Below are 57671 nucleotides of genomic sequence, written 5' to 3'. Positions count from 1 at the left end.
ACTCGATGCGGATCGCGTGCTCCTCGTACATGGGGATGATCTCCACCGTGTCCCCGCGCACGCGAAACGTCCCGCGGTGGAAGTCCATGTCGTTGCGGGCGTACTGCATGTTCACGAACTGGCGCAGCAGGTCGTCGCGATCGAGCTGGTCCCCCACCCGCAGGGTGACCATCTGCTGGATGTACTCCTCCGGGGTGCCCAGGCCGTAGATGCAGGACACGGTGGAGACCACCACGACGTCCCGACGGGTCAGCAGAGCGTTCGTGGCCGAGTGCCGCAGCCGCTCGACCTCCTCGTTGATCGAGGAGTCCTTCTCGATGAAGGTGTCCGTCTGCGGGACGTAGGCCTCCGGCTGATAGTAGTCGTAGTAGGAGACGAAGTACTCGACCGCGTTGTTCGGCAGCAGCTCCCGCAGCTCGCTGGCCAGCTGGGCGGCCAGGGTCTTGTTCTGGACCATGAGCAGCGTGGGCCGCTGCACCGACTCGATCAGCCAGGCGGCCGTGGCCGACTTGCCGGTGCCGGTGGCGCCGAGCAGGACGATGTCTTTCTCCCCGTCCTCCACGCGCCGCGTCAGCTCGGCGATGGCCTTGGGCTGGTCGCCGGCGGGCTTGAACTCCGAGATGACCTCGAACGGGGCGACGACGCGATGGATCTCCTGGGCCAGACTCATGGGTCCAGGCTACGGCCAGGCACCGACAGCACAGCAGCCCCCCACAGCTGCGCGGACAGCGCAGCTGTGGAGGGCGATGTCGGGGCACCCGAAGGTCGGTCGGCGCGGGTACGGCCTTCAGCGGCGGCGGCCCGCCGCCGCTGTCTCGTCCGAGTCGACGACGTCCTGCTCGCCGGTGCGGCGGCGGTAGTCCTGCACCACGTCAGGCTGCTCCGGGTGCTCGAGCTCGGGCGAGTGCTCCGGCTCCGTGCCGTGGTAGTGATCTGGGGCGATCACGTACTCCGGATCCAGCGCGCCTGTCTGCGCACGGCGCTCGTACTCCTCCGGCGGCAGCGTGCGCCGCCAGCGGCGGCTCTTCAGCGGAGCCACCTCCCCGGCGTCCTCCCGCATGGCGCGCAGCAGCGACCACATCTGGAAGTAGCCGAGCACGAAGAACGGCAGCCCGATGAGGATCGCGACGTTCTCCAGGGCGCTGAGACCCGACTTGCCGGCGCCGACGAGGATCGTGGCCGCCACGAGGCCGATGGCCACGACCCACCACACCCGCTGGTGCGCCGGTGCGGCGTCGTCATGCCCGCTCGCCATGTTGTCCATGACGAGTCCTGCCGAGTCCATGGACGTGATGAAGAACAGCGTGACGATCACGATCGCCAGCACCGAGAGCGCCTCCGTGAGCGGGAAATGGCCCAGGAAGGCGAAGATGGCTCCGGGGATGTCTCCCTCCCCCACGACCGTCTCCACGAGACCACCGCCCTGGTTGAACTCGATGTCGAACACCGCCGTGCCGAAGATCCCGAACCAGATCACGGAGAACAGCACGGGCAGCCCCAGGACTCCGCCGATGAACTGACGGATGGAGCGCCCCTTGGAGATCTGAGCGATGAAGATGCCCACGAACGGCGACCAGGTGATCGTCCAGGCCCAGTAGAAGACCGTCCAGCCGTTCTGCCAGCCGGTGTCGTCGAGGGTGTCGTTCCAGAACATGAGTCCCGGCAGCTCCTGCATGTACACGCCGAACCATTCGATGGTGCCGCGCAGCAGCATCACGGTCGGGCCCGAGACCAGGACGAAGACCAGCAGGCCGATCGCCAGCAGGATGTTCGTGTTGGACAGCACCTTGATGCCTCGGTCGAGTCCCAGTGCCACGGAGACCGAGGCCACGAGGGTCACTGCGGCGATGATGAGGATCTGGCTGAGAGCGGACTCGGAGATGCCGAAGAGGCTGGCCAGACCGGCGTTGATCTGCAGCGTGCCCAGGCCGATGGACACGGCCACGCCCGTCAGCGTCCCCACCAGCGCGACGATGTCGATCAGCTTGCCGAGGGGGCCGTGGATCCGGGCCCCGAGCAGGGGCTGGAACATGGAGGAGACTCGCGGCGGCAGGTTGCGCTTGTACATGAAGTACCCGAAGCACAGCGCAGGCAAGGCGAAGATCGTCCAGGTGTGCAGACCGAAGTGGTACAGCGTGATGGCCATGGCGCTGCGGGCAGCATCCTTGGATTCCGGCTCGACTCCTCGGAAGGGCGGTGCAGCGAAGTGGGAGATCGGCTCGGCGACCGCCCAGAACATGAGGATCGTGCCAATGCCTGCCGCGAAGAGCATGGCGAACCACGCCAGCGTCGAATGCTCCGGACGGGAGTCCTGGGTCCCCAGCCGGAGTCCGCCGAACCTGCTGATCCCCACGTAGATCAGGAAGAGGAGGAAGACGGAGACACCGAGGATGTAGAACCAGCCCAGGTTCTCCATGACCCAGCCCGCTCCGGTGACGAAGACCGCGTTCATGGTCTCGGTGAACAGCAGCGAGCACAGGACGAAGCCGAGCACGATGGCCACGGCGGAGAAGAAGATGATCGGATTGGTGCGAAGACGCGCAGCGTCGTGGAGTCTGTCGAGCATAGGTAGGGTCCGGGGCCGTCCTGCATACGCCACTGCGTCGGCCGAGGTGGTGGATGACGAGCACGGAGGCCGCCCGTGCCTGCTCACCAGGGGCGATGGGGCATGAGCTCTAGCCGTCTCGGGCGCTCCTCCAGGGTATGGGGCCTGGGGTGCGGACCCCAGCTGAGAAGGAAAACGCCGTGCTGACCTGGTCGGCCGCCCGCGTCACACGATCCGCCGCTGCCACCATTCGTCCACGGCCGCCTCGAGCTCGGCCACGGTCCCGTCATTGACCAGGACGTCGTCGGCGGCCTGGCGGCGCTGCTCGTCGGTGGCCTGGGCGTCGATGCGCGCGGCGGCATCCTCCGGGCTCATCGCCCGGTCCTCGACCATGCGCCGGATGCGCTGGGCGCGCGGGGCCTCGATCACCAGGACCAGGTCCATCTGATCCGCCTGCCCGGTCTCCACGAGCAGGGGGATATCCCGCACGATCACCGCATCGGGGCCCTTCTGCGCCCTGGCCTGCTCCACGAGCTCGAGGGAGCGATCCCTCACCAGGGGGTGCACGATCGCGTTGAGCTGCTCGCGCGCCTGCGGATCGGAGAAGATCCGCCGTCCCAGCGCGGGACGGTCCAGGGCGCCGGCGTCGTCCAGGATCCCCGGCCCGAAGGCCTCCACCATGGGTGCGATCGCGGCACCTCCGGGAGCCTGCAGCTGCCGCACGACAGCATCCGCGTCGATCAGCACCGCGCCGTGGTCCTGAAGCCGTCTGGCCGCCGTGGATTTGCCGGAGGCGATGCCTCCCGTGAGCCCGATCATCGTCATGGGCCCAGGCTAGCGCCCGTCGGCGGGCTCCTCCTGGGCTCTAGGATCGTTCGCATGCCCCAGCGCTACACCGTTCTGGCCCATCACCGCGAGATCAGCCATGGGATCGAGATCAAGCGATCCCGCTTCCTGTGCGTGCTGCGGCGCGTGCAGTCCGAGGACGAGGCGCGTGAGCTGATCGCAGAGCTGCGTCGCCGCCACCACGACGCCCGGCATCACTGCAGCGCCTTCGTGCTGGGGGCCGATCGGATGATCCAGCGCTCCAACGACGACGGTGAGCCCTCCGGCACGGCCGGGGCGCCCATGCTCGAGGCGCTGACGCAGCACCGGTTCCCCTCTTCGCCAGAGGCAGCCCACGACGCCGGCGCCGAGGAGGAGCCAGAGCTCTCCGATGTCTGCGCGGTCGTCGTGCGCTGGTTCGGCGGCACCCTCCTGGGCGCCGGTGGTCTGGTGCGCGCCTATTCGCAGGCCGTGACCGAGACCCTGGACTCGGCGCCTACGCTGGTGCGGGAGCGTCGTCGGCACCTCAGCGTCGCCGTCTCCCCCGCCTTCGCGGGCAAGGTCGACAACGAGCTGCGGGCTTCGGGCATCGCCGTGCTCGACACCGACTACGGGGCCTCCGAGGCCGTGCTGCACACGGGGGTTCCGGACAGGGACGACGCCGTGGAGCACCTGCGCGCCGTCGTGTCCGAGGTGACCTCCGGTCAGGGAAGGATCGACGACGGCGGGACGGGGTGGGTCGACCTGGCCTGAGGACTCGCTCGCCGTGGGCTCGGTCCGATGGTCACCGAACCCGGGGTGGCCAGCTGCCCCGGGCTCAGTCCTGATCGCGGGCCGAGCGCTGGAGATCACCAGGCTGCACGGCAGGCAGCTGACCCGTGGCCCCGCGCTCGGTGCGCCAGGTGCGGGGCTGGTGCGTCTCGTACTCCGGCTCGGTGCCGGGCTCGAAGTCAGGACGCATCGTGTACTCGCTCATGTCCACGTCGTCGTCCTGGGAGCGTCGGTGGTACTCCTCCAGCGGGAGCACCTGCTTCCACTGCCTTGTACGAATGGGACGGGCACCGCCGAAGTCCTCTCGCACCGCCTGGATCACCATCAGCGCCTGCACGAACATCATGGCCGTGATCGGCAGCCCGATGACCTTGATGACCTCCTGCAGCGCCGCCAGCGCGTCCTCGCCGGCCCCCAGCAGCAGCGACACGCAGATCGCGCCCACCGCCAGGGTCCAGAACACGCGCTGGCGCACCGGCGCCTCGTCCTCGTGCCCGGAGGCCATGGCATCCAGCACCAGCGCCCCGGAGTCCAGGGAGGTGATGAAGAAGACCGTGATCAGCACGAGCGCCACCACAGCCGTGAGTTCCAGCAGGGGGAAGTGGCCCAGGAACTCGAACAGCGAGGCCGGGACGTTGCCCTCATCGACGATCGTCTCCACCAGGTTGCCGCCCTCGCGCTGGATCCGGAACGCGTTGACGCCCATGATGCCGATCCAGCACAGCACGAACAGCGACGGGATGATCAGCACGGCGATCACGAACTCGCGGATCGTGCGTCCGCGCGAGATCTTGGCGATGAACATGCCCACGAACGGGGCCCAGGTGGCCGTCCACGCGAAGTAGAACACCGTCCAGGTGCCGGTCCAGTCGCTCTCGCCCCAGGCTGTGTTGAAGAACGACAGCGTGGGCAGCATGGCCAGGTAGCGGCCCGCGGATTCGACGGTGCCCTTCAGGACCTCGGTGGTCGCTCCGAACATCAGCAGGTACAGCAGCAGCGCGATCGCCAGGAAGATGTTGGCGTAGGACAGCCGCTTGACGCCCTTGTCCATGCCCGCGACCACCGACACCAGCGCCGCGGCGGTGATCACGGCGACGATCAGCGCCTGCAGCCACCCGGACATGGGGATCCCGTACATGACGTCCAGGCCGCCGTTGATCTGCATGGCGCCCTGACCGATGGACACCGCCAGCCCGAAGATCGTGGCGATCACGGCCACCGAGTCGATGGTCTTGCCGATCGGACCGTGGATGCCGTCGCCGAGCAGCGGCTGGAAGGACGACGAGACCCGCGGCGGCAGCTTGCGCTTGTACGTGAAGTACGCGAAAGCCAGTCCCGGAACGATGAAGATCCCCCACATGTGCAGCCCGAAGTGGAAGTTCGCGATGCCCAGCGCATCGGAGGCGGCCTGCACCGACTGCGGCTCCACCCCGTACATGGGCGGATCGGCGTAGTGCGTCACCGGCTCGGCCACGCCCCAGAACATGAGCACAGCGCCCACGCCGGCGGCGAAGAGCATCCCGAACCAGGCCAGCCCGGAGTACTCGGGCTCGGCGTCGTCGTCCCCCAGCTTGATCCGCCCGTAACGGCTCATCGCCAGGGAGAAGGCGAAGATCAGCATGCAGGTGATCGCCGTGACGTAGAACCAGCCCAGGTTCGCAGTGATCCACGCGGCCAGGGAGCCGAAGATACCGGCGACGCCGTCGGGGAAGACCACCATGATGATCGCGAAGACCACCACGAAGCCGGAGGTCGAGAAGAAGATCTGCGGGCTGGTCCGCAGCCCCAGTCGGTCGTGGAGCCTGGTGAGCATGAGGGGGTCTCCCGGTGGTGTGGAGAGGATGGGCTGCGCGTGCCGGTCCGCGGCATGAGCGGGTGGGGCCGTCTGGCGCCCGGAACACACTATCGGGATCCTCGCGATGCTCAGCACTCTGCCGAATCGCGTGTCCCCAGCTCCCTGCCGCCTCCCCCGGGCAGCGCGAAGGCCCCCTTGCGCATCGCAAGGGGGCCTTCGTGGATGTCCGTCAGGTCAGAGCCCGACGGCGACGCTGATCAGCAGGTGATCAGTTGCCGGTGAGCTTCTCGCGCAGAGCGGCGAGAGCCTCGTCCGAGGCCAGCGTGCCGCCGTCCTCCGCCGGAGCATCCGACGAGTAGGAGGACGGAGCCGACGAAGCGGACGACGAGGAGCTCGACGACGAGGAGGACGAGGTGGCGACACCGGCGCCGGCGACGGCGGCCTCGGCATCCTCATTGAGGTGACGACGCACCTGCTCCTTGTGAGCCTCCCAGCGGCCCTGAGCCTCGGCGTACTGCTGCTCCCAGGCCGCGCGCTGCTCCTCGAAGCCCTCGATCCACTCGTTGGTCTCGGGATCGAAGCCCTCGGGGTACTTGTAGTTGCCCTGCTCGTCGTACTCAGCGGCCATGCCGTACTGAGCCGGATCGAACTCGGTCGAGTCCGGATCCACGCCCTCGTTGGCCTGCTTGAGCGACAGCGAGATGCGGCGGCGGTCCAGGTCGATGTCGATGACCTTGACGAACAGCTCCTCGCCGACGGAGACGACCTGCTCGGCCATGTCCACGTGGCGCTGAGCCAGCTCGGAGATGTGCACCAGGCCCTCGATGCCGTCCTCGACGCGCACGAACGCGCCGAAGGGGACGAGCTTGGTGACCTTGCCCGGCACGACCTGACCCAGGGCGTGGGTGCGGGCGAAGAGCTGCCAGGGATCCTCCTGGGTGGCCTTCAGCGACAGCGAGACGCGCTCGCGGTCCATGTCGACGTCCAGGACCTCGACCTTGACCTCCTGGCCGACCTCGACGACCTCGCCCGGGTGATCGATGTGCTTCCAGGACAGCTCCGAGACGTGCACCAGGCCATCGACGCCGCCGAGATCGACGAAGGCGCCGAAGTTGACGATCGAGGACACGTGGCCCGTGCGGACCTGGCCCTTCTGGAGCTTGTTGAGGAAGTCGGAGCGGACCTCGGACTGGGTCTGCTCGAGCCACGCACGACGCGAGAGCACGACGTTGTTGCGGTTCTTGTCGAGCTCGATGATCTTGGCCTCGAGCTGCTGGCCGATGTACGGAGCCAGATCGCGGACGCGACGCATCTCGACGAGCGACGCGGGCAGGAAGCCGCGAAGACCGATGTCGAGGATGAGGCCGCCCTTGACGACCTCGATGACGGTGCCGTTGACGACGCCGTCCTCCTCCTTGATCTTCTCGATGTCGCCCCAGGCGCGCTCGTACTGGGCGCGCTTCTTGGAGAGGATCAGGCGGCCTTCCTTGTCCTCCTTGGTGAGGACCAGGGCCTCGATCTCATCGCCGACGGCCACGACGGAGTCGGGGTTGATGTCGTGCTTGATCGAGAGCTCGCGAGACGGGATGACGCCCTCGGTCTTGTAGCCGATGTCGAGGAGGACCTCGTCACGATCGACCTTGACGACGGTGCCTTCCACCAGGTCGCCGTCGTTGAAGTACTTGATGGTCGCATCGACGGCGGCGAGGAAGTCCTCCTCGGTTCCGATGTCGTTGACGGCAACCTGCGGGGTGGTGGTGGTCATGTAGTAGGGACTCCGATGGAATTGATGATGGTCAGTTCGGGCTGCTGCTCGCCTGTGGAGCGCATGCGCCGATGGCTTGCAGTTCGTACGAGTGCGCAGTACGCACCCGCGGAAGTGTAGCCGCCCGGTCTGCGGCCTTCAACATGTCCGGACGCTTCCGTCGCGCCGTGTCAAGCCGAAGCCGGAGGTGCCGGAGCTCAGTGCGCCGCGGCGTTCCAGTCGGGGCCGGTGCCCACGTTGACCTCGAGCGGAACGGTCAGCTCGGCGGCCGCGCCCATCTGCTCGCGCAGGATCTCGGTGACCCGCTCCACCTCTCCTGGAGCGGCCTCGACCACGAGCTCGTCGTGGACCTGCAGCAGCACGCGCGAGCGCAGTCCCTCGCGGGACAGCTCGGCGTCCACGTTGATCATGGCGCGCTTGATGATGTCCGCGGCCGAACCCTGGATGGGGGCGTTCAGCGCGGCGCGCTCGGCTCCCTGACGCGCCTGGCGGTTGTCGCTGGCCAGATCCGGGAGGTAGCGGCGGCGACCGTCGATCGTGGCGGTGTAGCCGACCTCCCGAGCCTCCTCGACGACGCCGCGCAGGAAGTCGCGCACGCCGCCGAAGCGCTTGAAGTAGTCGGACATCATGGTCCGGGCCTCGTCCACCGAGATCTGCAGCTGCTGGGACAGGCCGTAGGAGCTCAGCCCGTAGACCAGTCCGTAGCTCATGGCCTTGACCTTGGAGCGCATCTCTGGCGTCACGTCCTCCGGGGCGACCCCGAAGACCTTGGAGCCCACGTACCGGTGGAGGTCCTCACCCGCACGGAAGGCCTCGATCAGGCCCTCATCGCCGGACAGGTGCGCCATCACGCGCATCTCGATCTGGGAGTAGTCGGCGGTCACCAGGGTCTCGAATGGTCCCTGATCGTCCTGGCCCACCACGAACACCGCACGGGTGCGGCGCCCCTCCTGGCTGCGCACCGGGATGTTCTGCAGGTTCGGATCGGTCGAGGACAGCCGGCCGGTGGCGGCCACCGTCTGCTGGTAGTCGGTGTGGATGCGGTCATCCTCGGCCACCGCCTGGCGTAGGCCCTGCACGATCTGCCGCAGCTTGGTGAAATCGCGCCAGCGCATCAGGGCGAGCAGGAAGCGGGCGCCCTCGGAATCGGGATCGACCTTGCCGAGCAGGTCTGCCACTGCGGAGGCGGAGGTCGTGTAGCCGGTCTTGATCTTCTTGGTCGGGGGCAGCCCGAGGGTCTCGAAGAGCACGACCTGCAGCTGCTTGGTGGAGCCCAGGTTGATCTCCGCCGCGCCCTCCTCCCGGGACACGATCTCCTGCGCGGTGTCCCACGCCTGCTGGATCGGGCCGTCGAGGTCGTCGATCAGCTCTGCCACGCGCTGGGCGTCGACGGCCACGCCGGTGAGCTCCATCTGCCCCAGGATCCGGGCCAGCGGGAGATCCATGTCCGTGAGCAGCCCGAGCTGGTCGTCGGCCTGCAGCTTCTCGCGCAGAACGCGCGAGAGCTCCAGGGTCGACAGGGCCAGCGAGGCCTCATGCAGCAGCCGCGCCTGGGAGGTGCGGGCAGCGGTGCCGGGCTCCCCCGCGGAGACGTCGAGCGCGGTCTGGCCTTCAGCGGCGGAGTCGTCCTCCCGGAACTGCTCGACCTCGATATCCAGGTGGGTGGCCAGCAGGCCCTCGAGGTCGTAGTGCGTGCGCGCCGGCTCCAGGAGGTAGGCCGAGAGCTGGATGTCATCGACCGCACCGGCGAGCTCGAGCCCGCGGACGGTCAACGACTTCCACAGCTCCTTGAGGCCTACGGCCACCTTGGGCTGCTCGGCATCGGCCAGCCACGCGGCCAGGGTCGACTCCAGCTGCGCGTCCGAGGCCGTGAGATCCAGTCGCAGTGCGGACGGTGACTTCGCTTCGGCGCCTGCGCGCACCAGCAGCAGCTCGGTGATCTCGCGCGCACCCGGCAGGCGGGCGTCGTCGTCGTGGCGGATGGGGCGCACGACGACCTCGCCCTCGGCGTCCTCCAGCCAGGCCGTGAGCCCTGCGGAGGATTCGGCGTCCTCGACCGACTCGATCGTGGGTGCGGAGGCTCGGGGGGAGTCGTCGTCGGCGGCGAGGGCGTCGAAGAGGCGCCCGCGCAGGCCCGAGCCGAACTCGAGGGCATCGAACAGCTCGTCGACCTTCTCGGCATCCGGGGCGGGCAGCGCCGCGTCCGCCAGGTCGAAGCCGAGCTCGAGCGTGGTCTCCAGGCGATTGAGCTTCCGGTTGCGACGGACCAGGTCCAGGTTCTCGCGAAGGGCCTCGCCCTTCTTGCCCGTGATCTTGTCCGCGTTGTCGATGATCGACTCGACGCGGCCGTAGGCCTCGATCCACTTGGCCGCGAAGCCCGGTCCCACGCCGGGGACGCCGGGCAGGTTGTCCGCCTGCTCTCCGGTGAGAGCCGCCAGGTCCGGGTAGTTCTGTGGGGCCACCTTGTATTTCTCCATGACCGCCGCCGCGTCCATGAGCCGCAGATCCGACGGCGTGCGTCCCGGGTAGACGATGGTGACGTTCTCGTCGACCATCTGGAAGGCGTCGCGATCGCCGGAGAAGACCAGGACCTCGAACTCCTGAGCGGAGCCCGCGGCCGACAGGGTGGCCAGGACGTCGTCCGCCTCGTAGCCCTCCTTGGTCACGATCGGGATGTTCAGCGCCTGCAGGATCTCCTGGATGCGCTGGACCTGTCCGTGGAACTCCTCGGGCGTCTCATCGCGGCCGCCCTTGTACTCGCCGTACTCCTGGGAGCGCAGCGTGGGGCCGTCGAGGTCGAAGGTCACCACCAGATGCGTGGGCTTCTGCTCGCGCAGCATCTTGGCCATGGTGTTCAGGAAGCCGTAGACGGCCTCCGTGTGCGTGCCGTCCGAGGTCACGAACGACGGACCGCTGCCGTACTCCGCGGCCCGCGACAGAGCGAAGAAGGCGCGGAAGGCCAGCGAGTGGCCGTCGATCAGCAGCAGGCGCCGCTCCGGGCGCTCGATCCGCTGCGGCAGCGGGATCTCGACGGGGTCGTCCGTCTTGATCCCGATCGTGACGGAGGCGGGGGCGGCGGTCTCGGTGCTGGTCTTCGTGCTCACGGGCCCATCCTAGGGGCGCGCCCGGACAGCACGACGCCCCTCATCCCCTCCCCGATGGGCGCGCGGGACACGGGTGGGTGCTCAGCCCACCTGGTTGAGGATCGCGTCGGCGACCTCGCGCATGGACAGGCGGCGGTCCATGGAGGTCTTCTGGATCCAGCGGAAGGCCTCCGGCTCGGTCAGGCCCATGCGCGAGATCAGCAGCGACTTGGCGCGCTCGACCAGCTTGCGGGTCTCGAACTGGTCCTTCATCTCGGTGACCTCGTCCTCGAGCGCCACGATCTCGTCGAAGCGCGAGACGGCGATCTCGATCGCGGGGATCAGCTCTGCGGCGGTGTAGGGCTTGACCACGTAGGCCATGGCCCCGGCTTCCCGGGCCCGCTCTACGAGCTCCTTCTGGCTGAAGGCCGTCAGCAGCACGACCGGGGCGATGCGCTCGGCGGCGATCTCCTCGGCGGCCGAGATGCCGTCGAGCACCGGCATCTTCACGTCCATGAGCACCAGATCGGGCTCGTGCTCGCGGGTCAGCTCCACCGCACGGCGGCCGTCGGCGGCCTCCCCCACGACGTCGTAGCCCTCGGAGGACAGCATCTCCACCACGTCCATGCGGATCATGGAGTCGTCCTCGGCCACGACCACGCGTCGGCGGTGTGCTGCTTCCGATGCTCCAGCGTCGTCGGCCAGGGATTCGGAGCCGCCCGGGACGGGGAGATCCAGCGGTTCGGTGTTCTCGGTCACGGCGGTGGCTCCTTCGGCACAGGCGACAGGATGGGCTGGGCCTCCCGCTCACTGCTCCGGGGACCTCGAGCACGTGTCGGAGCCGCAGGACTGCGCCCCGACAGGCGATGCTCCCAGCCTAGTCATCCATGCCGCGGCGTGCCGGATCCCTGCGGTAGGGTTCTGCGTGCGCCTCGCGCGCCCAAGTGGCGGAATCGGCAGACGCGCCGCACTCAAAATGCGGTTCTTCGGAGTGTGGGTTCGAGTCCCACCTTGGGCACCCTGGGCCATCCCCGGCCCCACGGAAGCGCCCCGAGCCACAGGCTCGGGGCGCTTCTCGTCTATCCCGAGGGCAACGGACTCCCCCGCCTGCCTGAGCGCGCGACAGTCTCTGCCCAGCCATGGAACAGCGCAACGGGAGGGCTTTGTGCGGCCCGCCGCCTTGGATCGAGTCATGACCGGCAGACCAGCCAGCAGCTGCGTTCGCACCTCGGACGCGCAGCGGCCCCGTCCACGAGCCGTTGCTCGTGGACGGGGCCGCAGACCTCGCAGGATCAGATCCGCTCCGCGGGATCAGTCCGCCTGCTCCTTGATCAGTGGTTCCAGGGCCTCACGGACTCGTGACGCTCCTTCTGGGAATCCTCGACGGTGGCCCCGGAGTCGTTGGCATCGCCGACGCGATGCACCTTGACCAGGTTGGTCGAACCGGCCACGCCTGGGGGCGAGCCGGCGCAGATGACCACCAGGTCCTCCGGCGAAGCCAGATCATGCGACTGGAGGTAGAGGTCCACCTGTCGGGTCATCTCGTCCGTGTGGTCGACCTGATCGCTGAGGATCGGCTGGACGCCCCACAGCAGCGAGCAGAACGCCACGACGTTGGGGTCCGGGGTGAAGGCCAGGATCGGCTGCTGCGGGCGCAGACGGCACAGGCGGCGGGCCGTGTCACCGGACTGCGTGAACGTGGTGAGGTACTGGACGTCCAGCTGACGGGCGATGGTCACGGCCGCGCGGGTGATCGCACCGCCGCGGGTGCGCGGCTCCGTGACCATCTGGCTGATGCGCTCCCAGCCCTGGCGCTCGGTGGCCAGGATGATGCGCGACATCGTCTGCAGCGCCTCGATCGGGTAGGCGCCGATCGAGGTCTCGCCGGAGAGCATGACCGCATCCGCGCCGTCGAGCACGGCGTTGGCGCAGTCCGAGGCCTCGGCGCGCGTGGGGCGCGGGTTCTCCATCATGGTCTCGAGGACCTGGGTGGCCACGATGACCGGCTTGGCCCAGCGGCGCGCCAGCTCGATCGCGCGCTTCTGCACGACCGGGACCTCCTCCAGCGGCAACTCGACGCCGAGATCGCCGCGAGCGACCATGATGCCGTCGAAGCTGTCGATGATCTCGTGGAGGTTCTCCACGGCCTGCGGCTTCTCGATCTTGGCGATGACGGGGACGCGGCGGCCCTCCTCGTCCATGATCTCGTGCACGCGGGTGATGTCGTCGCCGGTGCGCACGAACGACAGAGCGACGAGATCGCAGCCCGTGTTCAGGGCCCAGCGCAGGTCCACCTCGTCCTTGTCGGACAGGGCGGGGACGTTCACGGCCACGCCGGGCAGGTTGATGCCCTTGTTGTTCGAGACCTTGCCGGGCACCTCCACGACGGTGGTGACGTCGGTGTCGGTGACCTCGGTGGCCCGCAGGGCGACCTTGCCGTCGTCGATCAGCAGCGGGTCGCCGGGCTTCACGTCCTGGGGCAGCCCCTTGAACGTGGTGGAGCAGCGAGTGCGATCGCCCAGGATGTCCTCGACGGTGATGGTGAAGACATCGCCCACGGCCAGCTCGTGGGGGCCGTCGGCGAAGCGGCCGAGGCGGATCTTGGGCCCCTGCAGGTCGGCCATGATCGCGACGGTCTGGCCGAGATCCTCCGAGGCGCGACGCAGGTTCTGGTACGACGCCAGGTGGGTGTCGTGGGTGTCATGGCTCATGTTGAGGCGGGCGACGTTCAGCCCGGCCTGGATGGCTTCGGTGATCTTCTCGTAGGAGCTGATGGCCGGACCGATGGTCGCCACGATCTTCGCTCTGCGCAAGGCACTTCCTCCTGCTCGATGTCGGAACTGGCAGACCGACGCGCAGGCCCCCGAAGCTGCGAGGGAGGAATCCTGCGCGGCAGCTCTGCCGGGGTCATGCTGCGGGCCTCGAAAGGACCCGCTCTTCTCCCCACCATACTCGCCCTGCAGGCGATCGGTCGGAGATGGGCGAAGTCGGATGCGCGCTGAGGGCGAACAGCGAGATGCTCGTCACACCTGGTGACGGAGACGATCCGCCGCAGCCACGAGCGGGCCGCGACCCCCGGACCAGGGGTGCGCGGCCCGTGCGCCCGCGGGCTCACGGAGGTGCCTGCGCAGGGCCGGAACCCTCAGCGCAGGTCGATGGCCCGCGTGCTGGGCCGCACCGGCGCGGGCAGGCGCGTGCTGCCGGTGAGGTGCTTCTCGACCTCGGCGGCGCAGGCACGCCCCTCGGCGATGGCCCAGACCACCAGCGACGCACCGCGGCCCGAGTCCCCGCAGGCGAAGACGCCGCGCACCGAAGTCATGTAGTGGTCATCGCGGGCGACCGTGCCGCGGGGCTCGCAGCTGACCTGCAGCTGCGAGACCAGCTCATCCGACTCGTTGCCCGTGAACCCCAGCGCCAGCAGCACCAGATCCGCGGGGATCTCGCGCTCGGTGCCGGCCTTGGGCCCGCGGCTGCCGTCCGGAAGGTACTCGGTCTCGGCCAGGCGCAGGGCGCGCACCCGGCCGTCCTCACCGGCGATCAGCTCGACGGTCGAGGACAGGTACACGCGGTCCACGCCCTCCTCGTGCGACGAGGAGACGTCGAGCACCTTGGGCGCCATGGGCCACGGCTCGGAGTCCGGACGCTGGGCGGGCGGCTCGAAGCCGATCGCGATGTTCGTCACCGAGGCGGCGCCCTGACGGTTGGCGGTGCCGATGCAGTCGGAGCCGGTGTCTCCGCCGCCCAGCACCACCACGTGCTTGCCATCGGCCCGGATCTGATCCGCGACCTCGTCGCCGGCGACGACGCGGTTGGACTGGGTGAGGTACTCCATCGCCTGGTGCACCCCGTCCAGCTCGCGGCCCGGCACCGGCAGCTCGCGGGGCTTCAAGGCTCCGGTGGCCACGATGACGGCGTCGTAGCGGCGGCGCAGCTGGTCCCAGGTGATGTCCCGGCCGATCTCCACGCCGGTGCGGAAGCGGGTGCCCTCCTGGCGCATGACCTCCAGGCGGCGCTCCAGCACCTCCTTCTCGAGCTTGAAGTCGGGGATGCCGTAGCGCAGCAGCCCCCCGATGCGGTCGTCGCGCTCGAAGACCGCCACCGTGAACCCGGCCTGCGTGAGCTGCTGGGCCGCGGCCAGACCGGACGGGCCCGAGCCCACGACGGCCACGGTCTGCCCGACCAGGCGATCCGGGATGAACGGCTCGAGCAGGCCGTCGTCGAGCGCCTTCTCGCCGATCTCGTACTCGACCTGCTTGATCGTCACCGCGGGCTGGTTGATGCCCAGCACGCACGCCGACTCGCACGGGGCCGGGCACACGCGCCCCGTCAGCTCCGGGAAGTTGTTGGTCGCGTGCATGCGGGCCACGGCCTCGCGGTCGCGTCCGCGCCACATGAGGTCGTTCCACTCCGGGATGAGATTGCCCAGAGGGCAGCCCTGGTGGCAGAACGGGATGCCGCAGTCCATGCAGCGACCCGCCTGCTGATGGATCACGGACGGATCCTGCCGGGTCTGGACCTCGGCGAAGTCCATGATGCGCACCGGCACCGGCCGCTTGGGCCGGTCCACGCGCTCGGTCGTCTTGAGGAATCCACGGGGATCAGCCACGGGTCGTCGCCTCCAGGATCTGGTTCCAGGCCTCGGTCCCGTCCGGGTCCAGGCCGTCGCGCTCGGCATCGGCACGGATGCCGAGCACGGTCGAGTAGTCGCGCGGGAGCACCTTGGTCAGGCGCGCGCAGGTGGTCTCGAGGTCGTCGAGCAGGCGCTGGGCCAGCTGCGATCCGGTCTCCTCGGCATGGCGGCGCAGGAGTCCCTGCACCGTGGCGCGGTCGTCGTCGTCGAGCTCGAGCAGCTGCAGCTCGCCGCTGGTGCGCGACTGGAGGTTCACCGCCGCCTCGCTCAGGTCCAGGACGTAGGCGACGCCGCCGGACATCCCGGCCCCGAAGTTGCGGCCGGTGCGCCCGATGATCAGCGCGGTGCCGCCGGTCATGTACTCGCAGCCGTGATCGCCGATGCCCTCGGCCACCGCGGTCGCTCCGGAGTTGCGCACCAGGAAGCGCTCCCCCACCTGGCCGCGCAGCAGGATCTCGCCGCTCGTGGCGCCGTAGCCGATCACGTTGCCGGCCACCACGTTGTCCTCGGCGGTGAAGGACGCATCCCGAGCGGGGCGGATGATGATCCGACCGCCGGAGAGGCCCTTGCCGGCGTAGTCGTTCGCATCGCCCTCCAGCCGCAGGGTGATGCCCTGGGGCAGGAAGGCCCCCAGCGACTGCCCGGCCTGCCCGAGGAGGGTGATGTCGATCGTGTCGTGGCCGAGCTCGTCGGTCTGGAAGGTGCGGGTCACCTCATGCCCGAGCATGGTGCCCACCGACCGATCGGTGTTCACGATCTCGTGCTGCAGCCGCACCGGCTCCCGGTCCCTCAGCGCCGGCTGGGACTCGCGGATCAGGGCGACGTCGAAGTGCTGATCGAGCTCGTGGTCCTGGCCTCTACGGCACCGGACCTCCTTGCTCTCGTGCTCGAGCACCGAGGAGTGCAGCACCGGGGTCAGGTCCAGTCCCTCTGCCTTCCAGTGCCGGATCGCCCGGTCCGTGCGCAGGATCTCGGCGTGGCCGATGGCCTCGTCGAGGCTGCGGAAGCCCAGCTGGGCCAGCAGCTCGCGGACCTCCTCGGCCAGGAACGTGAAGAAGTTCACCACGTGCTCGGCCCTGCCCGTGAACCGCTCCCGCAGCAGCGGGTTCTGGGTGGCCACGCCCACCGGGCAGGTGTCCAGGTGGCACTTGCGCATCATGATGCAGCCCTCGACCACCAGCGGCGCGGTCGCGAAGCCGTACTCCTCCGCGCCCAGCAGCGCCGCGATCACGACGTCGCGCCCGGTCTTCATCTGCCCGTCCGCCTGCACGACCACCCGGTCGCGCAGCCCGTTGAGCATCAGGGTCTGCTGGGTCTCGGCCAGCCCGATCTCCCAGGGCAGCCCGGCGTGCTTGAGCGAGTTCAGCGGGGCAGCGCCCGTGCCGCCGTCGTGGCCGGAGACCAGCACGACGTCCGCGCGGGCCTTGGTCACGCCCGAGGCCACGGTGCCGATGCCGAGCTCCGAGACCAGCTTGACGTGCACCCGCGCCGAGGGGTTGGAGCGCTTGAGGTCGTAGATCAGCTGCGCCAGGTCCTCGATCGAGTAGATGTCGTGGTGCGGCGGCGGCGAGATCAGCGACACGCCCGGGGTCGAGTGACGGGTCCGGGCGACCCACGGGTAGACCTTCTGGGCCATGAGCTGGCCGCCCTCGCCGGGCTTGGCGCCCTGGGCCATCTTGATCTGCAGATCCTCGGCGTTCGTCAGGTACAGGCTCGTGACCCCGAAGCGCCCGGAGGCGATCTGCTTGATCTTGGACCGTCGCTGCGGATCCATGAGCCGCTCGACGTCCTCGCCGCCCTCGCCCGTGTTCGACTTGGCGCCGATCCGGTTCATGGCGATCGCCAGGGTCTCGTGGGCCTCCATGGAGATCGATCCGTAGGACATGGCCCCGGTCGAGAACCGCTTGAAGATCTCCTCGACCGGCTCGACCTCCTCGAGCGGGACCGGGGTGCGGTCCGAGTCGAAGGACAGCAGGCCGCGGATGGTCTTGAGCTGCTCCGACTGCTCATCCACCAGCCGGGTGTAGGAGCGAAAGATGTCGTAGCTGCCGGTGCGGGTCGAGTGCTGCAGCCGGAAGACGACCTCCGGGCTGAACAGGTGCGGGGCGCCGTCGCGGCGCCAGTCGTACTCGCCGCCGGTGTCCAGCCCGATGTGCGGCTCCACCACGCCGTCCTCGGGGTAGGCCCGACGATGCCGCGCATGCGTCTCCTCGGCGATGACGTCCAGGCCCACGCCGTCGAGCTGCGAGACGGTTCCGGTGAAGAAGTCCTCGATCAGCTCCTTCGACAGGCCCAGCGCCTCGAAGGTCTGGGCCCCGCAGTAGGACGAGACGGTCGAGATGCCCATCTTGGACATGATCTTCTGCACGCCCTTGCCGAGCGCCTTGATGAGGTGGGCGACCGCCTGCTCCTCCGTGACCCCGGCGATCTGCCCGGCGCGCACGAGGTCCTCCGCGGACTCCATGGCCAGGTAGGGGTTCACGCCCGAGGCGCCGTAGCCCAGCAGCAGGGCCACGTGGTGGACCTCGCGGACATCGCCGGCCTCGACCACGAGCGAGCACTTGGTGCGGGTGGCCGAGCGCAGCAGGTGGTGGTGGATCGCGCTGGTGAGCAGCAGCGAGGGGATCGGCGCCCACGAGCCGTTCGAGTCGCGGTCTGAGATCACGACGTACTGCACGCCGCGGTTGACCGCGGCCGAGACCTTCTCGCAGATCTCCGCGATGCGCGCCCGCAGCCCCGCTCCCCCACCCTCGGGGCGATAGAGGCCGCGCACCTTGAGGGCGATCGGCATCTCGTCCTCGTCGCTGAGGTGCAGGACCTGATCGAGCTCGTCGTTGTTGATGACGGGGAACTCGAGGATCACCTGGTGCGTGCGGACGCGCTTGGTGGTCAGCAGATTGCCCATGGGCCCCAGCGCGCACCGCATGGAGGTCACGAGCTCCTCGCGGATCGAGTCCAGCGGCGGATTCGTCACCTGGGCGAAGGACTGCACGAAGTAGTCGAAGAGCAGGCGCGGGCGCTCGGCCAGCACGGCCACCGGGGTGTCGGTGCCCATGGCGTAGATGGGCTCGGCGCCCTTCTCGGCCATGGGGCCGATGATCTTGGCGAGCTCCTCGTGGGTGTAGCCGAAGGTCTTCTGCCGCAGCTCGATCGACGAGCGCGGGTGGCGCATGTGCTCGCGCTCGGGCAGATCCGCGAAGCGGACGGTGTTGCCCTCGGACCACTCCTGCCACGGCTGCAGGTCAGCGATCTCCTGCTTGAGCTCGGCGTCCTCCACGATCCGGCCCTCGACCGTGTCCACCAGGAACATGGTGCCGGGGGCCACGCGGCCCTTGCGCACGATCGTGCGGTCCGACAGGTCGACCACGCCGACCTCGGAGGCGAAGACGACCAGGCCGTCCTCGGTCTCCCAGAAGCGCCCGGGCCGCAGCCCGTTGCGGTCCAGCACCGAGCCCACGCGGCGGCCGTCGGTGAAGGCCACGGCGGCGGGGCCGTCCCACGGCTCCATGAGCGTGGAGTGGTACTCGTAGAACGAGCGCCGGTCGACGTCCATGGTCTCGTGGTTCTCCCAGGCCTCCGGGATCATCATCATCATGGCCTGCACGAGCGGACGGCCGGAGAGCATCAGCAGCTCAGCCACCTCGTCGAGGGACTGCGAGTCGGAGGCGCCCTCGGAGCAGATCGGGAACAGCTCCTCCGGATTGCGGCCCAGCAGCGGCGACTTCAGCTGCGACTGGCGCGCGCGCATCCAGTTCCGGTTGCCCTTGACGGTGTTGATCTCGCCGTTGTGGGCCAGGATGCGCATGGGCTGAGCCAGCGGCCACGACGGGAACGTGTTGGTCGAGAAGCGGGAGTGCACCACCGCCAGCCGCGTGCCGAAGCGCTCGTCCGACAGATCCGGGTAGAACGGCTCGAGCTGGGCCGTGGTGAGCATGCCCTTGTAGACGATGGTCGAGGTGGAGAACGACGAGCAGTAGATGCCCAGTCGGTTCTGGGAGCGCTTGCGCAGCCGGAAGGCCTTCTGATCGAGCTGCAGTCGGGCGGCGGAGCCGTCGAGGTCCTGGACCGGGATGTGGCCGGTGAAGGCCTCCTGCGCGTCACGACGCTCCTGGACGAAGGGCTGGACGAAGTACGGCATGACCGAGCGCGCCGCGCTGCCGATCGCGGAGTCGTCGACGGGGACCTCGCGCCAGCCGAGGACCTCGAGGCCCTCTTCCTGGGCGATCTCCTCCATCTGGGCGCGGATCTGCGCCTCGTCGCGACCGCCGGTGGGGAGGAAGACCGAGCCCACGGCGTAGGCGCCCGGAGCGGGCAGCTCGAAGTCGAGGACCTCGCGGAAGAAGGCGTCGGGGATCTGCAGGAGGATGCCCGCCCCGTCGCCGGAGCCGGAGTCGCCGCCCACGGCGCCTCGGTGCTCCAGGGCCCGCAGAGCGATCAGCGCCTTGTCCACGATCTCGTGGCGGGGCTGCCCGTCGAGAGTCGCGATCACGGCCAGGCCGCAGGCGTCCTTCTCCTGATCCGGTCGGTAGAGGCCCTGCTGCTCGGGGGCGGTGGAGAACTCGGTGAACGGCGAGCGGACGGACCCGTCCGAGGACTCGGTCGGGGCGGCCTCAGGGACCTGGTCCTCGCTCTGCGGGGCCGGGTGCGCCCGGGGACCGGGATCGGACTGCGACATGGAATTCTCCTCACCTGATGGCTGCGGCTCGGCACCGCCCGACGGTGCCTGCCTCAGCCGATGGGACCGAGCGGCGTCAGCGGAGCGCATGCTGATGCGGCGATGAGGATACTGCCGGGGTGTTTCCTGGCTGTTTCATGCCGCGTCACAGGGCGGCCGCCCCGGCCGATGCGGAGGCGATCCGGTGCGTCTCAGCCGCGCACCGGCTGGCGCGACGGATCGGCTGCGCGCGTCTCGACGAAGGCCTGCAGCCGCACGTCACCGCAGGGGTCGGCCTGCTCGCCGAGCTCGGCGCTGTCGGGCTCGGGCTCGGCAGCCGCCGCGGTGCGGTCTGCGCGGTCGAGATCGGGCAGCCGGTTGATCCGGGCACCGCGCCAGGGCTCGGAGGCGGTTTCGGCCCCTAGGGCAGCGGCGGCGTCGGACTGCCGAGCCGCAGCGACGGCCCGGTGGCTGCCGCTGCCGTTCGCGGCGCGGGTCGAGGCAGGGTGCTCAGCGACCGAGCCCAGGACGGCGGCCTTGCGGCGGGAGAGCCACGCGTAGAGCAGCAGGCCGACGACGATCAGCGCCGCAGCGGTGAACACGTGGATGCGCACGCCCAGGAACATGGCGGAGGGGTCGATGCGCAGGAAGATCTCGATCAGCATGCGACCGGTCCCGTACCAGATCAGGTAGAGCGCCATCGAGCGGCCGCCGTCGACCCGGTGCGCCGTGCGGCGGCTGCGCCCGAGCCAGATGATCAGCGCCGCCCCCAGCAGGTTCCACAGCGACTCGTAGAGAAACGTGGGGTGGAACAGCGTGCCCGCCGGAAGCCCGTCCGGGAAGTTGGGGGACGTGGGGGCGATCTCGAGGCCCCAGGGAAGCGTGGTGGCGCGGCCGAAGAGCTCCTGGTTGAACCAGTTGCCCCAGCGGCCCAGGGCCTGGGCCACCAGCAGGGCCGGAGCCACGCAGTCCGCGAACAGGGCGTAGGAGGTCCCGCGGACCCGGCACATGATCCACACGGCCAGGGCGCCGAAGGCCACGCCGCCCATGATCCCCAGCCCGCCCTTCCACAGCTGCGGGATCTCCATCAGCCCCTCCGCGGAGCCGAAGTAGTAACCGGGGTCGGTGATGACCACGTGGTAGAGCCGGGCGCCGATGATGCCCAGCGGGATGGCCAGCAGCGCCGCATCCATGACGAAGTCGCCGTCCTGACCGCGGGCGTCCATGCGCCGGGTCGTGATCGCGATGGCCGCGGCCATCCCGAGCAGGATGCATAGAGCGTAGGCGTGGACCTCGAACGGCCCCAGCGAGAACCCGCTCCAGCCGGGCGAGGGGATCGACAGCGTCGGCGAGACGAGCATGAGTGCCTTCCTGGTTCCGGTGCGCCCGGGCGGGGTGGGAGGGGAGCCGGTGCGGGCGCAGCGTCCGCACCGGCTGCGGGTCAGCTGCGGCCGGCGAGCTCGGCGGCCAGGCGGCCGACGGCCTCGGGTCCGCCGTCGCGCAGGGCCTTTACGAGCGCGGTGCCCACGATCGCGCCGTCGGCGTAGGCGCCGATCTCCTCGACGTGCTCGCGGCGCGACACGCCCAGACCGACGCACACGTTCTGCGCACCGGCGGCGCGGGCTCGCCGGACGACGTCCTGGGCGGCGTCGGAGACGGAGTCCCGCGCACCGGTGACGCCCATGACCGACACGGCGTACACGAAGCCCGACGACGCCCGCGCCGTCATCTCCATGCGCTCCCGAGTGCTGGACGGGGCGACCAGGAAGATCCGGTCCAGGCCGTGGGCGGAGGAGGCCTCGAACCACTCCTGGGCCTCGTCCGGAATCAGGTCAGGGGTCACGATCCCCGACCCACCCGCTGCCGCCAGGTCTGCGGCGAAGCGGTCCACGCCGTGCTGCATGACCAGGTTCCAATAGGTCATCAGGACGGCCACGGCGTCCGTTCGCTCGGTGATCGCCCGGACCACGCGGAAGGCGTCATCCGTGCTCACGCCCTGGGCGAGGGCCTGCGTGGTGGCTGCCTGGATGACCTCGCCATCCATGACGGGATCGGAGTACGGCAGACCGACCTCGATGACATCGGCCCCGCCGAGCCCGAGTGCGACGGCGGCCTCGATGGACTCCTCGACGCTCGGATAGCCGGCGGGCAGGTAGCCGATCAGCGCGGGTCGGCCCTGCGCGCGGCACTGCTCGATGCGCGCGGCCAGCCGGGAGTCGGGGTCCTGGGCCAGGCCCGCGGGGATGATCCGATCGATCAGGGATCCCGGCCCGGACAGGCACTCGGCCTGCACGGCCGCCTGCGGCGCACCGGTCTGCTCGGTCGCTGAGGCCTCTGAGGGGTCCTGGGACCCGGCACTGGTGGTCTGGTTCACAGCTGCTCCCCCGTCTCGGCGATCTTCTCTTCCCTGGAGCCGCCCGGCAGCATGTCGAACCACTCGGCGGCCGTGGCCACGTCCTTGTCGCCGCGGCCCGACAGGGACACGACGACGATCTTCTGCGCTGCGGCCTCCTCGCCGAGCTGCTCGCGCCAGGTCTGGCCGAGCCGCACGGCGCCTGCCAGGGCGTGCGAGGACTCGATCGCAGGGATGATGCCCTCGGTGCGGCACAGGGCGCGGAAGGCGTCCATGGCCTGGTCATCGGTGATCGCCGTGTAGACGGCGCGTCCGCTGGCGGCGAGGTAGGCGTGCTCGGGACCCACTGCCGGGTAGTCCAGGCCGGCGGAGATCGAGTGCGACTCGATCGTCTGCCCGTCCTCGTCCTGCATCAGGAACGTCTTGGCCCCGTGCAGCACGCCGGGGCGCCCCAGCGTGATGGTCGCGGCGTGGCGAGGGGTGTCTACCCCGTCGCCGCCCGCCTCGAAGCCGTGCAGCTCGACGTCGGCGTCGTCGAGGAACGCGTGGAAGATGCCGATCGCATTCGATCCGCCGCCCACGCAGGCCGCCACGGCATCCGGCAGCCGACCGGTCTGCGACAGGATCTGGGCGCGGGCCTCGTCGCCGATCTGCTGGTGGAACCAGCGGACCATGGCCGGGAAGGGATGCGGCCCGGCGGCGGTGCCCAGCAGGTAGTGGGTCGTGTCCACGGAGGCCACCCAGTCGCGCAGCGCCTCGTTGATGGCGTCCTTGAGCGTCTGCGAGCCGTGCTCCACGGCCACGACCTCGGCGCCCAGCAGATTCATGCGCGCGACGTTCAGCGCCTGGCGCCGGGTGTCCTCCGCGCCCATGTAGACCACGCACTCCATGCCTAGCAGCGCGGCGGCGGTGGCCGTGGCCACGCCGTGCTGCCCGGCCCCGGTCTCCGCGATCAGGCGGGTCTTGCCCATCCGCTGGGCCAGCAGGGCCTGGCCCAGGACGTTGTTGATCTTGTGCGAGCCGGTGTGGTTGAGGTCCTCGCGCTTGAGGAACACGCGGCAGCCCGCGTGGGCGCCGAAGCGCTCGGCCTCCGTCAGCAGCGACGGCCTGTTCGCGTAGTCGCGCGACAGCCGCTGGAACTCCTCCAGGAACTCCGGATCGGCCTTGGCCTTCTCGAAGGTGTCGGTGACCTGGTCCAGGGCGGCGATCAGCGACTCGGGCATCCAGCGCCCGCCGAAGTCGCCGAAGTACGGGCCCTGGGCGTTCGAGTAGCGCCGCTGCCCGTCGCGGGCCTCCTGCTCCCCCCGGTGCGCGGCGCGGATGGACTCGCCGAGGGTGCGGAACTGGGCGACGGTGCCCACGGGGTCGCCCGCCCGGACCAGCGCCTCGCCGGTGAGCACGGCATGAGCGCCCTGACGCGCGTAGTCCTCGATCTGCTCGGGGCCGCTGACACCGGACTCCGCCACCAGGACGGCGTCTGCGGGAAGGTGCTCGGCCAGGTGCCCGAAGCGGTCGGTGTCGACGTCGAGGGTATTCAGATCACGGGTGTTCACGCCCACGATCTTGGCGCCCACCACCGCGGCACGGCGGATCTCCTCCTCCGTATGCGTCTCCACGAGCGCCTGCATCCCGAGGTCCTCGGTGACCTTCAGCAGATGGGCCAGCGCGTCGTCGTCGAGGGCCGCGACGATCAGCAGGATGAGATCGGCCCCGTGGGCACGGGCCTCGAGGATCTGGTACTCGTCGACCGTGAAGTCCTTGCGCAGGATCGGCACGTCCACGGCAGCGCGCACCGCGTCCAGGTCGGCCAGCGAGCCGCCGAAGCGGCGCTGCTCGGTGAGCACGGAGATCACGGCCGCTCCCCCGCGCTCGTACGCGGCGGCCAGAGCGGCGGGGTCCTCGATCGGCGCCAGGGCGCCCTTCGAGGGCGACGAGCGCTTGACCTCGGCGATGATCTCGAGCGTGTCCTCGTGGGATCCGCGCAGTGCCGCGATCGCGTCGCGGGGCGCCGGCGCCTGCGCTGCGGTGCGTCGGATCTCCTCGAGCGGAACGGCGGCGCGCCGAGCCTCCAGATCCTCGCGGACCCCCTCGATGATGGAGTCGAGGACCGTTCCGGTGGCCCTCACGCTTCCCTCGGGATGCTCGGTCATGCGGTGACGTGTCCTCTCCTGGAAGATTGCGATGGTCGCGGCATGCACCAACCCGCAGGCCGGCGGCGCCGGTGCGGGTCGGGCAGAGCGCGGAGACGATGCGGTCTGCGGCTCAGGGGCGTGTCAGCCGCCCTGATGAGGAGGGGCTCAGTGCTTGAGCTCGCCGCGCTCGTGCTTGCGGACCTCGCCCTCATAACCCATGCCCATGCCCTTGAGGACGGCGCCCACGATCAGGCCGAGGACGATGACGCCCACGCCGACCCACATCAGGACGCTGCCGAGCTCCTGGACCAGGCCGATGAGCCCCAGGACGACGCCCACGGCCATGATGGCGATGCAGGTCCAGGCGGCGACGGTGTTGCCGTGCCCGACGTACCCGGTGTGATCCAGGACGATGACATCGGGGCCGTGGGCCTCGCGCTCGGCCTCGAGGCGGGATGCGGCCTCCGACGCAGTGCTGGAGCTGGTGGTCGCGTGCGACATGAGTTCAGGTCTCCCTGTGGTGCTCGGGGTCGGGGTCCGCTGAGGGACTCCGACCATTGGTGGCGGTACTCGTCCTTATTGTGCCACTCACCGCGCCTGTGACGGTGACCGACAGGTGCGGTGACGGCTGCTTAGGAGCCGGTGGGGTCCCGTCCCTCGGTGAGGGCGTCCCAGGAGTCGATGTCATCGCGGCGCTCGGACTCGCGATCGTCGTCGCCCGCGGCACGACGCTGGGCGGTGCCGCGCTCGAAGCGCGAGGCCGTCGGCCTGGCCCAGGTCCTGGACGAGATGAGCGCCCAGACGCCGCCGAGGATCACGAGCACGGAGGCCGCGGCGCACAGCCAGGGGCCGACGGTGAGCTCGTGCTCGGCTCCCGTGCCGACCACGCCGGTCATCTCCCCGACGACGCCCTCGGAGACCCCGACGGGGTCGGCGATGGCGCCGATCACGGCGATCAGGGAGCCCAGTCCGGCACCGGCGATCACCAGGGACACCACGGGTCGCAGTCGCGGACCGGCGATGCTCAGTGCCACCGCGCCGGCCATGGCGACCAATCCGAGGGCCGAGACGGCCGGTGCGGCATCGCTGCCGCGCACGTCCACGTCGATCTGCGAGACCGCCGTGGCCACGCTGGCGTGCACCCAGCTCATGGCGGAGGCGCCGAACAGCGCCGCACCCAGCACAAGGCACAGCAGGACGACGATGGGCTTGCGCTTCAGGGCCGTCATCGGGCGGCTCCCTCGGTTGCGTCGACCTGCTGCCGGGCATCGGCGCTCAGGCGGCGAGGGCGGCGCACGGACTGGGCGGCGAGGGCCGCTCGCAGCGGCGCGGCGGCCTTGTTCAGCGATTCCAGCGCCTCCGTCTCCGGCACCGAGTCGGCGACGATGCCGCCTCCGGCCTGGACGTACGCGCGTCCGTCGACCAGCAGCGCCGAGCGGATCGCGATGGCCACGTCCATGGAGCCCGCGAAATCCATGTAGCCGACCACTCCGCCGTAGACGGCGCGGCGACGGGGCTCGTACTCGTCCAGCAGCTTCAGCGCCCGGGGCTTGGGCGCCCCGGAGAGCGTTCCAGCGGGGAAGGCTGCGGCTAGCACGTCGTACGCGCTCACGTCCGGGCGCATGCGCCCGACCACGTTGGAACACAGGTGCATGATGTGGCTGAAGCGCTCGATCGCCATGAACTCGGTGACCTCCACGGAGCCCGGCTCGCAGACCTTCGAGAGGTCGTTGCGGGAGAGGTCCACGAGCATGAGGTGCTCGGCGCGCTCCTTCTCATCGGCCAGCAGCTCCTGCCCCAGCGCCTGGTCCTGCTCCGCGGTGGCACCGCGAGGACGGGAGCCGGCAATCGGGTGCGTGACGACCTGCCCGTCCGAGACGTTCACGAGCGCCTCGGGCGATGACCCGACCACGTGGAAGGGCCTGCCCTCGGCATCCTCGAAGGCGTACAGGTACATGTAGGGGCTCGGGTTGATCGATCGCAGCATGCGATAGACCTCGAGCGGGTCGGCCGTGCACTCGGTCTCGAAGCGCCGTGAGATCACGACCTGGAAGATCTCGCCGTCGACGATGGCCTGCTTGGCCTCCTCGATCGCGCTGAGGAAGTCCTCGCGCGGCCACGACTGCTGCACCGCCTCCTCGATCCGGTCCCGGTCGATCACGTCCTCGGCGATCGAGACCGGGGCCTGGGACGACGGCCGGTCCAGCTTCTCGAGCATCCCGTCGAGGCGCTCGACGGCATCCAGCCAGGCCTCGTCCACGCGCTCGTCCGTGCCGTCGGCGTTGTACGCGTTGGCCACGAGCGTCACGGAGCCGTCCGTGTTGTCGTGCACGGCCATCTCCGAGACCAGGTTCATGGCCAGTTCGGGGATGCGCAGGTCGTCCAGCGGCGGATCGGGCAGCCGCTCCCAGCGGCGCACGACCTCCCAGCCGAGGAAGCCGACCATGCCCGAGGACAGCGGAGGGGCGTCGTCGAAGCGCTCGGTGGCCAGCACCGCCAGGGTCTCGCGCAGAGCCTCGACCGGGCTGCCCTCCGTGGGCAGCCCGACGGGGACGTCGCCGACCCAGTGCGCCTGGCCGTCCCGACTGATCAGGGTGGCCCTGGAGCCCGCGCCGATGAACGACCAGCGGGACCAGATCCCCTGAGCGGCGGACTCCATCAGGAAGGTGCCCGACGGCGCCGTGCCGTCCTCGCGCAGCACGAGGCTGCGGTAGATCCCGATCGGGGTCAGCGCATCGGCCATCACGGTGGTGCGCACCGGGATGACGCGGTGGTGCCTGGCCAGCTCGCGGAACTCCTCGAGGCTCGGGGAGACCGTGCCCATCTGGTGCATCATGCGACTTCTTCCTGCCGGGCGATGCCCGGCCGTGATCTGGGGTTGGCGCCGCTCACGTGGGGATCCCGGCGCCTGCGGCGGCGCCCGGGCGCAGCGTGCCGGTCAGCGCTGCCCCTGGACGGCCTTCAGCTGCCGGTCCTCGAAGCAGGTGCGGGTGCCCGTGTGGCAGGCCGCCCCCACCTGCTCGACCTCGACCAGCAGGGCATCGCCGTCGCAGTCCAGGCTGACGCGGCGCACGAGCTGGATGTGTCCGGAGGTGTCGCCCTTGCGCCACAGCTCCCGGCGGGACCGGGACCAGAACGTCACGCGACCGGTGGTGAGGGTGCGGTGCACAGCCTCCTCGTCCATCCAGCCGAGCATGAGCACCTCTCGGGTGTCGTGCTGCTGGATGATCGCGGCCACGAGGCCGTCCGCATCGCGCTTCAGGCGCGCGGCGATCGCGGGGTCCAGCTCGGGCGAGGACGGGCGGGCTGAGGGGCTGGGCTGTTCGGACATCACCGGACACTATAGGCCCGCGCTCGGACGCCTCGGCCGCGCAGCTCGGCTCAGCGCTCGCAGCGATCCGCTCAGCGGACCTCGTGGCCCTCGGCGCGCAGCGCCGCCTTGACCTCGGCGATGGCGTCGACCGGCCCGAAGTGGAAGATCGAGGCTGCCAGCACGGCATCGGCGCCGGCGGCCACGGCGGGCGGGAAGTCGGCGGGAGCGCCCGCGCCCCCGGAGGCGATCAGGGGCACGCTCACCGCGGAGCGGACCTCGCGGATCATCTCCAGGTCGAAGCCGTCACGGGTGCCGTCGGCGTCCATGGAGTTGAGCAGGATCTCCCCCACGCCGCGGCGCTCGGCCTCCACAGCCCACTGCACGGCGTCGATGCCGGTGAGCTCGCGGCCGCCGTGCGTGGTGACCTCGAAGCCCGAGGGGGTGTTGCCGGTGCGCTTGGCATCGCAGGACAGCACGAGCACCTGATTGCCGAAGCGGCGGGTGATCTCGTCGATGACCTCCGGGCGCTTGATCGCGGCCGTGTTGATCGAGGCCTTGTCCGCCCCGCAGCGCAGCAGGCGGTCGACGTCCTCGGCGGTGCGCACACCGCCGCCGACGGTCAGCGGGATGAAGACCCGATCGGCGGTGCGGGCGACGACGTCGAACGTGGTGGCCCGGTCCGATGACGAGGCGGTGACGTCCAGGAAGGTGAGCTCATCCGCACCGGCGTCGTTGTACCGGGAGGCCAGCTCGACCGGATCGCCTGCATCGCGCAGGTTTTCGAAGTGGACGCCCTTCACGACGCGCCCGGCGTCGACGTCCAGGCAGGGGATGACACGGATGGCCACGCTCATGGCTGCTCCTTGCGGTGCCCGGGCAGGCGGGCTGGTGATTCGGGATCGGTCGGCTCTGAGGATTCCGGGGCCGCAGCCCCGGGGCTTCACAGCCGGGCGGCGTGGATCGGCGAGACCAGGATGGCCCGGGCGCCCACGGCGTAGAGCTCGTCCATGACCTTGTTGGTGTCCGAGCGGCGGACCATGGCGCGCACCGCCATGGCTCCGTGGTGGCCCAGCGGCGAGATCGTGGGACCCTCCATGCCGGGGGTCACGGCCGTGGCGGCCTCAAGAAGGTCCTCCGTGATGTCGTAGTCGATCATCACGTACTGCCGGGCCACGAGCACACCCTGGATGCGCCGGCGCAGGACCTCCAGGCCCTCGGCCTCCGCCTTGGCGGCGTTGCGGATGAGCAGGGCCTCCGAGCGCATGATCGGCTCGCCGAAGATCTCCAGTCCGGCCGCCCGCAGCGTGTTGCCGGTCTCCACGACGTCGGCGATGGCATCTGCGACGCCCAGGCGGATCGAGGACTCGACGGCACCATCCAGGCGCACGACCTCGGCCTGGACTCCCTGCTTCGCCAGGTGGCGGCGCAGAAGGCTGTCGTAGCTCGTGGCCACGCGGCGGCCCTCGAGGTCCTGCAGCGAGGAGAACTGCCCGGCCGGGCCGGCGAAGCGGAAGGTCGAGCGCGCGAAGTCCAGGCCCAGGTCCTCGACGGCGTCGGCCTCTGAGTCCAGCAGCAGGTCGCGGCCGGTGATCCCGACGTCCAGCACTCCTCCCCCGACGTAGACGGCGATATCGCGCGGACGCAGGTAGAAGAACTCGACGTGGTTCTCCGGGTCGACCAGCACGAGCTCTCGGCTGTCGCGGCGCTGGCGGTAGCCCGCCTCGCTCAGCATGGCGGCGGCGGACTCTGACAGGGCGCCCTTGTTGGGCACGGCGACGCGCAGCATGGTCGGTGATAGCTCCTGAGGATTCGTGCGGCGGATTTCGTTCAGGGGTGAGGGCGCCCCGGGGCCTTCCGAGCCGGGCCGGCTCAGAGGTGGTTGTAGACGTCCTCGAGGGAGATGCCCTTGGCCACCATCATCACCTGCAGGTGATACAGCAGCTGGGAGATCTCCTCGGCGGCTTCGTCGTGGGTCTCGTGCTCGCAGGCCATCCAGACCTCGGCGGCCTCCTCGACCACCTTCTTCCCGATGCCGTGGACTCCGCGGTCCAGCTCGGCGACGGTCCCCGAGCCCTCGGGGCGGGTTTCGGCCTTCTCTGTGATCTCTGCGAAGAGCTGCTCGAACGTTTTCACGGGCCTCACCCTATCCTGCGGCGGCGGGGTGCTCCCGCGCGCAGCCCGTCCGCTGTCGGTGCCCGGACGGCGCGAGCCTCCCGGCGCCGCGGCGCCTCAGAACGTGTACGTCGTCGCCTCGATGGCGCGCTGCTGCGCCGCATCCTCCCTGTCCGCGGAGCTGCCCGCCAGGGCCCGCCACAGGCTGCGGGCCAGAGCGTCGCTGCTGCGGAACGGCTCGGAGTTCTGCCGCGGCCGGGCGAAGGCTCCCAGCGTCGGCACGGTCGTGAACACGCCGGCGGCGAACAGGTCCGGATGCGCCCGGCCGTGGCGGTCCACCACTCGGTACTGGGCATCCACCTCCAGCTTGCCGGTGGTGACCATGGTCGACCCGTCGTCCGATGGGAAGGACTGCTCCTCCCCCAGCTCCCCGGCCAGCACGGAGCGCAGGACCGGATTGGCCGTGCCCGCCATCGACGGGCCGGGCAGGCGGGCCTCGACGAAGTGCGGGGCCTTGATCCACGGACCGCCCGCCCGGGAGCGGGCGGCGAACCCTCCGCCGGCCTCGTCGTGCTCGACGATCACGTCCGGACCCAGGAAGCGCACGAACCCCGCCTCGTGCAGGGCCAGCAGCTCCTGGAGACGGTGCGCCGGCGGACCGGAGTCCACAAAGCTGAAGAACCCCGGCCACCAGCGGTTCATCATGCCCAGCCCGGCCTCGGTGAGCCGGTCCTCCGGCACCAGGTCCATCAGGGCCACCCGCAGGTGCAGCAGTGCCAGGAACAGCGCCAGGGTCTGGCTGCGCTGCGGATCGCTGCGCTCGTCCATGTCCCGGCGGATGCTGCGCAGCACCGCCTCCTGCACCTGCTCGGCGTCCTCGAAGGTCAGCCCTTCCAGCGGCCGGTCGATCGCGTGCAGGTCCAGCAGATCGCGCGAGTCCCGGAACGTCTCGTGCAGCAGCCGCGACAGCTCGCTGGGCCCGGCCGCCGCGTACCGCCGGGCGAAGTCCTCCCAGCGCACGCCGTCGCGGACGCGCTCGGGGTGGCCCAGGACGATCTCGCGGTACCAGTGGTGCCCGGCCTCGCGGGTGATCAGGGGCCACAGGTGCTCATCCCAGTCCAGCTGGGAGTTCTCGTCCAGCAGCCTCTCGATGGCGGCTGCGGTGACGAACTGCAGCCCTTCCGGGGCGAAGGGGGCGCGCAGCTTCATGGAGATCTTGGAGTGGAAGGGCACGCCGCGGCGCGAGCCGACCCACAGCAGGGGCTCGCTGCCCGAGGGCTCGTAGACCAGCGCCTCGCCGGATTCGATCCTGGCGGGATCCGCGGAGCCGTCGCGCGTGCGGAAGCGCCCGCCGCGGCCCTCGTAGAGCAGCACCATCAGGTCGATGAAGCCCAGGCCCATGCCGGTGACGACCGCGCGCTGACCGGGCCCGAGCGCGCTCCAGTCGACCTCCTCGGTGTAGGAGGGCCGCGTGTAGCTGCCCCCCGACGCACTGGCGGCGGCGCCGCGGCGGCGCTGCCCGCGGGTGGCCAGGGCATCGGTGTGCCCGAGCAGCAGCACGGCGGCATCGGCGTGCAGGACGGTCCCGTCCTTCAGACGCACGTCGTGGCCGCCGCGGGAGCACTCCGTGATCTCATCGGCCCACGTGGGGTGCACGATCACGTCGTCGATGCCCGGCGAGGCGAGCGCGCGGTCCACCACGCGGCGCCACACCCACTGCAGGTAGCGCTGGTGGACGCGCCGGGTCGGGAAGTCCGCGCCGCGCAGCTGCCGGATGCGGCGCAGGTCGTCCTCGTCGTCGATCTCGGCGTCCTCGATCGAACCGTCGGCCACACCGACCGCCCACTCCTCGAGCGAGGGGCCGTCCCAAGCCGCACCCTCGGCGACCACGGTCTCGTCGGTGAACATCGTCACGTCACGGGCCATCGAGTTGAGCTTGAGCAGCGGTGACTGGTCGTGGCGCCAGATCCGCCCTGAGCCGGCCTCGAAGGGCTCGATCACGTGGACCCGCACGGGCCGGTCCACCGTCCCGGACAGCTGTGCGGCATTGGCGGCCAGACGCTCCAGCACGAGCGTGGCGCGCGGGCCGCCTCCGATCAGCACCAGCTCCCTGGTCCTGCGCGCGCCGCCGGGGCGGCGTCCGGCTGCCGAGCTCGTGTGCTGCGTCATCGTGTGTCCTCCGGGGCTGTCGTCCCCGCGGTCCGGGCTGCGCAGGCCGCTGCCGGCCTGCCGCGCTCCGCGCCGCGTCATCGGAGCCTCGACGCTAGTCCAGCCGGGGCGCCGAGCGCCCGGCCGTATGACGAAATATGAGGTCGGAGGCGCGTGCTGGGACGTCTGGCGAGAGGATGGGGAGCATGAGCACTGCCGAGAACCGCCCACGCCGCCGTGTCCATCTCGCGGCGCACTTCCCGGGCGTGAACAACGAGACCGTGTGGTCGGATCCCGTGCGCTCCGGCTCCAACATCGCCGTCGAGTCCTTCGTGCGCATGGCCCGCGACGCCGAGGAGGGCCTGATGGACTTCCTCTTCCTGGCGGAGGGTCTGCGCCTGCGCGAGCAGGGCGGGCAGATCCACGACCTGGACGTCGTGGGCCGCCCCGACACGCTGACGATGCTCTCGGCCGTGCTGGGGGCCACGGACCACATCGGCGTGGCCGGCACCCTGACGGCCACCTACCACGAGCCGTACGAGCTCGCCCGGCAGCTGGCCACCATGGATCACCTCTCGGGCGGGCGCACGGCCTGGAACGTCGTGACCAGCCCGGACGCCTTCACCGGCGAGAACTTCCGCCGCGGCGGCTACCTCCCGTACGAGCAGCGCTACGAGCGCGCCGTCGACTTCATCCAGGCGGCCCGCACCATGTGGGAGTCCTGGCCGCTCGATCCGGCGCAGGCAGGCCCGGACGCCGGGCGCTTCGTCCACCGCAGCGAGTTCTTCGATCTGGAGGGCCGCTTCGGGGTGCCGCGCAGCCCGCAGGTCCACCCCGTGGTGATGCAGGCCGGCGACTCCCCTTCCGGGCGCGACTTCGCGGCGGGCTCGGCCGATCTGATCTTCACCCGCCACTCCGGCCCGGAGAACGGGCGGGCCTTCCGCGACGACATCCGCTCCCGGCTCACCGCGATCGGCAGGGATCCCGACGAGATCCAGATCTATCCCGGCGTGTCCTTCGTGATCGGGGACACCGAGGAGGACGCGCAGGAGAAGAGCCTGGAGCTCGCCTGGGCGCAGCACTCCGGGGCCACTGCGCTGGCCACCGCCTCGCGGCTGTGGAACATGGACCTCTCCGAGCGCGATCCCGACGATCCGGTCCCGGACTTCGACCCGGTGGTCGACGGCCCCCAGCTCTCCCAGGGCCGGGTGAACCACTACCCCGACCCCGTGGGCACGGCAGAGTCCTGGCGCGAGCTCGGGCGGCGCAACGGCTGGTCGCTGCGCAAGGTCGTCTCCGTCGTGGATTCGCGGCATCACTTCGTGGGCACGCCCCGCTCGATCGCCGAGGCCATGAGCCGGGAGGTCGATCAGGGCGCGGCCGACGGCTTCATCCTGGTGCCGGCCTATGTCCCGGGCGGCTTCCGGGAGGTCGTGGACCGGGTGGTGCCCGAGCTGCAGGAGATGGGCGTCTACCCCGATCACCACGAGCCCGCGACGCTGCGCCAGAGGCTCGGGCTGCCCGAGCACCGCCCCGCCGAGCAGTGGGCAGCGCTGCGGGACGGGCAGGCGGCCGCCGCATCCGACGCCGCAGCAGCGGCCCAGCAGAGCCAGGAGGCCTGAACCCATGACCGAGACGATCCTCTCCGTCGGGCTGGGAACGCTGCCCGACCTCGACGGCCCTCACGACGATCCCGCCGCCCTGCTCACCGGCCGGCTGCATCTGCGCGCCGCCCAGGACCTCGAGGCGCTGGGCGTCACGCAGCTGATGCTCGACGACGTCCTCGACGCCGGCGACGGCACCGACTCCGCCGCGATCCGGCTCTCGGCCCTGGAGCTCGCCGCTTGGCTCGCACCGGCCACGCAGCGGATCGGCCTGGTGCCCACGCTGACCACCACGCACACCGAGCCCTTCCTGCTGGGGACCATGACCGCGACGCTGGACTACGCGAGCCGCGGTCGCGCCGGCGTGCAGCTGGCGCCGTCCCTGCGCGCCTCCGAGGCCGCCGTCGTGGGGCGCCGACCGCTCGCCGAGCCGGCAGAGGCCTGGCGCGAGACCGGCGAGGTCGCGGATCTGCTGCGCCGCCTGTGGGACTCGTGGCAGGACGACGCGATCATCGCGGACACCTCCACCGACCGCTTCATCGATCGCGAGCGGCTGCACTACACGGACTTCGAGGGCACGGACTCCGTCGGGCAGCCCTTCACCGTCAAGGGCCCCTCGATCGTGCCGCGTCCGCCGCAGGGCCATCCGGTGATCGTCGTGCGGCTCGAGGACGGGCACGGCCTGCGCGGTCCCCTCCCGGGCACCGCCTCCGACGTGGCCGTCGCGGCCGCCCAGACGGATGCCGTGATCGTGCCGGCGGCGATCAGCGACGACGAGCTCGCCGTGCTGCGCCGCGGGGCCCCGCATGCGCGCCTTCTGGCAGCACTTCCCCGCGAGGATCTCGCCGGGGCGATCGACGCACTCGTCGAGCGCCTCGCCGCGGCGGGGTCCGACGGTCGGGGCCTCGTCTTCGCCGGCGTGCACCTCGACGCGCGGCCGAACGATGCCGCCGAACTCGCCGAACGGGCGATCTCGGCCCTGTCCCGGGCGGGGCTGAAGCCGGTGGCCAGCGAGACCGGATCGCTGCGGCAGCGCTGGGGACTGCCGGCGGCCGACAACCAGTACGAGGGCGCCTGAGGCGGCTCAGCTCGCGGACAGTGCGTCGCGCATCTGCTGCGCGTCGGTGACGGTCCGGGAGTCGTCGAGCCCCTCATCCTGCAGCCCCCAGCGCTCCAGCGCCGCCTCGTAGCTGCCGTCTCCCATCGCCGAGTCCAGCGCGGCCTCCAGCGCCGGGGCCAGCCCGCTGTCCTTGGCGGTGGGCGCGGCCACGAGCGTGTTGTTCGGCCATCCCGCGCTGATCCGCCCCACGACCTCCGTCTCGGATCCGGAGTCCTCCCGGAACGAGCCGCCGGGATACGGCCCCAGGTGCAGATCCGTCCTTCCGGAGACCAGCGACAGGATGGCGTCGGCGTCGTTGAGGTAGTACGACAGCTCGGCCGGCTCCAGACCCCGCTCCTCGAGCTCGCGGTTCCACTCGAGCAGGATGGCGTCCTGGTTGGTGCCCGGCGAGACGGAGACCTTCAGCCCGGAGATGTCCTCCGGGCCCTCGACGTGGAACTCGCTGCCCTGCCTGGCCTCGAAGCCCATGTACGCGGTGCGGTACGTGGCGAAATCGTAGAGCTCGAGCCGCGGCTCGGTCAGGCCCACGTTGATCATCACGGTCTCGATCTGACCGGTCTCCAGGCGCAGCGGCCAGTTCTCCCAGGTGGTGGCCTCGACCTCGAGCTCCAGGCCGAGCTTGTCCGCCATGAGCTGGGCGAGGTCGACCTCGGAGCCCACTACCGTGGACTGGTCCGTGGCGGCGAAGCCCAGCGGCACCGCCGCCGGGGTGGCCGCCACCGTGAGCTTGCCGTCCGCGGCCACCGACTCCGGCACGAGCGCTGCCGCCTTCGGATCGATGTCCGTGCGCACCCGATCGTCCTGCTCCGGCGAGAAGTCGAAGCGCTGGGCGGCCTCCACGCCGCCGCCGGCCGCTGCGGTGCCGATATCCACGGGATCGGCCGTGCACCCCGGCAGGATGCCCAGGCCGAGCACCGCGGCACCGGCGATCAGTCCGCGCCCCATCCGCCCCGACCTCCCTCCGACCGGGCTCACAGCACGTACTCCGGGTCGAGGTGCCGGCCCAGGAACTCCTGGGTCCGGGCATGCTGCGGGGCGGAGAACAGCTTCTGCGGCGGGCCCTGCTCCACGATCTCCCCGTCGGCCATGAACACCACGTGATCGGCCACCTCCCTGGCGAAGGACATCTCGTGGGTCACCACGATCAGGGTCACGCCCTCATCGGCCAGGCCCCGGATGACCTCAAGGACCTCCTCGACGAGCTCGGGGTCCAGGGCGGAGGTCGGCTCGTCGAAGAGCAGCACCTTGGGGTGCAGCGCCATGGCTCGGGCGATCGCCACCCGCTGCTGCTGCCCGCCCGAGAGCTGGCGGGGATAGGCACCGCCCCGGTCCCCCAGCCCCACGCGATCGAGCAGGGCCTGGGCGGTGCGTCGCGCCTCCGCGCGGGGGCGCCCCTGCGTGTGCACAGGAGCCTCGATGATGTTCTGCTCCACCGTCATATGCGGGAACAGGTTGAACTGCTGGAAGACCATTCCCACCTGAGCGCGGCGGCGCAGGACCTCGCGCTCGGGCAGCTCGCGCAGGGCCTGGCCCTCGGGCTGGTAGCCGATCATCTCGCCGTCGATCGTGACCCGGCCGGCGTCCTGGGCCTCCAGGTGATTGATCGTGCGCAGCAGCGTGGACTTCCCGGACCCCGACGGGCCCATCAGGACCACGACCTGCCCGGGCTCGACGTTCAGGGAGACGCCGTGGAGGATCTCCCGGCCCGCGAACGACTTGCGCACGCCCTCCAGCACGACCCGTCCTCGCGTGGGCACCCGGTCTTCGATCAAGCGGTTCGTCTCCTTCGCGCTCACAGCGAGCTCCCTTCCGTGTGCAGCCGGGTCCTCTTCCGCTCGCGGGCGTCGGCCCGCTCACTCGCCAGCCGTGCGCGCACCCGCTGCCAGGGGGTGGACGGCAAGGTGCGCACCGCACCGCGCGCGACCCGCCGCTCGACGTAGTACTGGACGATGTTCAGCGCAGTGGTGATCACGATGTACCAGATGGTGGCGACCATGAGCATCGGGATGACCTCGTTGGTGCGCGAGTAGATGATCTGCGCCGTGTAGAACAGATCCCCCAGCGCCAGGACGTAGACGATCGAGGTGCCCTTGACCAGGCTGATGATCTCGTTGAAGGCCGGGGGCAGGATCGCGCGCAGGGCCTGCGGCAGCACGATCCCCACGGATCGCCGCCATGCCGGAAGCCCGAGCGCCTTGGCCGCCTCGAGCTGCCCCGCATCCACCGAGAGGATGCCGCCGCGGATGATCTCGGCGGCGTAGGCGGCCTGATGCAGGCTCAGTCCCAGGGCGGCGGCGGCGAACTTCCCGACGAGCTCCGTGGTGCTCGCCTCGAAGAGGACCACGTCGGTGAACGGGATGCCCAGGACGAGCGTCTCGTAGAGATAGCCGATGTTGTACCAGAGCAGCAGCTGCACGAGCAGCGGCACGGATCGGAAGATCCAGATGTAGGTCCAGGCCAGTCCCGCGAGCACCGGCGAGCTCGACATCCGCAGCAGGGCCAGCGCGAAGCCGAGCACGAACCCGGCGACGCCGGCGATGGCCGTCAGTGACAGCGTCAGCCCCAGGCCTCGCATGATCGACTCGGCGGTGAACCACTGCGCCACGACTCCCCACTGCCAGCGGGGGTTGGTGATCAGGGCCCAGACGATGACCAGGATGACGATGACGCCGAGCATCGAGGCGAGGCTGCGCCAGGGGTGGCGAGCCGGCAGCACCCGCACGGGGCTGTCCGGCTCGGGGGTGGAGGGCGAACGGCTGTCCATGGGCTCCGGCCTTCGAGGGGGCGTCGGCGAGTCGAGGAGTCGAGCGATCGCCGCGGACCCGGCTCAGCCTAGGACCGGGATGCAGACCTCCCAATTCCGCCGTCACGCAGTGACATGCGGCGATGCCCCACTGGACGACGGCCCAGCATCAAGTCCGTCCCAGGCAGGTGGGCGCTCGGCCGCCTCAGCAGCCTGCACCCGGACATGCGAAAGGCGCCGCCGCTCCTTTCAGGGAACGGCGGGGCCCTCGACCGACGGAGCCGGAGATCAGTGGGCGTGCTCTCCGCGGCTGTGCTCGAAGACCATTCCGAACACGCCGAGCATGGCGATCGGGAACGCGAGGCCCACGATCCACCAGTCGATGGCCAGGCCGAGCACGAAGATCATGGCACCGGCGCCGAACAGCAGCGGCGTCCAGGACCACGGGGAGAAGTGCCCGTAGTCGCCGGCGCTGTCCGAGATCTCGCCCTCGAGGTCATCCTCAGGGAGCATCGCCTTGGCGCTACGCAGCGTCAGCTGGAAGTAGACCGCGAGGAAGGCGGACATCACGCCGACGGCCAGCAGGGCCGGGAAGCCGGCCAGCTCGTGGAAGTCGGTCACGAACCCGTAGATGAAGCCCACGACGATGCAGAACGCCGTCAGCAGCCACATGACCTGGATCGTTGCCTTCATCGGGTGGCCTCCATGGTGTCGTGCTCGCGGCGATCCCGCTCGGTCGGGTTGGCCTCGGTGTCACCGGTGTGAGGATCCGGCGACAGGGCCGCCAGCTCCGGGTGGTGCAGGTCCAGGGCCGGGCGCTCCGAGCGGATGCGCGGCAGCGAGACGAAGTTGTGCCGCGGGGGCGGGCAGGACGTCGCCCACTCGAGCGAGCCGCCGAAGCCCCAGGGATCGTCGACCTCGACCTTCCTGCCGCGCTTGTGCGTGATGTACACGTTCCAGAAGAACGGGACCATCGAGGCTGCCAGCAGGAAGGCGCCGATGGTCGAGAACTGGTTCATGAACGTGAACCCGTCCTCCGGCATGTAATCGGCGTAGCGGCGGGGCATGCCCACCACACCGAGCCAGTGCTGGATCAGGAAGGTCATGTGGAAGCCCACGAAGAGCATCCAGAAGTGGACCTTGCCGACACGCTCGTTGAGCATCTTGCCGGTGAACTTGGGCCACCAGAAGTAGAACGCGGCGAACATGCCGAACACGACAGTGCCGAAGATCACGTAGTGGAAATGGGCGACCACGAAGTAGGAGTCCGAGACTTGGAAGTCCAGCGGCGGGGTGGCCAGGATGACGCCGGTCAGGCCGCCGAAGAGGAACGTGAACAGGAAGCCCAGGACCCACAGCATGGGAGTCTCGAAGGTGATCGAGCCCTGCCACATGGTGCCGATCCAGTTGAAGAACTTCACGCCCGTGGGCACCGCGATCATCATGGTCATGAACGAGAAGAACCCGAGCATGACCGAGCCGGTGACGTACATGTGGTGGGCCCACACGGTCACGGACAGCGCGCCGATGGCGATGGTCGCGAAGACCAGGCCGACATAGCCGAACAGCGGCTTGCGGGAGAACACCGGGATGATCTCCGAGACGATGCCGAAGAACGGCAGCGCCAGCACGTAGACCTCGGGGTGGCCGAAGAACCAGAACAGGTGCTGCCACAGGATCGCGCCGCCGTTCTCGGCGTCGAAGATGTGCCCGCCCAGTCGACGGTCCATGCCCAGTGCGAACAGCGCGGCCGCCAGCGGCGGGAAGATCATGATGATCAGCAGCGCGGTGATCAGCGAGGTCCAGACGAACACCGGCATGCGCCACATGGTCATGCCCGGAGCCCGCATGCACAGGATCGTGGTGATGAAGTTGACGCCGCCCATGATCGTGCCGAAGCCCTGCAGGACCAGGCCGAAGACCCAGAGGTCGCCGCCGACTCCCGGCGAGAACGTGGTGGAGTTCAGCGGAGCGTAGGCGAACCAGCCGAAGGACGCGGCGCCCTGCGGGGTCAGGAAGCCGATCACGACGACGGTCGAGCCGAATATGAAGAACCAGAAGGCCAGCGCGTTCAGTCGCGGGAAGGCGACATCCGGCGCGCCGATCTGCAGCGGCACCAGCACGTTGGCCAGGCCGATGAACAGCGGGGTTCCGAACATCAGCAGCATCACCGTGCCGTGCATGGTGAACAGCTGGTTGTACTGCTCCTTGGTCTCCAGGATCTGCATGCCGGGAGCGAAGAGCTCTGCACGGATCAGCAGCGCCATGACGCCGCCGAGGCAGAAGAAGGCGAAGGACGTGATCAGGTACATGTACCCGAGCGTCTTGTGGTCCGTGGTGGTCAGCCAGCTGACGATGATCCGGCCCTTGGAGCGGGGCACGACCCGCGGTGCGACCGCGGCGGAGTCATTGGCTGAGTACTCGAGAGTGGTCATATTCTCTCCGTCCCTCAGTTCTCGTCGTACGTCGAGCCGGGCATGGAGTCCTGGTTCTCGATCGCTTCGTCATTGGTGTTCGGGTTGCGGTCGTACTCGGTGCCGAGCTGGCCGGTGTTGCCCTGGTCGCGCAGAGTCTGCATCTGCTGGTCGTACTCCTCCTGGGAGACGATCTCGACGTTGAAGAGCATCTCCGAGTGGTACTCGCCGCACAGCTCGGCGCACTTGCCCTGGAAGGTGCCCTCATCGCCGGTGGTGAACGACAGGTAGTTGGTCTGGTTCGGGATCATATCCATCTTCTCGAGGAAGGCGGGGACCCAGAACGAGTGGATGACGTCGCGGGAGGTGATCTCCAGCTCGATATCGCTGTCGGCCGGCAGATACAGCGTGGGCAGCGTGTCCTCGACGCCCTCCGAGCCGTCCGTGTTCAGATGCGCCTGCGTGCCCGAGTAGTAGACGTCGTCATCGGTGTAGTTGAAGTCCCAGGCCCACTGCTTGCCGATGACCTGGATGGTGGTGTCCGGGTTGTCATGGCGCGGGGTGATGTCCGCCAGTACGCGCTCCGAGAACACGAACAGCGTGACGACCAGAGCGATCGGCACGAAGGTGTAGAAGATCTCCAGCGGCAGGTGGTAGGCGACCTGGCGGGGATAGCCGACCTCGTTCTTGCGACGGCGGTAGGCGATCATGCACCACAGCATCAGGCCCCAGGTCACCAGGCCGACGGCCATGGCCGCGATCCACGAGCCGACCCACAGGTCCAGGATGGCCTGAGCGTTGTCCGTGGGGGCAGAGTCCCCCACCGGCATGAATCCGTTGCGGACCTGCTGGTTCAGCTCCGCGGAGCAGCCCGTCAGGGCGAGCAGCGCTGCGCCTCCGAGTGCGCTCAGCGTGAGCGTCCGGCGGCGTCGGCTGACGGTTCGGGAAAGCGAACTCACAGACAGCCCTTCCTGTTCTCGATCGCGGTCCTGCCCGTCCGAGTGCTGGCGACGGTCAGGAGCCTGGGGTTTCTCCTGGAGTTTACCCCCTGCGCCCCGAACGTGCTGACACTTCGTCAGCCGTGTGTCCTGGTTTCCGGGGCATGCTGCCGCCCCAGGCTGGGGCTCGCAGCCCGGCACGACGAAGGCCCCGCAGCTCCCCTCGAGGGGAGCCGCGGGGCCTGGCGCCGATGCGCGGCGCGGATCAGCTGAAGGAGTCGCCGCAGGCGCAGGAGCCCTGCGCATTGGGGTTGTCGATGGAGAAGCCCTGCTTCTCGATGGTGTCCTCGAAGTCGATGGTGGAGCCCTCGAGGTAGGGCACCGACATCTTGTCGACGATGACCTCGACGCCGTCGAAGCCCTTGGCCGCGTCGCCGTCGAGGACGCGCTCGTCGAAGTAGAGCTGGTAGATCAAACCGGAGCAGCCGCCGGGCTGCACGGCCACGCGCAGGCGGAGGTCGGTGCGGCCCTCCTGCTCGAGCAGGGCGCTGACCTTCTGCGCGGCGGTCTCGGTCAGGGTGACCCCGTGCGTGGGCAGTCCCTCGGTGGTGACGGTGTCGGTGGTGACGGTCATGCGCTCTCTCCTCCTTGCTGTCCGCCCTCGAAGACGAGGAGCGGGACGTGGCAGCCTTGCTGCAACCTGGAACCAGTGTGGACCCGAGAACATTCCCGCGTCCATCCGCCGCGCGGCCGCGGCGCGCACGACGGCTCCGGCGCGCCGGGGCAGCGGCTCAGCTGCCCGACGAGGCCGCCCGAGCCGCGAGCCACAGCGCCTCGGCGAAGATCGCTCGGCGGTAGTCCTCCAGATGCAGGGACTCGTCGATCCCGTGGGCGCGCGTGTCCGGGTCCTCGATCCCCGTGACGAGGATCGCGGCCTCCGGGTACATGGCCTGCAGGTCGGCCGTGAACGGGATCGATCCGCCCATGCCCATCTCCACGCTGGGACGGCCCCAGGCCGCGCCCAGCGCCCAGAGCATCTCCTGGGCGGGAGGGGCCGAGGTGTCGGTGGCGAAGGCGGGACCGGTCTCCTCGATCTCGACCTCCACCCGGGCGCCGAAGGGAGCGTGCGACTCGAGGTGGCTCACCAGGGCCCGCGCGGCCTCCTTCGGATCCTGGCCAGGGGCGATGCGCAGCGAGATCTTGGCCCGGGCGCTCGGGGCGATCGTGTTCGAGGCGACATCCACGGCGGTCGCGTCGAAGCCGGTGATCGAGATCGCCGGCTGCGTCCACAGCCTCGAGGTCAGGCTCCCCCGCCCGGCCAGCCGGACGTCCGGCAGCACTCCGGCATCGGCGCGGAACTGCTGCTCGTCGTAGTGCAGCTGCTCGCCGCTCTCGGCTCCCTCGTGGCGCTGCAGGCCCTCGACGGCCACGGCGCCGTCGTCGTCGTGCAGCGTGGCGATCAGACGGGAGAGCAGCGTGGGCCCGTCCAGCACCGGCCCGCCGTAGCCGCCGGAATGGAGGGTGTGGTCCACGCCGCTGACCTCGACGATCGCGCCCACGACGCCCCGAAGGCTGGTGGTCAGCGTGGGGACCCCGACCTGCCAGTTGGCGGAGTCGGCGATGACGATCGCATCGGCGGCCAGGGCCGAGCTGTGGCGGGCCAGGAACTCGGCGAAGTGCGGGGAGCCCGCCTCCTCCTCCCCCTCGATGAACATGGTGATGCCCAGGCCGTGGTCCTCTCCGAGTATCCGGCGCAGCACGCGCACGGCGGCCACGTGGGCCAGCACGCCTGCCTTGTCATCGGCTGCGCCTCGGCCCCACAGGCGGCCGTCGCGCTGCTGGGCCTCGAACGGCGGGGTGGTCCAGGCGGAGAGCTCTCCTGGGGGCTGGACATCGTGGTGGGCGTAGAGCAGGACCGTCGGGCGCCCTTCTGCGGCTTCCCTCCGGGCCAGGATCGCCGGGTGGGACTCGGAGCCGTCGGCCGCGTGGATCTCGACCGAGTCGAAGCCCTCGGCCTCGATCAGCGCGGCGACGGCCTTCGCCGATCGCTCGAGGGGCTCCTGGTCGAACGAGTCCCAGGCGATGCCGGGGATCGCCACCAGCTCGGTGAGCTGATCGATCACAGTCTCGAAATCGTCGTCGACCGCCCGGCGGAAGGCCTCGCGGTCGATGCCGGCCACATGGGCGGGGGCCGTCAGGGGCGGTGTCTGCTCGCTGTCGCTCATGGACGCCGATCCTAGCGACGACAGCGCGCTGCGTCGCGGGCGGTCGTCTAGACTCGACGGGTGATCGGACGCAGAAGCAAGGAAGCACAGACCACCGACGAGCCCGTCGGCGGCTCCACGGCCGCCGCCCCGGAGGCCGAGCAGACGGAGCACGACGAGGCTCGGCACCGCGGTCCCAAGACCGAGGGCAAGGGCCGTCCCACGCCCTCGCGCCGTCAGCAGGAGGCCGCGCGCGTGCGCCCGCTGGTCCCGGAGGACCGCAAGGCCGCCAAGCAGGCCGACCGCGCCGCCCGGCGCGAGCAGCGCCTCACGGCCCAGCAGGGGATGGCCGCCGGCGACCGCCGCTACCTGCCCGCACGCGATCAGGGCGAGCAGAAGGCCTTCGTGCGCGACTGGGTCGACTCCCGCTGGAACGTCGCGGAGGTCCTCATGCCCATCGCGCTGATCGCCCTGGTCTTCCTGCTGATCCCCTCCGGGTTGCAGCAGATCGGTGTGGCCGTGTTCTACGCGCTGATCGCCATGGCGGTGCTCGACAGCATCCTGCTGGTCATCGGCGTGCGTCGCGGCCTGAACCGCAAGTTCGGCAGCCGCGAGTCCGGCACGAGCTTCTACGCGGTGACCCGCGCCATGAACCTGCGCTCGACTCGCATGCCCCGCCCCCAGGTCAAGCGCGGCCAGCGCCCCTCCTGAGTCTCCCTCCTCGCTCCTGCGCGGTGCGAGCAGCTGTGCTGAAGGCCCTCTCCCCGCGGGGAGAGGGCCTTCAGCCGCTCCTGAGGGCTCGTGCTCAGCCCCGGCGCGCGCGGCGGCCCGGACGGCGGCTCCCGCGACGCAGCCCGCGCACGATCCTGGCGGCGTAGAACGGCCCCTCGTAGAGGAAGGCCGTGTAGCCCTGGACCAGATCGGCACCGGCCTCCAGCCGGCGCCGGGCGTCCTCGGCGGAGGCGACTCCCCCGGCGGCGATGATCGTGAGCCGGTCCCCCACGTGCGCGCGGACGATGCGCAGGACCTCCTCGGCCCGCGGGGCCAGCGGCGCGCCCGAGAGGCCTCCGGCGCCGATCTTCGCGACCGCCCCCGGATCGGTGCGCAGCCCCAGGCCATCGCGGGCGATCGTCGTGTTCGTGGTGGCGATCCCGTCCAGGCCCAGCTCCAGGGCCAGGTCGGCAACAGCGCGGACGTCGTCATCGGCCAGGTCCGGGGCGATCTTCACGAGCAGTGGGATGCGGCGCCCCGCAGCGGCCTCGGACTCCTCCCGCACGGCGGCGAGGATGGGCCGCAGCGACTCGACGGCCTGCAGCTCGCGCAGTCCCGGGGTGTTCGGCGAGGAGACGTTGACCATCATGTAGTCGGCCAGCGGAGCGAGCTGGCGGGTCGAGGCGCGGTAGTCGGCCACGGCGTCCTCGAGCGCGACCGCCTTGGTCTTGCCGATGTTGACCCCGATGACCGGACGGGCCCGCCCGGACCAGTCGGCGTCGAGCTCGCGACGGGCCCGGGCCAGGCGAGGTGCGACGGCTGCGGCGCCGTCGTTGTTGAAGCCCATCCGGTTGATGACGGCGCGGTCCTCGACCAGGCGGAACAGCCTCGGCTGCGGGTTGCCCGGCTGCGCCTGGGCGGTCACCGTCCCGATCTCCACATGCCCGAAGCCCAGGTCCGCCAGCGCGGGGATCCCCTGGGCGCCCTTGTCGAAGCCGGCGGCCAGTCCGAAGCGCGACGGGAAGCGCAGGCCCATGACCTCCACGGCCTGATCGCGACCGGGCCCGCACAGCCGGCGCAGCACCGCCGAGACGCCGAGGCTGCGGCACAGGCGGATGCCCAGGAAGCCGAGGTGATGGGCCCGCTCGGGATCCATCCCGGAGAACGCGAGGCGGAAGAACATAGGGTAGAGGCGCATGACCGACATTCTCGCAGAATGCCGGCGCCCTTCCCTCGCATCGCGCCCCAGGAGGCCCGCCATCGTGCCCAGCGTGCAGGAGCAGGCCCTCGCCCCGGATGGCGGGAGTGCGGAGGGGCCGTGGAGCGAGGATGTGCTGGGACCGGGGTTCCAGGCCCGACGGCTTCGGGTGACGGGGCGCGGGGTCCACGATCGCGCCACGCTGGTGCGCCACCTCCCCGGGCAGGACCCCGGCTGCGAGCAGGATCCCGACCGCGGTCCCACGGACGCCGAGGCGCGGCAGCGGCCCGCCGGCACGGTGATCTACGTCCACGGGTGGTCGGACTACTTCGCGAATCCCGAGCTCGCCCGCACGGTCTCGGCGGCCGGGTTCCGCTTCTACGCCGTGGACCTGCACGGCTACGGCCGCGCCCTGGACGACGACATCCTGGCCCGTCCGGACGTCCCCGGCTACGCCGAGTCCATGCGCGAGTACCGCGAGGACCTGCAGCAGGCCGTGCGCGCGATCGCCGAGGACGGCGCACCGGCCGAACCGGGGCGCATCGTGTGGATCGGGCACTCGACCGGAGGGCTGCTGCTCAGCCTTGCGGCCCTGCTGGCCCAGGAGCCTCCGGCGGGCCTCGCACTGGCCACGCCGTGGATCGCCTCGCATGCCCACGACCTCACGGGCCGGGCCCTGGTCGCCGTGCTGCGGAGGGTGCCGCGGCGCTGGCACGGCCGTCCGCTGCCGCTGCGGCTGACGAGCAGCTACTACCGCAGCCTCTCGGCCGACCACGAGGGTGAATGGGAGCTGGACCCGCGCTGGCGCCCGCAGACCTCGTTCCCGCTCACGGTCGGCTTCCTGCTGGCCGCGCACCAGGGGCATCTGCGGCTGCGCCAGCTGCACCTCGCCGGATCCCAGGTGCAGGCCCCGGTGCTGCTGCAGACCGCCCGCGCCAGCCTGTTCCTGCCGTGGTGGACTCCGCTGGCCAGCCGCCGCGACACGGTGCTGGACGTGCGGCAGGTGCGGCGCGGGATCGGGGTGCTGTCCCGTACGCCGCGGGTGATCTCCTACGACAGCGGCCTGCACGACATCCACCGCTCCGCCCCGCAGGTGCGCGAGCGGGCCTTCGCCGATCTCAGCGGGTGGCTGCGCGAGATCGCACAGCGCCTGCCCGGCGGCTGAGGACCGGCTCAGGCGCCGCCGGTCACCTTGTCCACGGCCCCGCCGTAGCGGCGGTCGCGACGGGCGAACTCCTCGACGGCGGCCCACAGCGTCCGACGATCGACGTCCGGCCACAGGACGTCCTGGAAGACGAGCTCGGCGTAGGCCGACTGCCACAGCATGAAGTTGGAGATCCGCTGCTCTCCGGAGGAGCGCAGGAACAGATCGACGTCCGGCAGATCCGGCTCGTCGAGGTAGGCCTGAAGGGTCTTCTCGTCGATCTTCCGAGGGTTGAGGCGGCCGTCGGCGGCATCGCGGGCCATGGCGGCTGCGGCATCGGCGATCTCGGCCCGTCCGCCGTAGTTCACGCACATGGTCAGCGTGGCGACGTCGTGGTCGCGGGTCTCCCGCTCGGCGGTCTCGAGCCGGTCGATCACCGAGCGCCACAGGCGCGGCCTGCGCCCCGCCCAGCGGATCCGCACGCCCCACTCGTGGAACGTGTCGAGCTGGCGCTGCATGACCTCGGCCGTGAAGTTCATGATGAAGGCGACCTCGCTGGGCGAGCGCTTCCAGTTCTCGGTCGAGAACGCGTAGGCCGAGACGTACGGGATGCCCATCTCGATGGCCCCGGCGACCACGTCCACCAGGGCGCGCTCGCCGGCGCGGTGGCCATCGTTGCGCGGCAGGCCGCGCTCATTGGCCCAGCGCCCGTTGCCGTCCATCACCACGGCCACATGCCGCGGCACGAACTGGGCCGGGATCGGCGGAGCCACGGCACCGGAAGGGTGGGCCGGGGGCGGGGAGAAGCGGCTCACAGGGGTCCTCTCGACGGGGATCAGTCGCGCTCGACGAGCGGCAGCGACTTCACGGCGTGCTCCAGGTGGAACTGGACGTAGGCGCCGATGATACCGGCGGCGGCCCGGGCTGTGCGGGGATCGACCGCATCCACCCGGGGCCAGTCGCCGTCCAGCAGCGCCTGCAGGTGGGCGACCACGCGGACGTCCGGCGACAGCGAGCCGGGCGGGCGGCAGCGATCGCAGACCATCCCGCCCAGCTGCGCGCTGAACGACCGATGCGGACCCGGGTCCCCGCACTGGGCGCAGACCGTGAACGACGGCGCCCACCCCGCCGCGGCCACGGCCCGCAGCAGGTACGAGTCCAGCAGCTGATCCGGGGCGTGCAGCCCCCGCGCCAGAGCGGAGAGGGCGCCGATCAGCAGGTCGTACTGCGGCCGGGTCTCCTGGCCGTCGTCGGTCGAGAGCTGCTCGGCCGCCTCGACCATGGCCGCTGCCGCGGTGAACCGGGAGTAGTCCGAGGCGATCGCCGTGGACCACGTCTTGCGCGCCACCGCCTGGGAGACGATGTCCAGGCTACGGCCGTGCACGAGCTGCAGGTCCGAGAGGGTGAACGGCTCGAGCCGGGAGCCGAACTTGGAGCTCGTGCGCCGCACGCCCTTGGCCACGGCCCTGACCTGACCGTGCTCCCGCGTCAGCAGGATCACGATCCGGTCGGCCTCCCCCAGCGGGTAGGTCCGCAGCACGACCCCGGTGTCCCGATAGGACGCCGAGGCGAACGACGAGCCACGGGCCACGGCGGTCTCAGGCCTCCTGCGACGCCGCGCGGGCCGCGCGGTTGACCGCCGAGACGACGGCCTTCAGCGAGGAGCGCGTGGTCGAGGAGTCGATGCCCGCGCCCCACAGGACCTGCTCCCCCACCGCGAGCTCGACGAACGAGGCCGCGTGGGCGTCCGAGGCCGCCGAGAGCGTGTGCTCCGAGTAGTCGAGCAGGCGCAGGTCGACGCCCTCGGCGCGCAGGATCTGGATCAGGGCGTCGATGGGGCCGTTGCCGCTGGCGGAGCGCTGGCGCGCGGCGCCGTCGATCTCCAGGCCGAGGTCCAGGCGGGTGTCGCCGTCGCTGTCCGAATGCGTGCTGATCGAAGTCAGACGGTAGCGGCCCCAGCGGTTGCCGTCGTGATCGGCAGGCAGGTACTCGTCCTGGAAGATCTCCCAGATCTGCTCGCCGCTGATCTCGCTTCCGCTGTCCTCCGTGTGGCGCTGGACCACGCCGGAGAACTCGATCTGCGCACGGCGCGGGAGGGTGAGCCCGCGCTCGGTCTTCAGGAGGTAGGCCACCCCGCCCTTGCCGGACTGCGAGTTCACGCGGATCACGGCCTCGTAGGAACGGCCCAGGTCCTTGGGATCGATCGGCAGGTACGGCACGGCCCACTCGAGCTCCTCGACCGAGACGCCCTGGCGCTGGGCATCGGCCTGCATGGCGTCGAAGCCCTTGTTGATCGCGTCCTGGTGCGAGCCGGAGAAGGCCGTGAAGACCAGGTCGCCGCCGTACGGGGAGCGCTCGGGGACCGGAAGCTGGTTCGCAGTCTCCACGGTGGAGCGGATGTGGGCGATGTCCGAGAAGTCGATCATGGGATCCACGCCCTGGGTGAGCATGTTCAGCCCCAGGGTCACCAGATCCACGTTGCCGGTGCGCTCGCCGTTGCCGAAGAGGCACCCCTCGATGCGATCCGCCCCGGCCAGGTAGCCCAGCTCGGCGGCGGCCACGCCGGTGCCGCGATCGTTGTGCGGGTGCAGGGACAGGATCGTCGAGTCGCGGTGGTACAGGTTGCGCGTCATCCACTCGATCGAATCGGCGTAGACGTTGGGGGTCGCCATCTCGACGGTGGCCGGCAGGTTCAGGATCATCTCTCGGTCGCCGCCGATCTCGAAGGTCTCGGCGACCTCGTTGGAGATCCGCGCCGCGAACTCGAGCTCGGTGCCGGTGAACGACTCGGGCGAGTACTCGTAGACGATCCTGGTGTCGGTCGTGGCCGCGAGCTGCTCCTCGTACTTCATGCACAGGCGCGCACCCGTCAGGGCGATGTCGACGATCCCGTCCTCATCCGAGCGGAACACCACCCGGCGCTGGAGGACCGACGTCGAGTTGTAGAGGTGCACGATCGCCTGCGGGGCGCCGGCGATGGCCTCGAACGTGCGCTGGATGAGGTGCTCGCGCGACTGGGTCAGGACCTGGATCGAGACGTCCTCGGGAATGCGGTCCTCGTCGATGAGGCGGCGCACGAAGTCGAAGTCGACCTGCGAGGCGGACGGGAAGCCGACCTCGATCTCCTTGTAACCCATCTTCACGAGCAGCTCGAACATCATCAGCTTGCGCTGGGAGTCCATGGGGTCGATCAGGGCCTGGTTGCCGTCGCGCAGATCCACGGCGCACCAGCGCGGGGCCTGCGTGATGATCTTGTCCGGCCAGGTGCGATCCGGCAGGGAGAACGGGATCTGTTCGTGGAACGGGAGGTACTTGTGCGTGGGCATGCCCGAGGGCTTCTGGCGATTCTGCATGGGTGTACCTGTCTCTGACGCCGCGCGGGAGCACCGCGCGGCATGGGTGAGAAGTGGACCGGGCCGGGCATGACGAGCGCCGCAGCGGGATCCGGCCCTTCCTGGCGATCTCGGCGCCCCGGCGACCGTGGCGGTCAGGGGCGGGATCAGGCCAGGATCAGGACCCGCTGCGGCAGATCAGCAGTAGCTTCGCGGCCGTGCACATGGCCTCGACCGTATCACCACGGACCGGCCTCTGAGGCACTGCCCGCGGCATCACTGCTGGCAGGTGAACTGCTCGGCCGTCTGACCGCTGTACTGCTCCGGGACCTCGGAGTCGACGGCCATGGTCTGACCCTCGGCGAAGTCCTCCCCGACCGTCAGGGAGACGCCGCTGGCGAGGTCCGCGCTGTGGGCGATCTGGGAGTCGGGGATCCCGAGCTCGTCGGCGATCTGCTCGGCGGCCCCCTCCCATCCCAGGGCGTAGTGCAGCTGAGTGCCCGGCAGATCCTCCTCGGACCGCTCGCCGAGCTCGGCGAGGTCGTAGCCGGCCTCGCCGAGCCGGTCGACCAGCTCCTGGTCGCGGTCCTCGGCGCCCGAGGCGTTGATCACCGTGACCGGCACCGTCTCCGGGCTGAAGTCCTGGGCCTCGGGGGTGGCCTGCCGGGTCGGCGCGGCGGTGGCAGCTGCGCTGCCGCTCGAGCTCGCCGACGGCGACGCGGAGGCCTCCGGCTGCCCGTCCTCGGTCAGGGAGCCGTCCTGGCGCAGGACCTCGAAGAGCTCCTCGGCCGGCTCCTCGTCGAGCTGCAGGCGGTTGGGATCCTCCGGGTAGACCTCGGCGGGCACCGACACGAAGACCACGCGCGAGAGGTCCACATTCGCCAGCTCCCCGGCCAGCCCCACGATGCGCGTGACATTGCCCAGCTCCTGGTCCACATGGAGGTTCTGGGTCATGACATCGGCGATCTCGTAGAGCGCCGGCAGATTGCTCAGGGTGCCCTCGGCCTTCAGCTTGCGCGCCAGCGAGGACATGAACTGCTGCTGCGAGCGGATGCGGGACTCGTCGCCGCCGTCGCCGAAGGCCGCCCGGGAGCGCAGGAACGCCAGGGCCTGCTCGCCCTCCACCGTGGAGGTGCCCGCCGACAGCTCCAGTCCGGACTTGGGATCGTCGACCTCGTGGTTCACGCAGACCTCCACGCCGCCCACGCTGCGCGACAGCTCGGTCACGGCGTCGAAGTCGGCGAGCATGAAGTGATCGATGCTCAGGCCGGTGAGCTCATTGATCGCTGCCACCGTGCAGCCGGGGCCGCCGTTCTCCCCCGCCGAGTTGAGCATGGCGGCATCCTGCGCAGGGTAGGTCTGGCCGGTCTCCGGATCCGTGCACTCGGGGATCTCCACCATCAGATCGCGGGGGAAGGACACGACCGTGACGTCCTCGCGGTCCTCCGAGATGTGGGCCAGCATCATGACGTCCGTCTTGCCGCCGCCGTTGCCCTCCTCGACCTCCCCGTAGCGGGAGTTGCCCTCACCGGCGCGGGTGTCCGAGCCGAGGATGAGGATGTCGGTGGCCCCGGAGTCCTCCGCCTCTTCCTGCCCCAGGTTCAGCGGGCTGGTGACCAGGTTCTGCTGCAGCTTGAAGATGCTCAGCCCGCCGATGCCCACCACGACGGCCAGAAGCATGGCCGCGATGATCAGTCCCCAGCGCCGCCCCTCCGGCGGCGCGGACGCGGCACTCCAGTGACGACCGAGCTGCTCCGGCTCGGTGGTGCGCTCGTCGGCTGCTGCGTCATCTCGGGGGTGTGTGCTCACGTGCTCTGTTCCGGTCGATCTGGGGGGGTGGCCTCGAGGCTTCAGAAGCCGAGCCGTGACATCTGCCGCGGGTCGCGCTGCCATTCCTTGGCCACCTTCACGTGCAGGCTGAGGTAGACCCGGGTGCCGAGCAGCCGCTCGATCGAAGCACGGGACGTGGCGCCGATCTCCCGGAGGCGGGCCCCTTGCTTGCCGATCACGATGGCCTTCTGCGACGGGCGCTCCACATACAGCGAGACGTGCACGTCCAGCATGGGATCGTCCTCGGGCCGGTCCTCGCGCGGGATCATGTCGTCGCACACGGCAGCCAGGGAGTGCGGCAGCTCGTCGCGCACGCCTTCCAGGGCCGCCTCGCGCACGAGCTCGGCCACGAGCGTCATCTCCGGCTCGTCCGTGAGGTCGCCGTCCGGGTACAGCGGCGGGGAGATCGGCATATGCGAGATCAGCAGCTCGGCCAGCTCCTCGAGCTGGAAGCTGTCGACCGCCGAGACGGGGATGACATCGGCGAATCCGATGTCCTCGGGCACCGGAGTCGGCGTGTAGTCGCGGCCGCGCTTCCTGGCCCTGATGCCCTGACGGCGCTGGAACTCCACGTGCTCCGCGGTGAGCACCTCGCGACCCATGGCCTCCACGGCCATGAGCCGCTCGGCGAGCTCCCCGCGATCGACCTTGTCCGCCTTGGTGATGATCGCGACGATCGGCTTGCGCCCAGCACTGGCAAGCTGCTGGGCGATGAAGCGGTCGCCGGGGCCGATCTTCTCGTCCGCCGGGATGCAGAAGCCCAGGACGTCGACCTCGCTGAGGGTCTCGCTCACGAGCTCGTTGAGCCGCTCCCCCAGCAGCGTGCGCGGGCGGTGGACCCCCGGCGTGTCGACGAGCACGAGCTGGCCGCTGTCCCGGTGCACGATCCCGCGGATGGTGTGGCGCGTGGTCTGCGGGCGGTTGGACGTGATCGCGATCTTCTCGCCGACCAGCGCATTGGTCAGCGTGGACTTGCCGACGTTGGGCCGTCCCACGAAGACGGCGAAGCCCGCGCGCGTCTGTGCGGGGTCATCCCACTGCGCGGGGCCGCCGGTCCGGGTTGTCTCGCTCATCTTCAGGTGCTGCTCTCAGGTGTCGTGGTGAGGACGGGATGGCCGCTGCGTTGCGCTCGGCGGCGGTTCAGCGGATGGTCTCGGCGGGGGCCTGCCGGCCCAGGAAGCCGCTGAGCAGCTGTCGCTGCAGGGCGAACATGGTCGTGCGCTCGTCGTCCTCGGCATGGTCGTGGCCGAGCAGGTGCAGGATGCCGTGCACGGTCAGCAGGGCGAACTCGTCCTCGGTGCTGTGCCCGGCCTCGGCGGCCTGCCTGGCGGCCACCGGCGGGCACAGGACGATGTCCCCGAGCACGCCCTCGGTCGGCTCCTGGGCGGTGCCGGCGCGCAGCTCGTCCATGGGGAAGGACAGGACGTCGGTGGGCCCGGGAAGATCCATCCACTGCACGTGCAGCTCGGACATCTCATCCTCGTCGACCACGGCGATCGACAGCTCGACGGACTTCGACAGGTGCAGCTCGCGGAAGCAGTGCTCGACCAGCTCCCGCTGCCGCGCCGGGACGTACGCCTCCCAGCTGGCGCGATCGGCGGCCGTGGCGTCCTCCGGCAGCGGGCGGATGTCGAACTCGACGCTCATGCGCCCTCCCCCTGCTGCTCCTGTGCGTCCTGCGACGTCCCGCGCTGGGCTGCGGCCTCACGACGGGCGTCCTTGCGCTCGCGGCGCTCCTGGCGCCGGCGGTTGGTCACGCCGAAGACCTCGTAGGCATCGACGATCCGCCCCACCAGCTCGTGGCGCACGACATCGTCGCTGGTCAGCTCCGGGAAGGCGATGTCCTCGACGCCGTGGAGGATGTGCTCGACCTGGCGCAGGCCCGAGGACGTGCCGCCGGGCAGGTCCACCTGGGTGATGTCGCCGGTGACCACGATCTTGGAGCCGAAGCCCAGGCGCGTGAGGAACATCTTCATCTGCTCGGGCGTGGTGTTCTGGGCCTCGTCGAGGATGATGAAGGAGTCGTTGAGCGTGCGCCCGCGCATGTAGGCCAGCGGGGCCACCTCGATGGTCCCGGCCTCCATGAGCTTGGGAATCGCGTCCGGGTCGAGCATCTCGTGCAGGGCATCGAAGAGCGGCCGCAGGTAGGGGTCGATCTTCTCGTTGAGGGAGCCGGGCAGGAAGCCCAGCCGCTCGCCGGCCTCGACCGCGGGACGCGTGAGGATCAGCCGCGAGACCTCCTTGCGCTGCAGCGCCTGCACCGCCTTGGCCATGGCCAGGTACGTCTTGCCCGTGCCGGCCGGGCCGATGCCGAAGGTCACGGTGTGGTCGTCGATGGCGTCCACGTAGAGCTTCTGGTTGATCGTCTTGGGGCGGATGGTGCGCCCGCGCGAGCTGAGGATGTCCTGGTTCAGAGCGCTCGAGGGCCGTGCCGCCGCATCCCTGCCCAGGATGCCCATCAGCTGCGCGATCACCTGCGGGGTGACGAGCGTCCCCTGGGAGGCCAGGGCTCGGATCTCCTCGAGCAGCGCGACGACGACGGCGACGTCCTCCGCGCGGCCGTCGACCGAGACGGTGAGGTCGTGGGCGCGCAGATGGGTGCCCGGACGGGCCAGCTCGATCTGGGTCAGCGCGGAATCGGCCTGGCCGATGCTGCGCACCATGGTCTCGCGGTCGTGGAAGACGACGGTGCGCCGCACGCGCTCCTGCTCCGGAGACGTGTCCTGCGCGGGTGCCCCGACGGGACGCTGCGGGTCCGCTTCGGTGTCCGAGAGGGTGCTGTGATCCATGGTGAGGGCCGTGTGGCCGCTGCCGCCTTCCGTTGCGCTGCGCGTGGTCTGCTCCGCACGGGAGGCTGCAGCTGGTGCAGGCCGAGGTGCGGTTCGAGGGCCCATGCTATCCCGCCGGTGCGACGCGCCGGCGGGCGGCTGCGCCGCCGTGGATGCTCACCAGCGCCCGAGGGCGCAGGACAGCACGGCCACGGCAGCGGCCCCTGCCGTGGAGGAGCGCAGGACCTCCGGGCCCAGCAGCATCGGCTGAGCCCCGGCCTGCACGAAGCGCTCGAGCTCGGTGTCCGAGACGCCGCCCTCCGGGCCCACGATCAGCCCGATCCCCTCCAGGTCCTCGTGGGACGCCAGCTCCGGAAGCAGCTCGGTGAGACGCTGCTGCGCGCTCTCGTGCAGGACCAGCCAGCGCGTGCCCGGCGCCTCCTCGATGAGCCGGGCCAGCGAGGAGCTCGTGACCGGCTCGCGCAGCTGCGGCCAGCGACCCCGTCGGGACTGCTTGGCCGCCGAAGTCAGGGCGGACTCCCACTTGGCCAGCTGCTTGGCCTGGCGCTCGGGGCGCAGCTTGGCGATCGAGCGCTCGGCCTGCCACGGGATCACGGCCTCGACGCCGAGCTCGGTGCAGGACTCGACGGCCTGCAGATCACGGTCGCCCTTGGCCAGGGCCTGCACGAGGATCAGCTCGGGGCTGCGCGCCGGCTCCTGCACGGAGTCCTCGACGCGCAGCTCGATCCGGTCGCCGGCGGCGCTCACGACGCTGCCGGTGACCCGCAGCCCGCGGCCGTCGACGAGCTCGAGCCGCTCGCCGGTGCTCAGGCGCCGCACGGTGGCGGCGTGGCGGGCCTCCGGGCCGCTGAACACGATCTGCTCCCCCGCGCCGGCGCCGAGCATCTCGGTCTCGGCGAGGAAGACGGGCAGCGTGGTCATGTCCGGCGCCTCACTGATCCGCGAAGCGGTCGCGCAGCCGCGAGAAGAACCCGCCGCCGCCCCCGCGCTCCTGCGTGCGGCTCACGGCGGTTCCGGTGTGCTGCTCCTCGCCGCGCAGGGAGGCCAGCCGGGTGAGCAGCTCGCGCTGCTCGCCGGTGAGGTCCTCGGGGGTCTCGACCTCCAGGTGCACCACCAGATCGCCGCGCTCCCCGCTCTGGCTGCGCAGCCGGGTGGAGCCCAGGCCCTCGACCCGGCGGGTCTGACCCGACTGGGTGCCTGCGGGGATCGAGATCTCCTGGGGGCCGTCGAAGGTGTCGAGCTTGAGGGTGGTGCCCAGCGCGGCCGAGGTCATGGGGATCCGCACGGTGACGTGCAGGTCGTCGCCGTCGCGGGTGAACGTGGGGTCCTGGGTGACCTTGGTCTCCACGTACAGGTCGCCGCTGGGGCCGCCGGCCACGCCGGCCTCGCCCTGCCCCGACAGGCGGATGCGCACTCCGCTGCGCACGCCGGCGGGGATCTTGACGTTCAGCGGGCGCTTGTCGCGCACGCGCCCGTGGCCGTAGCACTCCTGGCACGGGGACTTGATGACATCGCCGTAGCCGCGGCAGGTGGGGCACTCGGCCACGGTCATCACGGTGCCCAGGGGCGAGCGGATGGGCTGGCGGACCTGGCCCTGGCCGCCGCAGTCGGTGCACTGCTCGGGGTGGGTGCCCGGCTGGCAGCAGGTGCCCTGGCACTCGGGGCACACGACCGCGGTGTCCACCGTGATCCGCTTCTGGGTGCCGAAGACGGCCTCCTGCAGGGAGACGTCCACGGTGATCAGGGCGTCCTGGCCCTGGCGCGTGCGGGACTTGGGGCCCTGGGCTCCGCCGCCCTGGAAGAAGGCGTCGAAGATGTCGCCGAAGCCCCCGAACCCGCCGCCGCCGAAGCCGCCTCCGCCGAAGCCGGACTCGCCGTTCTCATTGCCGGTGGCGTCGTAGATGCGCCGCTTCTCCGGGTCGGAGAGGACGTCGTTGGCGTGGGAGACGCGCTTGAACTCATCGGCGGCATCCGGCGACGGGTTGACGTCCGGGTGCAGCTGACGGGCCTTCTTGCGGTAGGCGCGCTTGATCTCCTCGGCGGAGGCGTCCCGGGACACGCCCAGGGTCTCGTAGTGATCGCTCACAGGTCGTTCCGTCCTCGTCATCTCTGGGATTCGTGGTCTGCGCGCCCCTCGCCGGGCGCATGGCCGGGCTCGAGGAGAGCGCGAGTCTGTTCGGTGCGGCTCAGCTGGGCAGCGAGCGCGAGAGGTAGCTGGCCACGGCGCGCACCGCCGCCATGGTCTGCGGGTAGTCCATGCGGGTGGGACCCAGCACGCCGAGCTTGGCCCTGCGCTGCGGACCGTATCCGGTGGCGACGACAGCGGTCTCGACCAGCGGGTCCGACGAGTCCTCCGCACCGATGCGCACGGCCACCCCGCGCTCGTCCTGCTCCATCTCCGAGAGCAGCTGCAGGAGGGTGACCTGCTCTTCGAGCGCCTCCAGCACGGGGCCGATGCTGCGGCGGAAGTCGTCGGTGGACTGGGCCAGGTTCGCGGTGCCTGCCAGCAGCATGCGCTGCCCGGACGCGCTGTCCAGCACGGCGGCCACGGCCGCGGCCGCCGCCTCCAGCAGGGGCTGCTCGGCCGGGGGCGCCTGCTGGGCCGCGGCCATCACGGCCGCACCGGCTCCGGCCAGCGGATGCCCGACGACCGCGCCCAGCAGCCTCGCCCGGGCATCCAGGACGACGGACTCGGCCACCGGCTCGGGCATGCGCAGCATCCGCTGGGAGACCCGGCCGTCGGTGGGGATCACGACCAGCAGGACCTGGTGCTCGTCCATGCGCACCAGCTCCAGGTGCCGCAGCGCGGCCGAGCTCACCGACGGGTACTGCACGACCGCCACCTGGTGGGTGAGCTGCGAGAGCAGGCGCACCGTGCGCTCCATGACGTCGTCGATGCCGTCGGCGCCCTCGAGCAGGGTCTGGATCGCGCGGCGCCGGGCCGGGGTCAGCGGCTGGACCGCCGCGATCCGGTCGACGAACTCGCGATACCCCTTGGCCGTGGGGATCCGACCCGAGGAGGTGTGGGGGGCCATGATCAGGCCCTCCTCCTCCAGCACGCCCATGTCGTTGCGCACGGTCGCCGAGGACACGCCGAGGGCGTGGCGCTCGACGAGGGCCTGGGAGCCCACCGGCTCCCGGGAGTGGACATAGTCCTCCACGATGGCCTGCAGGACCTGCAGCCGCCGGGGGTGATCCATGTTCCGCTCCTTCCTGCGCTGTGCGTGCTCGCTCGGAGGACCATTCTGGCACTCGGGGGCGCACACTGCTAAGCCAGTGTAGGCGGGCTCACGCCTCCGCGCTCGCACCGGGGCATTGGTACGCTCGCCGCTGATCCGCCCGGAGGCGCCCCCTCCGGCGCACCGCACCACCACGTCCGTCGATCTGGAGACCTCCATGCCCCCTTCGTCCTGGGGACCGCGCTCCCTCAGCGACCTGTCCGCCTCGAACCGCCCGCCCGAGCCGCGTCAGCTGCCGGTGGCCCGCGGCATGGTCCTCGAGGAGTTCGAGACCGGCTG

General features: G+C 70.4%; 46 protein-coding genes and 1 tRNA gene (2 of these 47 running past the window's edge). 7 read left to right on the top strand and 40 right to left on the bottom strand.

Annotated features, from left to right (window positions below; translation table 11 throughout):
* The 3 genes from uvrB to coaE all read right to left on the bottom strand — a co-directional run.
* A protein-coding gene (gene uvrB / locus JOE55_RS01005) for an excinuclease ABC subunit UvrB (protein ID WP_204781737.1) crosses the window boundary here: on the bottom strand, positions 1-670 show its beginning. It extends 1454 nt beyond the left edge of the window; 670 of the gene's 2124 nt are visible here — the first part of the coding sequence; the start codon lies at positions 668-670; the stop codon falls past the left edge of the window.
* A 117-nt stretch (positions 671-787) separates the two neighbouring features.
* Complete coding sequence (locus JOE55_RS01000; protein WP_204781736.1) at positions 788-2566, bottom strand: BCCT family transporter; 1779 nt, start codon at positions 2564-2566, stop codon at positions 788-790.
* 204 nt (positions 2567-2770) lie between these two features.
* Positions 2771-3370, bottom strand: coding sequence for a dephospho-CoA kinase (coaE, locus tag JOE55_RS00995; protein ID WP_204781735.1), 600 nt, complete (start codon positions 3368-3370; stop codon positions 2771-2773).
* A gap of 54 nt (positions 3371-3424) precedes the next feature.
* On the opposite strand from coaE, the gene JOE55_RS00990 reads away from it, so the two are divergent.
* A complete protein-coding gene (locus JOE55_RS00990; protein ID WP_204781734.1) occupies positions 3425-4123 on the top strand; it encodes an IMPACT family protein in 699 nt (232 codons plus the stop codon).
* Between the two features lie 64 nt (positions 4124-4187).
* On the opposite strand, the gene JOE55_RS00985 is transcribed toward JOE55_RS00990, so the two are convergent.
* The 4 genes from JOE55_RS00985 to JOE55_RS00970 form a co-directional block, all read right to left on the bottom strand.
* On the bottom strand, positions 4188-5954 hold the full coding sequence (locus JOE55_RS00985; protein WP_053447361.1) for a BCCT family transporter: 1767 nt from the start codon (positions 5952-5954) through the stop codon (positions 4188-4190).
* Positions 5955-6204: 250 nt separating this feature from the next.
* On the bottom strand, positions 6205-7701 hold the full coding sequence (gene rpsA, locus JOE55_RS00980) for a 30S ribosomal protein S1 (RefSeq protein ID WP_006213207.1): 1497 nt from the start codon (positions 7699-7701) through the stop codon (positions 6205-6207).
* A gap of 197 nt (positions 7702-7898) precedes the next feature.
* Positions 7899-10805, bottom strand: a complete 2907-nt coding sequence (polA, locus tag JOE55_RS00975; protein WP_204781733.1) for a DNA polymerase I — start codon at positions 10803-10805, stop codon at positions 7899-7901.
* Between the two features lie 81 nt (positions 10806-10886).
* On the bottom strand, positions 10887-11489 hold the full coding sequence (locus JOE55_RS00970) for an ANTAR domain-containing response regulator (RefSeq protein ID WP_204783156.1): 603 nt from the start codon (positions 11487-11489) through the stop codon (positions 10887-10889).
* 233 nt (positions 11490-11722) lie between these two features.
* Between JOE55_RS00970 and JOE55_RS00965 the strand changes: the two genes are divergently transcribed.
* Positions 11723-11802 (top strand) — tRNA-Leu (locus JOE55_RS00965).
* 313 nt (positions 11803-12115) lie between these two features.
* On the opposite strand, the gene pyk is transcribed toward JOE55_RS00965, so the two are convergent.
* From pyk to JOE55_RS00895, 14 genes are all read right to left on the bottom strand, one after another.
* The gene (gene pyk / locus JOE55_RS00960) at positions 12116-13597 is read right to left on the bottom strand and encodes a pyruvate kinase (protein WP_006213210.1); all 1482 of its coding nucleotides are present in this window, start codon (positions 13595-13597) and stop codon (positions 12116-12118) included.
* Positions 13598-13926: 329 nt separating this feature from the next.
* Positions 13927-15390 (bottom strand): glutamate synthase subunit beta, encoded by a 1464-nt coding sequence (locus JOE55_RS00955; protein ID WP_006213211.1) that lies wholly within the window; start codon positions 15388-15390, stop codon positions 13927-13929.
* Complete coding sequence (gene gltB / locus JOE55_RS00950) at positions 15383-20089, bottom strand: glutamate synthase large subunit (RefSeq protein ID WP_204781732.1); 4707 nt, start codon at positions 20087-20089, stop codon at positions 15383-15385. The genes JOE55_RS00955 and gltB overlap by 8 nt, the downstream gene beginning before the upstream one ends.
* Positions 20090-20280: 191 nt before the next feature.
* Positions 20281-21429 (bottom strand): prolipoprotein diacylglyceryl transferase, encoded by a 1149-nt coding sequence (gene lgt / locus JOE55_RS00945; protein ID WP_204781731.1) that lies wholly within the window; start codon positions 21427-21429, stop codon positions 20281-20283.
* Positions 21430-21509: 80 nt separating this feature from the next.
* A complete protein-coding gene (gene trpA / locus JOE55_RS00940; RefSeq protein WP_376121250.1) occupies positions 21510-22328 on the bottom strand; it encodes a tryptophan synthase subunit alpha in 819 nt (272 codons plus the stop codon).
* A gap of 110 nt (positions 22329-22438) precedes the next feature.
* Positions 22439-24571: a tryptophan synthase subunit beta gene (gene trpB / locus JOE55_RS00935; protein ID WP_204781730.1), complete on the bottom strand. Its 2133-nt coding sequence runs from the start codon at positions 24569-24571 to the stop codon at positions 22439-22441.
* Positions 24572-24718: 147 nt separating this feature from the next.
* The gene (locus JOE55_RS00930; protein WP_024290474.1) at positions 24719-25054 is read right to left on the bottom strand and encodes an HGxxPAAW family protein; all 336 of its coding nucleotides are present in this window, start codon (positions 25052-25054) and stop codon (positions 24719-24721) included.
* Positions 25055-25185: 131 nt separating this feature from the next.
* A complete protein-coding gene (locus JOE55_RS00925) occupies positions 25186-25782 on the bottom strand; it encodes a Trp biosynthesis-associated membrane protein (RefSeq protein ID WP_024290475.1) in 597 nt (198 codons plus the stop codon).
* Positions 25779-27386: an anthranilate synthase component I gene (locus JOE55_RS00920; protein WP_204783155.1), complete on the bottom strand. Its 1608-nt coding sequence runs from the start codon at positions 27384-27386 to the stop codon at positions 25779-25781. The genes JOE55_RS00925 and JOE55_RS00920 overlap by 4 nt, the downstream gene beginning before the upstream one ends.
* A 105-nt stretch (positions 27387-27491) precedes the next feature.
* Positions 27492-27884, bottom strand: a complete 393-nt coding sequence (gene hisI, locus JOE55_RS00915; protein ID WP_053447356.1) for a phosphoribosyl-AMP cyclohydrolase — start codon at positions 27882-27884, stop codon at positions 27492-27494.
* A gap of 71 nt (positions 27885-27955) precedes the next feature.
* The gene (gene hisF, locus JOE55_RS00910; protein WP_024290477.1) at positions 27956-28720 is read right to left on the bottom strand and encodes an imidazole glycerol phosphate synthase subunit HisF; all 765 of its coding nucleotides are present in this window, start codon (positions 28718-28720) and stop codon (positions 27956-27958) included.
* An 86-nt stretch (positions 28721-28806) separates the two neighbouring features.
* Complete coding sequence (gene hisG, locus JOE55_RS00905) at positions 28807-29652, bottom strand: ATP phosphoribosyltransferase (protein ID WP_006213221.1); 846 nt, start codon at positions 29650-29652, stop codon at positions 28807-28809.
* 83 nt (positions 29653-29735) lie between these two features.
* Positions 29736-29999, bottom strand: a complete 264-nt coding sequence (locus JOE55_RS00900; RefSeq protein WP_006213222.1) for a phosphoribosyl-ATP diphosphatase — start codon at positions 29997-29999, stop codon at positions 29736-29738.
* A 96-nt stretch (positions 30000-30095) separates the two neighbouring features.
* Positions 30096-32147, bottom strand: a complete 2052-nt coding sequence (locus JOE55_RS00895) for an FAD/NAD(P)-binding protein (protein WP_204781729.1) — start codon at positions 32145-32147, stop codon at positions 30096-30098.
* A 185-nt stretch (positions 32148-32332) separates the two neighbouring features.
* On the opposite strand from JOE55_RS00895, the gene JOE55_RS00890 reads away from it, so the two are divergent.
* A complete protein-coding gene (locus JOE55_RS00890; RefSeq protein WP_006213224.1) occupies positions 32333-33748 on the top strand; it encodes an NtaA/DmoA family FMN-dependent monooxygenase in 1416 nt (471 codons plus the stop codon).
* Between the two features lie 4 nt (positions 33749-33752).
* Complete coding sequence (locus JOE55_RS00885; protein WP_006213225.1) at positions 33753-34808, top strand: LLM class flavin-dependent oxidoreductase; 1056 nt, start codon at positions 33753-33755, stop codon at positions 34806-34808.
* Between the two features lie 6 nt (positions 34809-34814).
* Here the strand turns inward: JOE55_RS00885 and JOE55_RS00880 are convergent, their stop codons facing one another.
* From JOE55_RS00880 to JOE55_RS00845, 8 genes are all read right to left on the bottom strand, one after another.
* A complete protein-coding gene (locus JOE55_RS00880) occupies positions 34815-35795 on the bottom strand; it encodes a transporter substrate-binding domain-containing protein (RefSeq protein WP_006213226.1) in 981 nt (326 codons plus the stop codon).
* Positions 35796-35821: 26 nt separating this feature from the next.
* Positions 35822-36622, bottom strand: a complete 801-nt coding sequence (locus tag JOE55_RS00875) for an amino acid ABC transporter ATP-binding protein (RefSeq protein ID WP_275580792.1) — start codon at positions 36620-36622, stop codon at positions 35822-35824.
* 20 nt (positions 36623-36642) lie between these two features.
* The gene (locus tag JOE55_RS00870) at positions 36643-37614 is read right to left on the bottom strand and encodes an amino acid ABC transporter permease (protein WP_006213228.1); all 972 of its coding nucleotides are present in this window, start codon (positions 37612-37614) and stop codon (positions 36643-36645) included.
* A gap of 267 nt (positions 37615-37881) precedes the next feature.
* Entirely contained in the window at positions 37882-38286 is a 405-nt protein-coding gene (locus tag JOE55_RS00865; RefSeq protein ID WP_006213229.1) for a cytochrome c oxidase subunit 4, read from the bottom strand.
* Entirely contained in the window at positions 38283-40028 is a 1746-nt protein-coding gene (gene ctaD, locus JOE55_RS00860; RefSeq protein WP_204781728.1) for an aa3-type cytochrome oxidase subunit I, read from the bottom strand. The genes JOE55_RS00865 and ctaD overlap by 4 nt, the downstream gene beginning before the upstream one ends.
* A 14-nt stretch (positions 40029-40042) precedes the next feature.
* Positions 40043-40966: an aa3-type cytochrome oxidase subunit II gene (gene ctaC, locus JOE55_RS00855; protein WP_053447350.1), complete on the bottom strand. Its 924-nt coding sequence runs from the start codon at positions 40964-40966 to the stop codon at positions 40043-40045.
* 244 nt (positions 40967-41210) lie between these two features.
* Positions 41211-41579: a HesB/IscA family protein gene (locus JOE55_RS00850; RefSeq protein ID WP_058870920.1), complete on the bottom strand. Its 369-nt coding sequence runs from the start codon at positions 41577-41579 to the stop codon at positions 41211-41213.
* Positions 41580-41736: 157 nt separating this feature from the next.
* The gene (locus tag JOE55_RS00845; protein ID WP_204781727.1) at positions 41737-43170 is read right to left on the bottom strand and encodes a dipeptidase; all 1434 of its coding nucleotides are present in this window, start codon (positions 43168-43170) and stop codon (positions 41737-41739) included.
* Between the two features lie 60 nt (positions 43171-43230).
* Between JOE55_RS00845 and JOE55_RS00840 the strand changes: the two genes are divergently transcribed.
* Positions 43231-43860, top strand: coding sequence for a DUF3043 domain-containing protein (locus JOE55_RS00840; RefSeq protein WP_024290489.1), 630 nt, complete (start codon positions 43231-43233; stop codon positions 43858-43860).
* Between the two features lie 94 nt (positions 43861-43954).
* On the opposite strand, the gene JOE55_RS00835 is transcribed toward JOE55_RS00840, so the two are convergent.
* Positions 43955-45058, bottom strand: a complete 1104-nt coding sequence (locus tag JOE55_RS00835) for a quinone-dependent dihydroorotate dehydrogenase (protein WP_204781726.1) — start codon at positions 45056-45058, stop codon at positions 43955-43957.
* 64 nt (positions 45059-45122) lie between these two features.
* Between JOE55_RS00835 and JOE55_RS00830 the strand changes: the two genes are divergently transcribed.
* Complete coding sequence (locus tag JOE55_RS00830; RefSeq protein WP_204781725.1) at positions 45123-46223, top strand: alpha/beta fold hydrolase; 1101 nt, start codon at positions 45123-45125, stop codon at positions 46221-46223.
* Between the two features lie 8 nt (positions 46224-46231).
* Here the strand turns inward: JOE55_RS00830 and JOE55_RS00825 are convergent, their stop codons facing one another.
* From JOE55_RS00825 to hrcA, 10 genes are all read right to left on the bottom strand, one after another.
* Positions 46232-47017 (bottom strand): isoprenyl transferase, encoded by a 786-nt coding sequence (locus JOE55_RS00825; RefSeq protein WP_204781724.1) that lies wholly within the window; start codon positions 47015-47017, stop codon positions 46232-46234.
* Between the two features lie 20 nt (positions 47018-47037).
* Positions 47038-47793 carry a DNA repair protein RecO gene (gene recO, locus JOE55_RS00820; RefSeq protein ID WP_204781723.1) on the bottom strand — a complete coding sequence of 252 codons (756 nt, stop codon included), beginning with the start codon at positions 47791-47793 and terminating at the stop codon, positions 47038-47040.
* 7 nt (positions 47794-47800) lie between these two features.
* The gene (leuA, locus tag JOE55_RS00815; RefSeq protein WP_204781722.1) at positions 47801-49555 is read right to left on the bottom strand and encodes a 2-isopropylmalate synthase; all 1755 of its coding nucleotides are present in this window, start codon (positions 49553-49555) and stop codon (positions 47801-47803) included.
* Between the two features lie 255 nt (positions 49556-49810).
* Positions 49811-51343 (bottom strand): LCP family glycopolymer transferase, encoded by a 1533-nt coding sequence (locus tag JOE55_RS00810; RefSeq protein WP_204781721.1) that lies wholly within the window; start codon positions 51341-51343, stop codon positions 49811-49813.
* A gap of 41 nt (positions 51344-51384) precedes the next feature.
* Complete coding sequence (locus JOE55_RS00805) at positions 51385-52437, bottom strand: GTPase Era (protein ID WP_204781720.1); 1053 nt, start codon at positions 52435-52437, stop codon at positions 51385-51387.
* Positions 52438-52504: 67 nt separating this feature from the next.
* The gene (gene ybeY, locus JOE55_RS00800) at positions 52505-53011 is read right to left on the bottom strand and encodes an rRNA maturation RNase YbeY (protein WP_006213242.1); all 507 of its coding nucleotides are present in this window, start codon (positions 53009-53011) and stop codon (positions 52505-52507) included.
* The gene (locus JOE55_RS00795) at positions 53008-54153 is read right to left on the bottom strand and encodes a PhoH family protein (protein WP_024290497.1); all 1146 of its coding nucleotides are present in this window, start codon (positions 54151-54153) and stop codon (positions 53008-53010) included. Before JOE55_RS00795 ends, ybeY begins: the two co-directional genes overlap by 4 nt.
* A 156-nt stretch (positions 54154-54309) precedes the next feature.
* Complete coding sequence (locus JOE55_RS00790; protein ID WP_204781719.1) at positions 54310-55074, bottom strand: 16S rRNA (uracil(1498)-N(3))-methyltransferase; 765 nt, start codon at positions 55072-55074, stop codon at positions 54310-54312.
* A gap of 10 nt (positions 55075-55084) precedes the next feature.
* On the bottom strand, positions 55085-56239 hold the full coding sequence (gene dnaJ / locus JOE55_RS00785) for a molecular chaperone DnaJ (RefSeq protein ID WP_053447341.1): 1155 nt from the start codon (positions 56237-56239) through the stop codon (positions 55085-55087).
* A gap of 100 nt (positions 56240-56339) precedes the next feature.
* Positions 56340-57353 carry a heat-inducible transcriptional repressor HrcA gene (gene hrcA, locus JOE55_RS00780; protein WP_024290500.1) on the bottom strand — a complete coding sequence of 338 codons (1014 nt, stop codon included), beginning with the start codon at positions 57351-57353 and terminating at the stop codon, positions 56340-56342.
* Positions 57354-57549: 196 nt separating this feature from the next.
* Between hrcA and JOE55_RS00775 the strand changes: the two genes are divergently transcribed.
* A protein-coding gene (locus JOE55_RS00775) for a DUF3097 domain-containing protein (protein WP_006213247.1) crosses the window boundary here: on the top strand, positions 57550-57671 show its 5' portion. The gene runs 745 nt beyond the window's last position; 122 of the gene's 867 nt are visible here — the first part of the coding sequence; the start codon lies at positions 57550-57552; the stop codon falls past the right edge of the window.

This window comes from Kocuria palustris (assembly GCF_016907795.1).
In the GTDB taxonomy this organism is placed as follows: Bacteria; Actinomycetota; Actinomycetes; order Actinomycetales; family Micrococcaceae; genus Kocuria; species Kocuria palustris.
Note: the sequence above shows the minus strand (reverse complement) of the source record. Positions and strands in the feature narration are given on the sequence as shown.

Bases quoted from the DNA above. Each gene is read 5' to 3' on its own strand.
- hisF (WP_024290477.1), bottom strand. From the start codon at position 28,720: ATGAGCGTGGCCATCCGTGTCATCCCCTGCCTGGACGTCGACGCCGGG.
- hisI (WP_053447356.1), bottom strand. From the start codon at position 27,884: ATGTCCGAACAGCCCAGCCCCTCAGCCCGCCCGTCCTCGCCCGAGCTG.
- JOE55_RS00795 (WP_024290497.1), bottom strand. From the start codon at position 54,153: ATGGATCACAGCACCCTCTCGGACACCGAAGCGGACCCGCAGCGTCCC.
- JOE55_RS00925 (WP_024290475.1), bottom strand. From the start codon at position 25,782: ATGACGGCCCTGAAGCGCAAGCCCATCGTCGTCCTGCTGTGCCTTGTG.
- JOE55_RS00790 (WP_204781719.1), bottom strand. From the start codon at position 55,074: ATGACCACGCTGCCCGTCTTCCTCGCCGAGACCGAGATGCTCGGCGCC.
- JOE55_RS01000 (WP_204781736.1), bottom strand. From the start codon at position 2,566: ATGCTCGACAGACTCCACGACGCTGCGCGTCTTCGCACCAATCCGATC.
- hisG (WP_006213221.1), bottom strand. From the start codon at position 29,652: ATGCTGCGCGTCGCCGTGCCCAACAAGGGCGCCCTGTCAGAGTCCGCC.
- JOE55_RS00870 (WP_006213228.1), bottom strand. From the start codon at position 37,614: ATGGACAGCCGTTCGCCCTCCACCCCCGAGCCGGACAGCCCCGTGCGG.
- lgt (WP_204781731.1), bottom strand. From the start codon at position 21,429: ATGCTCGTCTCGCCGACGCTGTCGATCCCCTCGCCCGGCTGGAGCGGG.
- leuA (WP_204781722.1), bottom strand. From the start codon at position 49,555: ATGCAGAATCGCCAGAAGCCCTCGGGCATGCCCACGCACAAGTACCTC.
- JOE55_RS00865 (WP_006213229.1), bottom strand. From the start codon at position 38,286: ATGAAGGCAACGATCCAGGTCATGTGGCTGCTGACGGCGTTCTGCATC.
- ctaD (WP_204781728.1), bottom strand. From the start codon at position 40,028: ATGACCACTCTCGAGTACTCAGCCAATGACTCCGCCGCGGTCGCACCG.
- JOE55_RS00920 (WP_204783155.1), bottom strand. From the start codon at position 27,386: ATGCACCAGATGGGCACGGTCTCCCCGAGCCTCGAGGAGTTCCGCGAG.
- JOE55_RS00880 (WP_006213226.1), bottom strand. From the start codon at position 35,795: ATGGGGCGCGGACTGATCGCCGGTGCCGCGGTGCTCGGCCTGGGCATC.
- trpB (WP_204781730.1), bottom strand. From the start codon at position 24,571: ATGACCGAGCATCCCGAGGGAAGCGTGAGGGCCACCGGAACGGTCCTC.
- rpsA (WP_006213207.1), bottom strand. From the start codon at position 7,701: ATGACCACCACCACCCCGCAGGTTGCCGTCAACGACATCGGAACCGAG.
- JOE55_RS00890 (WP_006213224.1), top strand. From the start codon at position 32,333: ATGAGCACTGCCGAGAACCGCCCACGCCGCCGTGTCCATCTCGCGGCG.
- JOE55_RS00895 (WP_204781729.1), bottom strand. From the start codon at position 32,147: ATGACGCAGCACACGAGCTCGGCAGCCGGACGCCGCCCCGGCGGCGCG.
- JOE55_RS00985 (WP_053447361.1), bottom strand. From the start codon at position 5,954: ATGCTCACCAGGCTCCACGACCGACTGGGGCTGCGGACCAGCCCGCAG.
- JOE55_RS00850 (WP_058870920.1), bottom strand. From the start codon at position 41,579: ATGACCGTCACCACCGACACCGTCACCACCGAGGGACTGCCCACGCAC.
- JOE55_RS00990 (WP_204781734.1), top strand. From the start codon at position 3,425: ATGCCCCAGCGCTACACCGTTCTGGCCCATCACCGCGAGATCAGCCAT.
- gltB (WP_204781732.1), bottom strand. From the start codon at position 20,089: ATGTCGCAGTCCGATCCCGGTCCCCGGGCGCACCCGGCCCCGCAGAGC.
- hrcA (WP_024290500.1), bottom strand. From the start codon at position 57,353: ATGGATCACCCCCGGCGGCTGCAGGTCCTGCAGGCCATCGTGGAGGAC.
- JOE55_RS00885 (WP_006213225.1), top strand. From the start codon at position 33,753: ATGACCGAGACGATCCTCTCCGTCGGGCTGGGAACGCTGCCCGACCTC.
- ybeY (WP_006213242.1), bottom strand. From the start codon at position 53,011: ATGAGCGTCGAGTTCGACATCCGCCCGCTGCCGGAGGACGCCACGGCC.
- JOE55_RS00835 (WP_204781726.1), bottom strand. From the start codon at position 45,058: ATGCGCCTCTACCCTATGTTCTTCCGCCTCGCGTTCTCCGGGATGGAT.
- JOE55_RS00805 (WP_204781720.1), bottom strand. From the start codon at position 52,437: ATGAGCGAGACAACCCGGACCGGCGGCCCCGCGCAGTGGGATGACCCC.
- JOE55_RS00845 (WP_204781727.1), bottom strand. From the start codon at position 43,170: ATGAGCGACAGCGAGCAGACACCGCCCCTGACGGCCCCCGCCCATGTG.
- JOE55_RS00930 (WP_024290474.1), bottom strand. From the start codon at position 25,054: ATGTCGCACGCGACCACCAGCTCCAGCACTGCGTCGGAGGCCGCATCC.
- coaE (WP_204781735.1), bottom strand. From the start codon at position 3,370: ATGACGATGATCGGGCTCACGGGAGGCATCGCCTCCGGCAAATCCACG.